The organism is Mucilaginibacter sabulilitoris, assembly GCF_034262375.1.
GTDB classification, from domain to species: Bacteria; Bacteroidota; Bacteroidia; order Sphingobacteriales; family Sphingobacteriaceae; genus Mucilaginibacter; species Mucilaginibacter sabulilitoris.
Window position 1 is genome coordinate 4,265,728 of record NZ_CP139558.1, and the last position, 57,671, is coordinate 4,323,398.

At 38.6% G+C, this 57,671-nt stretch carries 55 protein-coding genes and 1 riboswitch (1 of these 56 running past the window's edge); of the genes, 22 read left to right on the forward strand and 33 right to left on the reverse strand.

The window, feature by feature from the left end:
* Window positions 1-51: 51 nt before the first annotated feature.
* The 5 genes from SNE25_RS18425 to SNE25_RS18445 all read right to left on the reverse strand — a co-directional run bounded on the left by SNE25_RS18425 (window position 52) and on the right by SNE25_RS18445 (window position 3,809).
* Complete coding sequence (locus SNE25_RS18425; RefSeq protein WP_321560462.1) at window positions 52-450, reverse strand: hypothetical protein; 399 nt, start codon at window positions 448-450, stop codon at window positions 52-54.
* Window positions 451-460: 10 nt separating this feature from the next.
* Complete coding sequence (gene hemF, locus SNE25_RS18430; protein WP_321560463.1) at window positions 461-1,375, reverse strand: oxygen-dependent coproporphyrinogen oxidase; 915 nt, start codon at window positions 1,373-1,375, stop codon at window positions 461-463.
* A 114-nt stretch (window positions 1,376-1,489) separates the two neighbouring features.
* Window positions 1,490-2,722 (reverse strand): MFS transporter, encoded by a 1,233-nt coding sequence (locus SNE25_RS18435; RefSeq protein ID WP_321560464.1) that lies wholly within the window; start codon window positions 2,720-2,722, stop codon window positions 1,490-1,492.
* A 112-nt stretch (window positions 2,723-2,834) separates the two neighbouring features.
* The gene (locus SNE25_RS18440) at window positions 2,835-3,032 is read right to left on the reverse strand and encodes a cold-shock protein (protein WP_321560465.1); all 198 of its coding nucleotides are present in this window, start codon (window positions 3,030-3,032) and stop codon (window positions 2,835-2,837) included.
* Window positions 3,033-3,173: 141 nt separating this feature from the next.
* Window positions 3,174-3,809, reverse strand: coding sequence for a peroxiredoxin (locus SNE25_RS18445; protein ID WP_321560466.1), 636 nt, complete (start codon window positions 3,807-3,809; stop codon window positions 3,174-3,176).
* Between the two features lie 161 nt (window positions 3,810-3,970).
* Between SNE25_RS18445 and SNE25_RS18450 the strand changes: the two genes are divergently transcribed.
* Window positions 3,971-5,755 carry a glycoside hydrolase family 15 protein gene (locus SNE25_RS18450; RefSeq protein WP_321560467.1) on the forward strand — a complete coding sequence of 595 codons (1,785 nt, stop codon included), beginning with the start codon at window positions 3,971-3,973 and terminating at the stop codon, window positions 5,753-5,755.
* A 26-nt stretch (window positions 5,756-5,781) separates the two neighbouring features.
* Here the strand turns inward: SNE25_RS18450 and SNE25_RS18455 are convergent, their stop codons facing one another.
* The 7 genes from SNE25_RS18455 to SNE25_RS18485 all read right to left on the reverse strand — a co-directional run bounded on the left by SNE25_RS18455 (window position 5,782) and on the right by SNE25_RS18485 (window position 13,123).
* Entirely contained in the window at window positions 5,782-7,980 is a 2,199-nt protein-coding gene (locus SNE25_RS18455; protein ID WP_321560468.1) for a bifunctional alpha,alpha-trehalose-phosphate synthase (UDP-forming)/trehalose-phosphatase, read from the reverse strand.
* Between the two features lie 166 nt (window positions 7,981-8,146).
* Window positions 8,147-8,626 carry a hypothetical protein gene (locus SNE25_RS18460; protein WP_321560469.1) on the reverse strand — a complete coding sequence of 160 codons (480 nt, stop codon included), beginning with the start codon at window positions 8,624-8,626 and terminating at the stop codon, window positions 8,147-8,149.
* 226 nt (window positions 8,627-8,852) lie between these two features.
* Window positions 8,853-9,668, reverse strand: a complete 816-nt coding sequence (locus SNE25_RS18465; protein WP_321560470.1) for an SDR family oxidoreductase — start codon at window positions 9,666-9,668, stop codon at window positions 8,853-8,855.
* 159 nt (window positions 9,669-9,827) lie between these two features.
* A complete protein-coding gene (locus SNE25_RS18470; RefSeq protein WP_321560471.1) occupies window positions 9,828-10,571 on the reverse strand; it encodes a menaquinone biosynthetic enzyme MqnA/MqnD family protein in 744 nt (247 codons plus the stop codon).
* Between the two features lie 14 nt (window positions 10,572-10,585).
* On the reverse strand, window positions 10,586-11,206 hold the full coding sequence (locus SNE25_RS18475; RefSeq protein WP_321560472.1) for a histidine phosphatase family protein: 621 nt from the start codon (window positions 11,204-11,206) through the stop codon (window positions 10,586-10,588).
* 108 nt (window positions 11,207-11,314) lie between these two features.
* The gene (gene mqnE / locus SNE25_RS18480; RefSeq protein ID WP_321560473.1) at window positions 11,315-12,508 is read right to left on the reverse strand and encodes an aminofutalosine synthase MqnE; all 1,194 of its coding nucleotides are present in this window, start codon (window positions 12,506-12,508) and stop codon (window positions 11,315-11,317) included.
* A 93-nt stretch (window positions 12,509-12,601) separates the two neighbouring features.
* Window positions 12,602-13,123 carry a hypothetical protein gene (locus tag SNE25_RS18485; RefSeq protein ID WP_321560474.1) on the reverse strand — a complete coding sequence of 174 codons (522 nt, stop codon included), beginning with the start codon at window positions 13,121-13,123 and terminating at the stop codon, window positions 12,602-12,604.
* Between the two features lie 96 nt (window positions 13,124-13,219).
* On the opposite strand from SNE25_RS18485, the gene SNE25_RS18490 reads away from it, so the two are divergent.
* The 4 genes from SNE25_RS18490 to SNE25_RS18505 all read left to right on the forward strand — a co-directional run bounded on the left by SNE25_RS18490 (window position 13,220) and on the right by SNE25_RS18505 (window position 18,757).
* A complete protein-coding gene (locus SNE25_RS18490) occupies window positions 13,220-14,335 on the forward strand; it encodes a trans-sulfuration enzyme family protein (protein WP_321560475.1) in 1,116 nt (371 codons plus the stop codon).
* 290 nt (window positions 14,336-14,625) lie between these two features.
* Window positions 14,626-14,736, forward strand: a riboswitch (SAM riboswitch).
* Window positions 14,737-14,987: 251 nt separating this feature from the next.
* Window positions 14,988-16,304 carry an O-acetylhomoserine aminocarboxypropyltransferase/cysteine synthase family protein gene (locus SNE25_RS18495; RefSeq protein ID WP_321560476.1) on the forward strand — a complete coding sequence of 439 codons (1,317 nt, stop codon included), beginning with the start codon at window positions 14,988-14,990 and terminating at the stop codon, window positions 16,302-16,304.
* Between the two features lie 162 nt (window positions 16,305-16,466).
* Window positions 16,467-17,522: a homoserine O-acetyltransferase family protein gene (locus SNE25_RS18500; protein ID WP_321560477.1), complete on the forward strand. Its 1,056-nt coding sequence runs from the start codon at window positions 16,467-16,469 to the stop codon at window positions 17,520-17,522.
* The gene (locus SNE25_RS18505; protein WP_321560478.1) at window positions 17,522-18,757 is read left to right on the forward strand and encodes a homoserine dehydrogenase; all 1,236 of its coding nucleotides are present in this window, start codon (window positions 17,522-17,524) and stop codon (window positions 18,755-18,757) included. The genes SNE25_RS18500 and SNE25_RS18505 overlap by 1 nt, the downstream gene beginning before the upstream one ends.
* 64 nt (window positions 18,758-18,821) lie before the next feature.
* On the opposite strand, the gene gpmA is transcribed toward SNE25_RS18505, so the two are convergent.
* Window positions 18,822-19,511, reverse strand: coding sequence for a 2,3-diphosphoglycerate-dependent phosphoglycerate mutase (gpmA, locus tag SNE25_RS18510; RefSeq protein ID WP_321560479.1), 690 nt, complete (start codon window positions 19,509-19,511; stop codon window positions 18,822-18,824).
* Between the two features lie 105 nt (window positions 19,512-19,616).
* On the opposite strand from gpmA, the gene SNE25_RS18515 reads away from it, so the two are divergent.
* A complete protein-coding gene (locus tag SNE25_RS18515; protein ID WP_321560480.1) occupies window positions 19,617-20,207 on the forward strand; it encodes an acetate uptake transporter in 591 nt (196 codons plus the stop codon).
* 36 nt (window positions 20,208-20,243) lie between these two features.
* Window positions 20,244-20,627 carry an SRPBCC domain-containing protein gene (locus tag SNE25_RS18520; protein ID WP_321560481.1) on the forward strand — a complete coding sequence of 128 codons (384 nt, stop codon included), beginning with the start codon at window positions 20,244-20,246 and terminating at the stop codon, window positions 20,625-20,627.
* Window positions 20,628-20,725: 98 nt separating this feature from the next.
* On the opposite strand, the gene SNE25_RS18525 is transcribed toward SNE25_RS18520, so the two are convergent.
* The 5 genes from SNE25_RS18525 to SNE25_RS18545 all read right to left on the reverse strand — a co-directional run bounded on the left by SNE25_RS18525 (window position 20,726) and on the right by SNE25_RS18545 (window position 24,807).
* Complete coding sequence (locus SNE25_RS18525; protein ID WP_321560482.1) at window positions 20,726-22,102, reverse strand: OmpA family protein; 1,377 nt, start codon at window positions 22,100-22,102, stop codon at window positions 20,726-20,728.
* Between the two features lie 467 nt (window positions 22,103-22,569).
* Window positions 22,570-23,406: a maleylpyruvate isomerase N-terminal domain-containing protein gene (locus tag SNE25_RS18530; RefSeq protein ID WP_321560483.1), complete on the reverse strand. Its 837-nt coding sequence runs from the start codon at window positions 23,404-23,406 to the stop codon at window positions 22,570-22,572.
* A 28-nt stretch (window positions 23,407-23,434) separates the two neighbouring features.
* Complete coding sequence (locus SNE25_RS18535; protein ID WP_321560484.1) at window positions 23,435-23,866, reverse strand: OsmC family protein; 432 nt, start codon at window positions 23,864-23,866, stop codon at window positions 23,435-23,437.
* Window positions 23,867-23,956: 90 nt separating this feature from the next.
* Window positions 23,957-24,373, reverse strand: coding sequence for a DUF3052 domain-containing protein (locus SNE25_RS18540; RefSeq protein WP_321560485.1), 417 nt, complete (start codon window positions 24,371-24,373; stop codon window positions 23,957-23,959).
* A complete protein-coding gene (locus SNE25_RS18545) occupies window positions 24,373-24,807 on the reverse strand; it encodes a DinB family protein (RefSeq protein ID WP_321560486.1) in 435 nt (144 codons plus the stop codon). Before SNE25_RS18545 ends, SNE25_RS18540 begins: the two co-directional genes overlap by 1 nt.
* An 83-nt stretch (window positions 24,808-24,890) precedes the next feature.
* On the opposite strand from SNE25_RS18545, the gene SNE25_RS18550 reads away from it, so the two are divergent.
* The 3 genes from SNE25_RS18550 (at window position 24,891) to SNE25_RS18560 (ending at window position 28,666) form a co-directional block, all read left to right on the forward strand.
* The gene (locus SNE25_RS18550) at window positions 24,891-26,129 is read left to right on the forward strand and encodes a nucleoside recognition domain-containing protein (protein ID WP_321560487.1); all 1,239 of its coding nucleotides are present in this window, start codon (window positions 24,891-24,893) and stop codon (window positions 26,127-26,129) included.
* Between the two features lie 594 nt (window positions 26,130-26,723).
* Window positions 26,724-27,356: an RNA polymerase sigma factor gene (locus SNE25_RS18555; protein WP_321560488.1), complete on the forward strand. Its 633-nt coding sequence runs from the start codon at window positions 26,724-26,726 to the stop codon at window positions 27,354-27,356.
* Window positions 27,353-28,666, forward strand: a complete 1,314-nt coding sequence (locus SNE25_RS18560) for a hypothetical protein (protein ID WP_321560489.1) — start codon at window positions 27,353-27,355, stop codon at window positions 28,664-28,666. The genes SNE25_RS18555 and SNE25_RS18560 overlap by 4 nt, the downstream gene beginning before the upstream one ends.
* A gap of 73 nt (window positions 28,667-28,739) precedes the next feature.
* On the opposite strand, the gene SNE25_RS18565 is transcribed toward SNE25_RS18560, so the two are convergent.
* Complete coding sequence (locus SNE25_RS18565) at window positions 28,740-29,408, reverse strand: NAD-dependent epimerase/dehydratase family protein (protein WP_321560490.1); 669 nt, start codon at window positions 29,406-29,408, stop codon at window positions 28,740-28,742.
* Between the two features lie 209 nt (window positions 29,409-29,617).
* Here SNE25_RS18565 and SNE25_RS18570 point away from each other — a divergent pair, with 209 nt between their 5' ends.
* The 8 genes from SNE25_RS18570 (at window position 29,618) to SNE25_RS18605 (ending at window position 39,040) form a co-directional block, all read left to right on the forward strand.
* On the forward strand, window positions 29,618-30,442 hold the full coding sequence (locus SNE25_RS18570) for a glycosyltransferase family 2 protein (protein WP_321560491.1): 825 nt from the start codon (window positions 29,618-29,620) through the stop codon (window positions 30,440-30,442).
* 14 nt (window positions 30,443-30,456) lie between these two features.
* Window positions 30,457-31,872, forward strand: coding sequence for an oligosaccharide flippase family protein (locus tag SNE25_RS18575; RefSeq protein WP_321560492.1), 1,416 nt, complete (start codon window positions 30,457-30,459; stop codon window positions 31,870-31,872).
* Window positions 31,873-31,950: 78 nt separating this feature from the next.
* Complete coding sequence (locus SNE25_RS18580; protein ID WP_321560493.1) at window positions 31,951-33,633, forward strand: hypothetical protein; 1,683 nt, start codon at window positions 31,951-31,953, stop codon at window positions 33,631-33,633.
* A complete protein-coding gene (locus tag SNE25_RS18585) occupies window positions 33,623-34,591 on the forward strand; it encodes a glycosyltransferase family 2 protein (protein WP_321560494.1) in 969 nt (322 codons plus the stop codon). The genes SNE25_RS18580 and SNE25_RS18585 overlap by 11 nt, the downstream gene beginning before the upstream one ends.
* Entirely contained in the window at window positions 34,588-35,661 is a 1,074-nt protein-coding gene (locus SNE25_RS18590) for a glycosyltransferase family 4 protein (protein ID WP_321560495.1), read from the forward strand. Before SNE25_RS18585 ends, SNE25_RS18590 begins: the two co-directional genes overlap by 4 nt.
* Before the next feature lie 2 nt (window positions 35,662-35,663).
* The gene (locus SNE25_RS18595; protein WP_321560496.1) at window positions 35,664-36,791 is read left to right on the forward strand and encodes a DUF1972 domain-containing protein; all 1,128 of its coding nucleotides are present in this window, start codon (window positions 35,664-35,666) and stop codon (window positions 36,789-36,791) included.
* Window positions 36,769-38,091 carry an O-antigen ligase family protein gene (locus SNE25_RS18600; RefSeq protein ID WP_321560497.1) on the forward strand — a complete coding sequence of 441 codons (1,323 nt, stop codon included), beginning with the start codon at window positions 36,769-36,771 and terminating at the stop codon, window positions 38,089-38,091. Before SNE25_RS18595 ends, SNE25_RS18600 begins: the two co-directional genes overlap by 23 nt.
* Window positions 38,092-38,119: 28 nt before the next feature.
* Window positions 38,120-39,040 carry a hypothetical protein gene (locus SNE25_RS18605; RefSeq protein ID WP_321560498.1) on the forward strand — a complete coding sequence of 307 codons (921 nt, stop codon included), beginning with the start codon at window positions 38,120-38,122 and terminating at the stop codon, window positions 39,038-39,040.
* Window positions 39,041-39,109: 69 nt separating this feature from the next.
* Here the strand turns inward: SNE25_RS18605 and SNE25_RS18610 are convergent, their stop codons facing one another.
* The 6 genes from SNE25_RS18610 to SNE25_RS18635 are packed head-to-tail and all read right to left on the reverse strand — an operon-like array spanning window position 39,110 to window position 45,721.
* Window positions 39,110-40,072: a hypothetical protein gene (locus tag SNE25_RS18610; protein WP_321560499.1), complete on the reverse strand. Its 963-nt coding sequence runs from the start codon at window positions 40,070-40,072 to the stop codon at window positions 39,110-39,112.
* Window positions 40,073-40,119: 47 nt separating this feature from the next.
* Window positions 40,120-40,938, reverse strand: coding sequence for a class I SAM-dependent methyltransferase (locus tag SNE25_RS18615; RefSeq protein ID WP_321560500.1), 819 nt, complete (start codon window positions 40,936-40,938; stop codon window positions 40,120-40,122).
* Window positions 40,935-42,407, reverse strand: coding sequence for a B12-binding domain-containing radical SAM protein (locus SNE25_RS18620; RefSeq protein ID WP_321560501.1), 1,473 nt, complete (start codon window positions 42,405-42,407; stop codon window positions 40,935-40,937). Before SNE25_RS18620 ends, SNE25_RS18615 begins: the two co-directional genes overlap by 4 nt.
* 3 nt (window positions 42,408-42,410) lie before the next feature.
* Window positions 42,411-43,460, reverse strand: a complete 1,050-nt coding sequence (locus SNE25_RS18625) for a radical SAM protein (protein WP_321560502.1) — start codon at window positions 43,458-43,460, stop codon at window positions 42,411-42,413.
* 2 nt (window positions 43,461-43,462) lie between these two features.
* Entirely contained in the window at window positions 43,463-44,206 is a 744-nt protein-coding gene (locus tag SNE25_RS18630; protein WP_321560503.1) for a class I SAM-dependent methyltransferase, read from the reverse strand.
* 12 nt (window positions 44,207-44,218) lie between these two features.
* Window positions 44,219-45,721: a B12-binding domain-containing radical SAM protein gene (locus SNE25_RS18635; protein ID WP_321560504.1), complete on the reverse strand. Its 1,503-nt coding sequence runs from the start codon at window positions 45,719-45,721 to the stop codon at window positions 44,219-44,221.
* A gap of 246 nt (window positions 45,722-45,967) precedes the next feature.
* On the opposite strand from SNE25_RS18635, the gene SNE25_RS18640 reads away from it, so the two are divergent.
* Genes SNE25_RS18640 through SNE25_RS18650 form a run of 3 tightly spaced genes read left to right on the forward strand, consistent with a single transcriptional unit; the run spans window position 45,968 to window position 48,996 of the window.
* The gene (locus SNE25_RS18640; protein ID WP_321560505.1) at window positions 45,968-46,708 is read left to right on the forward strand and encodes a class I SAM-dependent methyltransferase; all 741 of its coding nucleotides are present in this window, start codon (window positions 45,968-45,970) and stop codon (window positions 46,706-46,708) included.
* Window positions 46,709-47,881, forward strand: coding sequence for an amidohydrolase family protein (locus SNE25_RS18645; protein WP_321560506.1), 1,173 nt, complete (start codon window positions 46,709-46,711; stop codon window positions 47,879-47,881). It abuts the gene before it with no gap.
* A 2-nt stretch (window positions 47,882-47,883) separates the two neighbouring features.
* A complete protein-coding gene (locus SNE25_RS18650) occupies window positions 47,884-48,996 on the forward strand; it encodes a glycosyltransferase family 4 protein (RefSeq protein WP_321560507.1) in 1,113 nt (370 codons plus the stop codon).
* Here SNE25_RS18650 and SNE25_RS18655 read toward each other — a convergent pair.
* The 4 genes from SNE25_RS18655 to SNE25_RS18670 all read right to left on the reverse strand — a co-directional run bounded on the left by SNE25_RS18655 (window position 48,982) and on the right by SNE25_RS18670 (window position 53,125).
* Window positions 48,982-50,037, reverse strand: coding sequence for a glycosyltransferase (locus SNE25_RS18655; RefSeq protein ID WP_321560508.1), 1,056 nt, complete (start codon window positions 50,035-50,037; stop codon window positions 48,982-48,984). The two genes, SNE25_RS18650 and SNE25_RS18655, sit on opposite strands and share 15 nt — an antisense overlap.
* Complete coding sequence (locus SNE25_RS18660; protein ID WP_321560509.1) at window positions 50,030-51,697, reverse strand: ABC transporter ATP-binding protein; 1,668 nt, start codon at window positions 51,695-51,697, stop codon at window positions 50,030-50,032. The genes SNE25_RS18655 and SNE25_RS18660 overlap by 8 nt, the downstream gene beginning before the upstream one ends.
* Before the next feature lie 133 nt (window positions 51,698-51,830).
* Complete coding sequence (locus tag SNE25_RS18665) at window positions 51,831-52,364, reverse strand: OmpA family protein (protein WP_321560510.1); 534 nt, start codon at window positions 52,362-52,364, stop codon at window positions 51,831-51,833.
* 356 nt (window positions 52,365-52,720) lie between these two features.
* Window positions 52,721-53,125: a DoxX family protein gene (locus tag SNE25_RS18670; RefSeq protein ID WP_321560511.1), complete on the reverse strand. Its 405-nt coding sequence runs from the start codon at window positions 53,123-53,125 to the stop codon at window positions 52,721-52,723.
* A 130-nt stretch (window positions 53,126-53,255) separates the two neighbouring features.
* Between SNE25_RS18670 and SNE25_RS18675 the strand changes: the two genes are divergently transcribed.
* The gene (locus SNE25_RS18675; protein WP_321560512.1) at window positions 53,256-54,233 is read left to right on the forward strand and encodes a GlxA family transcriptional regulator; all 978 of its coding nucleotides are present in this window, start codon (window positions 53,256-53,258) and stop codon (window positions 54,231-54,233) included.
* A 22-nt stretch (window positions 54,234-54,255) separates the two neighbouring features.
* Here SNE25_RS18675 and SNE25_RS18680 read toward each other — a convergent pair whose 3' ends face one another.
* From SNE25_RS18680 to SNE25_RS18695, 4 genes are all read right to left on the reverse strand, one after another.
* Window positions 54,256-54,729, reverse strand: a complete 474-nt coding sequence (locus tag SNE25_RS18680; RefSeq protein WP_321560513.1) for a cytochrome P460 family protein — start codon at window positions 54,727-54,729, stop codon at window positions 54,256-54,258.
* 13 nt (window positions 54,730-54,742) lie between these two features.
* Window positions 54,743-55,708 carry a heme-binding domain-containing protein gene (locus tag SNE25_RS18685; protein ID WP_321560514.1) on the reverse strand — a complete coding sequence of 322 codons (966 nt, stop codon included), beginning with the start codon at window positions 55,706-55,708 and terminating at the stop codon, window positions 54,743-54,745.
* Between the two features lie 134 nt (window positions 55,709-55,842).
* Window positions 55,843-57,021: a hypothetical protein gene (locus SNE25_RS18690; protein WP_321560515.1), complete on the reverse strand. Its 1,179-nt coding sequence runs from the start codon at window positions 57,019-57,021 to the stop codon at window positions 55,843-55,845.
* Window positions 57,022-57,056: 35 nt separating this feature from the next.
* Window positions 57,057-57,671, reverse strand: partial view of an SH3 domain-containing protein gene (locus SNE25_RS18695; RefSeq protein ID WP_321560516.1) — the 3' portion only. It continues 198 nt past the right edge of the window; only the last 615 of its 813 coding nucleotides appear in the window; the start codon falls outside the window, past its right edge; the stop codon is at window positions 57,057-57,059.

Sequence of the window (57,671 nt, forward strand, 5' to 3'; positions counted from 1 at the left end):
AACACGGCATTTATGCACATTAGCTAATTTATTAACGTTAAAGTTACCGGCTTATTTAACTTTTACCCAGTGATCTTCAACGCGGTTGCCGTTAGGTAGTGTTGCTATTAATTTAAGCGTATCATTACTAACCAAGTAAGCGTATTTTACCGTTTTACCTAATAGTTTTGAAGGCTGGCTGCAATAAGTTTGCGTTTCGAAACAGCTGTCGGCCTGCAACTTATAGTCGCCTTTTTCATAGATAAAGGGTTTCTCACCTTTTTCAATCACAAGCGCTTCATAATGCTGCTCATCATAAGTCCGCTGCAATTTGTAAGCTGTTGATGCTGTATCCATTTTACCGTTCAGCAAGCCACCTCTGTATTCCCAAGTTCCATTTAATGAGCTTTGGTCAATAGTAAATGCGCATAAGCATACTATAGATAAAAAAACAAGACGTAGTTTTTTCATAGGCATAATATTAAGCCCAGTTAACGCCTTTTTTTAGTAAGGATAGGGTTTTTTCTTCCTCGCTGCCTGGGGTTGCCTGATAGTTATAAAGCCACTTGGCAGTAGGCGGTAAACTCATCAATATAGATTCGATGCGCCCGTTGGTTTCCAAACCAAATTTGGTGCCTGCATCATAAACCAGGTTAAACTCGGTATAACGGCTGCGGCGCTGATATTGCCAGAGCTGTTGCTGTTCTGTGAACGGAGTATGACGATTACGCTCAACCAACTCCGTATACACCGGAATGAATGAGCGGCCCAGCGCTTTTGAGAATTCAAAAATAGTATCCCATGATAATTCATCATTTGCGGTTAGCCTGTCGTAAAATATGCCTCCTATGCCACGGGTCTCGTTACGGTGTTTGATGAAGAAATAGTCATCGGCCCATAGTTTAAACCGGTGATAAAAATCATCATAATAGCTATCACAAACAGCCTTAATACTACTGTGGAAAAATTGGGCATCGGCATCAATAATATAATGCGGTGTAAGATCTATCCCCCCACCGAACCACCTTATAGGTTGTTGCCCTTCACCAAATGACGATGGCATTTCAAAATACCTGATATTCATGTGGATGATTGGTACCATCGGGTGATTTGGATGGATCACTATAGAAACGCCGGTTGCGAAAAAATCGTCAGATTCTACCTGGAGCGCTCTTTTCATATTCTCGGGTAATTGGCCATGCACGGCCGAAAAATTCACACCGCCCTTTTCAAATATATTACCATTCTGAATAATACGGGTACGACCACCACCGCCGCCTTCACGCTCCCATTTTTCTTCCTCAAACTTGCTTTTACCATCGGTCAGCTCAAGTGCCGCACATATCTCATCCTGTATCTGCTGATAATCGGTAGTTATTTGTTCTTTGCTTATCATTAATTATTGAATTATTGATTTACTGAGTTATCGGATCATATAAACGGTAAAATTAGCAAACTATTGACTTGACTGACTACTAAATTCAATAATCAATAATTCATTAATCCAAACTTAACTGATCTCTGCGTAATCCAGATCTTTGCCAAATGTTTCTTTTAACTGGCTTAATGAAAGCAATGCAATAAGAGTCAGTATCCCCATCATAATATAACCACTTGTGATCATTCCATAGTGCCCCTTAAATGCATTGAATGCCAATGTAATTGGAATAAGCGAACCTCTCACGAAATTTGGTACTGTTGTAGTTACTGTTGAGCGTATGTTGGTGCCAAACTGCTCGGCGGCAATAGTAACAAAAGTTGCCCAATAGCCAACAGTACAACCCATAAAGAAACATAACCAAACAAAGTGCTGACTTGTAAGTCCCTCGGCGCTTAAATAGCAAAAAACGCTTATAACCGAAAGTAGTAAAAATACCACCATGGTAAGTTTTCTTGACCTGGTGATCTGAGCGAGTATGCCAGCAAATATATCGCCAACGGCTATACCTATGTAGCTGTATAACACACCATCGCCGGCGCTTAGAGCATCTTTTGCCTTTAAAGCTACCCCAAATTCAGGGCTGAATGTAACGAGTACCCCAACAACATACCATAACGGTGCGCCTATTAAAATGCAGAATATATATTTTTTAAACCTGGCCCAGTTGCTGAAAAGCATAAAAAAGTTTCCTTTTGATACCTCGGATTTCTCTATATTTTTAAACATACCCGATTCAAAAGTTCCTATTCTTAACAAAAGTAAAAGTATGCCTAATCCACCGCCTACTTTATAGGCATTTTGCCAGCCATGCTTGGCTACCATTACTGCGGCAGCTGCGCCAAATAAGCCAATTACTGCTACAATCATGGTTCCATAACCGCGTTTTTCCTTACTTAGCGTTTCGGTTACCAGCGTAATACCGGCGCCCAATTCGCCTGCCAGGCCTATACCCGCAATAAAGCGGATAATAGCATACATGTTTACGTCGTTAACATATGCATTTGCAAAATTGGCCACAGAATAGAGTAATATAGAACCAAAAAGTACCTTTATGCGCCCCAGCTTATCGCCAATAACACCCCACAAAATACCGCCTAATAGCAAACCAAACATTTGTACATTGATGATAAACTGCCCTTTGGTAAGCATGTCGGCATCGGAAACGCCGATGTCATGCAGACTACTTTTTCTTACTATTGAAAAAACCAGTAAATCATATATATCAACAAAATAACCCAAAGAGGCAACGAGAACAAGAAAAACGGCATTCCTTGTAAGTTTGGCAGAAACAGTTGTATCCATTTTTAATTTAGGTGTTTGGACGGCTAAAGTAACAGAATTATATATAATCAAAAATTTAAACACAAAAAAACCCCTGTTTATGCAGAGGTTTTTTGCTAATAATTTAGGTTAACTATGCTTTTTTTACATTTACAGCCTGCAGTCCTTTTCTTCCTTCTTCCACTTCGTAAGTAACTTCGTCATTATCTTTAATGGCATTTACGCCGCCTTGTACGTCTTTGAAGTGTACAAAAAGATCTTTACCATCATCGGTAACAATAAAGCCGTAACCTTTTTGTGTGTTAAACCATTTTACTTTTCCAGTTTTCATAATTATAATTATCGTATTAAAAAATTCGTGTTAAGATTAAAAACTAAAGCCAAACTGAAAATAAAATGGTTTTAATAATCAGAAGGAATAGATAAACCTGCCTTTTTCAAATATATAAAATTATTAATAAACCAAATAAAATTATTTGTTTGGTTGCGGAGTTATCCTTAAATAAGGTTTTACCGCTTTATAACCCTTTGGAAATTTGGCAGGAATGTCTTCGGTTTTAATAGCTGGTACTACAACTACATCTTCCCCGTCCTTCCAGTCAACAGGTGTTGCTACGCCGTAGTTGGCAGTTAACTGCAGCGAATCTATCACCCTCAATATTTCCTGAAAGTTACGTCCTGTTGATGCCGGATACGTGATGATCAGCTTTACAGCTTTATCCGGCCCTATGATAAATAATGACCTGACAGTTGCGTTTACCGACGCATTTGGGTGTATCATATCATAAGCTTCAGAAATTTTACGGTCCTCATCGGCAATGATGGGGAAATTTACCTCTACACCTTGAGTTTCGTTGATATCCCCTATCCATCCATGGTGTGAATCAACCGAATCAACACTTAATGCCAATACTTTAACATCTCGTTTATCAAACTCGCTTTTTAGTGCTGCTGTTCTGCCCAGTTCGGTAGTACAAACTGGTGTATAATCGCCAGGGTGTGAAAAAAGTACGCCCCAGCTATCGCCAAGGTATTCATAAAAATCAATGTCTCCTGCTGATGTTTTAGCTTGAAAATTTGGGGCTTTATCGCCTAATCGTAAACTCATGATTATGTTATTTATGTATAGATAATGACTACTAAGTTAATATACATTAATTAATAAATCAAAATTTTAGATGTAATTATAGTGCAATTTACGCCAACATTACTGAGATATTATTGTTGAACTTTTGATTATACACATATTGCACAAAAACTGTAAACTTAATGAGCAGACATACCTACGACACCGGAATAATTGGAAACTGTGCCTTTTTGGCCCATATTAATAAAAACACTAATGTAGACTGGCTTTGCTGGCCACGTTTTGACAGTACTTTCATTTTTGGCGGTTTGCTGGATAAAAAGAAAGGCGGCGAATTTTCTATTCTGCCGGAGGGCGAATATACTTCGCAACAGCACTATCTGGAGAATACAAATGTTTTAATAACTGAAATAAGCCCTAAAAGTGGCGGAAAATATCGTGTTACCGACTTTGCTCCACGCTTTTACCAACACCAGCGTTATTATAAACCACTTATGTTGTTCAGGAAAATTGAGGCTATTGAAGGCTCCCCACGGGTTATTGTTAAATGTGAACCGGTATCTGAATATGGGGCAGTAAAGCTTAGCGTAAACCGCGGAAGCAATCATATACAATACCTTGGCGGCGAGGAAAGCATCAGGCTTACTACCAATATACCAATAAGCTATGTTTTTGATGAACAACCGTTTGTATTAAACGAAACTAAGTATCTTGCTTTAACCTACGGCGAACCACTCGAAGCGGCTTTGATTTCAACAGCCGACAGGTTTTTGGCCGAAACCATCCAATACTGGCGTACCTGGATCAAACACTCTTCTATTGCAACTTATTACCAGCCTTTTGTGATCCGTTCGGGGTTGGCTTTAAAAATACACCAGTTTGAAGATACCGGCGCTATTATAGCAGCAAGCACAACAAGCTTGCCCGAATCACCTGGGAGCGGCCGTAATTGGGATTACCGTTATTGCTGGCTGCGCGACACTTACTATGTAATAACTGCTTTAAATCACATAGGGCATTTTGAAGAAATGGAAAAATATTTTGGCTATGTTACTGATATTTCCTTTTCTGAAGACGACCGGTATCAGCCACTTTACGGAGTGACAGGCAAGAAAAACCTTGTTGAACATATTCTGGCCGACCTGGATGGCTATATGGGTAACCAGCCTGTACGTATAGGTAACCAGGCATATGAGCACATACAGAATGATATTTATGGCCAGGTAATGATATCCATGCTCCCATTGTATACCGATCATCGCTTTGTTTTTTCAGAAAGAAAAGATTCTGTAAAATGGATAGAATTTTTGCTTAATAAAATTGAACATACCATAGATGAAAAAGACGCCGGGATATGGGAATTCAGAAACATGGCCAATATACATTGTTACAGTAACCTGTTTCAGTGGGCGGGCGCTTCAGCGGCTGAAAAAATGGCCCGAACCATAGACAATAAAGAACTTATAGATAAAGCAATTGCGTTAAAAGAACAAGCCGCGGCCCACATTGAAAGCTGCTACGATCCGGTAAGAAAAGTGTACACCAATTCGGCAGGAAGCTCTAATCTTGATGCCAGTACCCTGCAATTAATTATGATGAATTATCTTGATCCTGAATCGCAGAGGGCTAAAGATCATTTACTTGCATTAGAAAAAGAGCTAAGGACGCCTAATGGATTATTTTACAGGTATTTATACACAGATGATTTCGGTAAACCTAAAACTACATTCCTGATTTGTGCTTTTTGGTATGTGGAGGCGCTGGCCAGTGTTGGCCGTTTAGATGATGCACAGCGTGAATTTGCCAATTTACTGCAATACTCCAATCACCTGTTGTTATTTAGTGAAGATGTTGATGAGGAAACCGGCAGCCAATGGGGTAACTTCCCGCAGGCTTACAGCCATGTAGGCTTAATGAACGCTGCTTACCGGATAGCTATTAAATTAGACAGGCCGATATTTTTATAATATTGGCCCGCCTTTTTTATGAATTGTTATAATACAGGTTCATGGGTATGCTGAGCAAAGCTGGTCAATAGTTTGCGTACTTCGGCCGGGTTGCGCAGGTAAAACTTAGCTGCGGATAAGTTGCTTCCTACTTTTATGGTAATGGCGCTTTCCGGTAATGCTTTAAAGATATCTTCGTCGGTATAATCATCGCCAAAAGCGATAATAAAATCGTAGTCCTTGCCCTCAGTGAGAGTTAAAGCAGCTTTACCTTTATTAACATCCATATTCTTAACTTCCAGCACCTTATCCCCTGCTAAAAGTTGCAATCCTTTATCACTGGCAAGGTATTTCAGGTTATTCATTAATTCGCTGGCCCTAAGCTCGCCTAAACCATTTTGAGCTTTGCGGTAATGCCACACTAATGAATATGTTTTTTCTTCAATAAATGAACCCGGAGTTCGGTCTACATAAGTTTCCAGAATAGGATAAATATCATGTTTCCACTGGTCAGAAAGACCAGAGATCTTATGCCATGTAGTATTATGCTGCTTAAACCAAGCTCCATGCTCTGCTATAAGGTACATATTGGTATTGCTAAACCACTCGTCAAGATTCTCATGCTTGCGGCCACTGATCAATACTACCTGGTTAGCTGGATCCTCAATCAATTTGTTGATGATATTATATAACTCTCTGTCCGGACTGGCTTGTTCAATGTTTGATTTAAAATTTACCAATGTACCATCGTAATCTAAAAAGATGATGCGTTTTTTGGTTTTAATATACCGGTTAACGATGGATTGTTCTGTAGCAAAACTTACGTGCCTGGCCTGCATAGATCGCTGCATGAGTTTAACCTCTTTAAGGCGGTCCATAAAAATTTTAACCCAGTGCGAAATATTGAATTTTGCCACCAGTTGCCGCATGGGTATCATCCTTCTATGCTGCTCTTCCAGCGGCATATTAATAGCCTGCAATATGGCCCGGCAAACCTCGCCGGTGTTGTTAGGGTTAACAATAATAGCGTCAATTAATTCTTTAGACGCACCAGCCATTTCGCTCATAATCAATACCCCATCATTATTAATACGACTGGCTACATACTCTTTGCTCACCAGGTTCATACCATCGCGCATGGGCGTTATCAGGCATACATCGGCAGTATAAAATAATGCAGAAAGCATCTCGATCGGGAACGAACGGTAGTAATAATGTATTGGTGTCCAATCCATGGTTCGGTATATGGAATTGATGTTACCTACCTTTTTATCAATTTCATCACGCAGGTGTGCATATTGCGGGACAGTATCTCGCGACGGCACTACGATCATGTACAACGCTATTTTTTCAATGCATTCCGGACATAACTGCAGCATGAGTTCAAAGGCTTGTAAACGTTGTAATATACCCTTGCTATAATCAAGCCTATCAATAGACAAGATCAATTTATTGCCTTTAAAATTATTCCTGATGAGCTCTACCTGTTCCTGAACTTCGGGCTGTAAAGGGAGTGTTGCATATTTCTGCTCGTCTATGCCCATCGGAAATGACTCAATCACGATGGAACGCTCATCCATAGTAATGATATTTGATGAAGATGCTACAGGCAAAATGCGGGTAGCTGACCCTAAAAAGTGGCGCACATCATCAAATGTATGGAACCCGATCAGATCGGCACCTAAAATACCTTCCAGTAATTCAGAGCGCCAAGGGATAAGTCTGAACATTTCGTGCGAAGGAAATGGTATATGCAGGAAAAAGCCGATAGAAACATCGGGCAGTTCCTGCCTTACCAAACCCGGTACGAGCAATAGCTGATAATCATGCACCCAGATAACATCACCGGGTTCAGCAATACTTAATATAATATCCCTGAACTTTTGATTTACAGCTTTATAATAGTCCCAGTTTGATTGCTTATAATTGGCATACGTTGAGGCATAATAATGAAAAACCGGCCATAGCACCTCGTTAGAAAATCCTTCGTAATATTGATTGATTTCTTCCTGGTCAAGAAAAACCGGAATAAGGCTTAATTCTTTTAATTGATGTGTTACCTGGTCTTTATCCTGCTGGTCGGTTATTTCTACTCCGGGCCACCCTATCCACACATTATCACCCTGTTTATATATTGAACCTAATCCGGTTGCTAAGCCTCCCTCACTTGGTGATAAAATATAATCATCGTCTGATTTGGAAATTTTAACTGGTAGCCGGTTAGATACAATTATGGTTTTAGACATGTTGTTACTTTATAATTAATAATTTTATTACTTATTAATAAAGGTAAAAACGGCCGATTTGTTTGTCAAATAATAACAATAAGTGCAAATTTGACACTTTTTATATAATGGAAAAGCCACCCCAATATGTCGGGATGGCTTTCAACTATGAAAACTTTTTGGGGAATTATTTTACTTGTTGGAAAAACTCAACATTAGCTTGTTGTGTAATTCTTACCAACACTTCATGAGTATCATTTTTCAGATCAACGAAGTAAGAAGTTGGGTCGATAGAGTCATTTACATCGGTATTAGCTTGGTAAACAATAACTTCACCAATTTCATAACCTTTGTAATCTTTAGCAATTTGTTTTAAAGTTTTAGCAGGGATAGCTTTTGCGTCAACTCTTTGTGTTACACCTAAAAACTCACCGTTAAGATTGTAGAAAGCTGTTTTCTTAACACCATCTACAGTGAAGGTAGCTTTTTGAGTATTTTTAGTTACTGTCCAGTTAACGTCTTTTGCATCAGCAAAATCAACTGTGAAACCATGCAGAGCTACGTAAGAAACATTAGTTCCACCATCTATTCTTTTAGCGCCATCAGCGGCGAAAACATTAACACTTAATAAAGCGGCAATTGCGGTTGTTAAAAATATCTTTTTCATGTTCGTTTAAATTTTAAATCCATAACAAAAGTATGTCAAGATTGTCAATCTGACAAATAAAAATAAACTTTTATGAATATTTTATAATTATATATGTTTTTTGATAAAAAATTTAAATTTTAGCAATCTACTTAGTGTATAATTTACAATATGTAAATATAAAAACGCATAAAAAAATCGATCTGAGCCAAGCTAAACCGATTTTTCACTTCATCTTAACCTTAATTTAACCGTTATCTGCGAAGCCAGGGTACAAAGTCATGCCGCCATCCATAAAAATAGTGGTGCCGGTTATGTAATCTGCCTCGTCAGATGCAAGCCAGGCGGCAAGTTTTCCAATGTCGTGGGGCTTACCAATCCGGTTATAAGGTATCAGGGTTAATAACTTATCTAATGCTTCGGGTGTTTCCCAGGCAGCTTTATTAATAGGTGTTTGTATAGCGCCTGGGCCTATACCTATTACCCTTATTTTATGAGGTGCCAGTTCCTGCGCAATACTTTTCATAAACATACTAATGCCGCCTTTACTGGCAGCATAATTAACGTGCCCTCCCCATGGTATTACTTCATGAACGCTGCTCATACAAATAATTTTACCTGCTGCCTGGCTTCGTTCTTCTACAATTCCCCTGCGTATAAACTCGCGCGCAGCCTCGCGCGAACATAGAAACTGACCGGTAAGATTAACACTAATTACTTTATTCCAATCGTCCAGACTCATATCTACAAAACTCGAATCTCTTTGTAAACCAGCATTGTTTACCAAAATATCTATGGTACCATACTGTGCGTACATTTGTGCAAACATGGCTTTCACTTCGGCTTCCTGGCTAACATCGGCTTTCACAGCAAAGGCTTCCCCGCCTGTAGCTTTAATTTCGTTGACTGTGGCTTCGGCGGCAGCCTGGTTATGTGCATAATTTATAACTAGTTTGGCACCGGAGGCGGCTAAAGCCAGGGCAACACCTTTGCCTATACCACTATCGGCACCGGTAACCAGGGCCGCTTGTCCTTTTAATGATGGGAATGTATTTGTATTCATTGATAAATGAGATTTTAATTGTTTTAATATAACCAATGTATTTTACATCATAAGGTTTTAAAACATTAAAATATTCGGCTACATGATGATTTCGCTATAAAACAAAAAGAGACGCAATTGTGCGTCTCTTTTTGTAATTAAAATGTGTTAAAAGCTTTATTATAAAGCTTTTATATACTCTAAAAACCTATAAAATGCCTTCTTTTTATCCTCTGTTAGGTCAAAATCAATTTTATGCATCAGGTAATCTTTAATGTCGAAATCATCACGCATAGGTAACTCATCAAAAAGTTCGGCGCGGTGGTCAAGACCATATTTCATGGCCGCATTAAACTCGTTCATAAAATCCTGCGGGATAGGTTTGTTGGCTATCCAAGCGGCGAACATAAAAGGTAACCCAGTAAATTTCTGCCATTCTTCGGCAAGATCATATACAAATTTGTATTTGTCTTTTTTACCAAAAGTACGGTCGCCTATCTGCACAAATGCGGTATTTGGCTCAGTCGACTGTGCATAATCGCCTGCGTTCCTGATAAGTTCGGGACTTAGCTGCCAATGATTTTTTAATAATACCAGCGCAAGATTATTTGACGAGCGCGATTCAGGATCAAGCTGCAGGTATTTTACATCTTTAATATCGCAATTACTAAATATAAAAACTGAATTTACTGCGCCCACAGCGCCAATGCAATAGTCTGATATAATTTCCCACTGCGGAAGGCTAAGTGTTGCTGCAACGGGAATAAGTCCGATGTCAACCACATCATCAATAAGTTTTTGGGCACAGTCTGACGGCATGTCAAGGCTTAATTCAATTTTGTCTGATATTCCGCTATGTTGGATACCATATATAAAGGGCTTGGTGTTAGTGTAGCTTACAGCTGATATTCTTATTTTATTCACAGAAACGCTCTCTTTCAGGGTTGTTTTAAATGTTCGGCATTATTAAAATCGGCAATCTCAAATTTTTCGCCGTCATAAATTACTTTATATAGCACCAGGTTTTGATGCGGGAATGTGTCCATTTGGGTAAGCGGCACATTTGTTAATATGCAGAGTAACAATCGCATAGCACGACCGTGCATACATATTAATACAGTTTTTTCTTCCGGATGGCTCATGATGATATCAAGCGCCTCCCGTTCGCGAAGTTCTACTTCATTAGGACTTTCGCCGCCTTCAAATTTACTGTCCAGCCGACCGTCGAGCCAGTCGCGCATGATCTGTAAAAAAGCGGCTTTATTTTGAGTGGTACTTGGCTGGCCTTCGTGGATACCCCAGGCAAGCTCATCTAAACCTGATAGTTTTTCATATGGGATACCTGAATCAATAAATTTCTGAACGGTTTGCTGCGTTCGTTTTAAGGCTGAAACATATATTTTATCAAATGGTATCGTTTGGTAAGCTTCAAAAAACAATGAAGCTTGCTTACGTCCTTCATCATTTAAATCGGTATCCATTCCACGCCCCTGTACAATACCTTGTCTGTTAAGTTCTGTTTGGCCGTGGCGTACTATATATAAGGTCTTTTGTATCATTCTTTTTTAAGCCTAAAGCTAAAAGCCGTAGGCATAAAGCTTTGTCTGCTTTATTTATTAATTGCCATTCCCAAGCTTTCGGTGTTTTGCTTTCGGCCTCCAGTTTAGCTAATTAATAACAGGTAATTTATAGTAGTGGGGTTTACTTTCTTCCGGAAATTCAAAATCAGTAAAATCAGCTACTACATTATATAATGTATCGCGTTCAATAGGTTGCCTGCCCACGTTTTTAATCAGCTCAACCAACTGTTTGGTACTCATACCGGGATGCTGCTCTTCGGCACCGGCCATGGAGTATATTTTGGTAGTATCATCAAGTGTACCGTCAATATCATCTACCCCAAAGTTTAAAGATAATTGTGCAGTAGTACGGCTGATCATAGCCCAATAAGCTTTGATGTGATCAAAATTATCAAGATAAATACGCGATACAGCGTAATTGCGCAGATCTTCCACTACCGTAGATTCCGGCACATGTGACATCTGGTTGTCCTGGTTACGGAATTTTAACGGGATAAAAGTCTGGAACCCTCCGGTTTTATCTTGCAACTGGCGTAAGCGCTCCATATGATCAACGCGGTGCCAGTATTTTTCAATGTGCCCATATAGCATGGTAGCGTTAGAGCGACCACCCAGCTTGTGCCACTCTTCATGAATGGCCAGCCATTGATCGCCGGTGCATTTATCCTTAGATATCTGATCGCGGACTTCAGGATGAAATATTTCGGCACCACCGCCTGGGATGGATTGTAAACCAGCTTCCTGCATCAGGCGCATTCCGGTTGCATAATCAATTTTGGCTTTTTTAAATATATAATGATATTCTACGGGTGTTAACGCTTTAATATGTAATTCGGGACGATGTGCTTTTATGCGACTGAAAAGCTCCTGATAAAAAGGTACATCGTATTGAGGTAAAACCCCTCCTACTATATGAACTTCAGTAACAGGTTCCCCGTCATATTTGGTTACCATATTAAACATTTCATCCATGGTATATTCCCAACCTTCAGATTTTTGCTTGAGCAGACGCGAATAAGAGCAAAACTTGCAATCGTAAACGCAAAGATTGGTAGGCTCAATATGAAAATTACGATTGAAGAATGTTTTATGGCCGTGCCGTTTTTCGCGAATGTAATTGGCTAAAACGCCCAGATAACCCAGGTCTCCCTGTTCATACAATATTACGCCTTCATCAAAGGTGATGCGTTGATTGTTTAGTACTTTTTCGGCAATGTGCTTTAAATCAGCGGACAAATCCGGATTTTGCAATAATAACTGTAAATTACCTTCAGCTTCCATGTAAAAAACTTTGGGCAAATGTACTAAAAAGGATAAAACTATGCTTAATAAGATAATTCATTGCCCAACCAGAAGTGAGTAATGACATTAAATTTACAGAGCGGTAATTGATGAAATTATAATGCCGGTAACACAATCATCCTGGCAACCTTTTGGCCTATAACCACAATTAGATATCATGCCGTTGTTGTTTGCTTCAAAATATATATCATTATTTTTAGGATCTACCCTAAGCCAATTGGTGCGTGCCTTTGTATAAATATCATCTAATGTAAGTAATTCGCCACCTTGGTTACCATGGGTATTCAAGCTCGTGTTTTCTTCATGCCAATGTGCAGTAGTATCTATGGCATGGGTACTATCCGGCCGTACCCGAAGGGAGACGAAATCTCTTGAAACAATTTTACCATTGTTAACGCCGATTTTTATTTCGGCGCTGTAACCGAAAACAGAGCCTTGATTTTGTGTATAGCTATAGGAATTATGAACGCTGCTCTTATAGTTTAACCATGCCTTATAACTTTTATTAAATTCGTTTCCATTAGCGATATCATCTTTTTTACAGCTGTTTAAGCATATTAAAACAATAATGACAGGAATATAAAAGGTTTTCATGATTCAGGCTTTTTTGGAATATTACGCAAAAAAATCCCCGCATGCTACACCTAATAAAAATAATCTTATTTAATTTGGCCGGATATCATATACAAAATGAAAACTGAAACTATAGCAATACACGCCGGAAATAAGAAGGATGAATCGTCGAAAGCTGTAATACAGCCAATTATATTATCAACCACCTTTGAACGTGGTATTGATGGTGATTTTCCAGGCGGGCATATCTACAGTCGTTCATCAAACCCTAACCGGGAATCGTTGGAGAATGTACTTGCCAAATTAGAAGGCGGCGCCGATGCTGCGTCTTTTTCTTCGGGCAATGCAGCAGGCATGTCAGTATTTCAGTCGTTGGCGCCGGGTACGCATGTTATAGCTCCCGATGATATGTATCATGGGTTACGTAACCAGCTTAAAAATTTGTTCGCTGATATTTTAACTTTTGATTTTATTGATGTTAACAACACCACAATACTACAGCAGCATATTAAGCCTGAAACCGGTTTAATATGGGTTGAAACCCCATCAAATCCGCTGCTTAAAATAACCGATATTAAAAAGATAGTGGCCATTGCCAAACCTAAAGGTATTAAAGTAGCTTGCGATAACACTTTTGCCACGCCCATTTGTCAGCAGCCCATTACTTTAGGTGCTGATCTGGTAATGCACTCAGCCACAAAATATTTTGGCGGTCACAGCGACCTAATGGGTGGCGCATTAATTACCGCCGAAAAAAATGAATGGTGGGCTAAGATACGCCAGGTACAGGAAATGGGTGGCGCTATCCCCTCTCCAACCGATTGCTATATGCTGGCCCGCAGCATCAAAACCCTGCCTTACCGGGTTAAGGGCCATGTGCATAATGCACAGTTGTTAGCGGAGTTTTTAGAAAAACATCCGGGAGTTGAAAAGGTAATGTATCCGGGGTTGCCGTCTCATCCACAGTACGCTATTGCCAAAGAGCAGATGCTGGCGTTTGGAGGAATGTTATCTTTTATTGTTAGAGGCGATGAAGAACACACCCGCACTGTAATAAATAAACTGCAACTATTTACCAGGGCCACAAGCCTTGGCGGAGTTGAAAGCCTGGTTGAGCACCGGGCAACTGTTGAGGGGCCTGATACCAAAACACCACGAAATTTGCTTAGGGTATCTGTGGGTTTAGAGCATATCGACGATTTGGTAGCTGATTTGGATCAGGCGTTGTCCTGAGGCGAAAGGTAAGATAAAAGGTTTTTAATGTCGACTATTGAATGCTGAATTTTGAATATCGAAATAGCATTTTCTTTTATTAATTCATCATTTGATATTCGGTGTTCGATGTTCAATATTGTTTAATTTTTCCCTTCATTATTCAAAATTTGATAGCCCTTTTACCCTTAACCCTTCGCCTTTAACCTAAATATAAAATTTAATTTGGTATTTTAATTAATATCCGCTTATCTTTGAAACATTATTTGGTAGTAATACCATGATCAATTCTCCGCAATAGTTCGGGTGTTGATTTATAAAGAAGCGGCGAGAGATCAGGCTCAGCGACCCGCTGGCAACCCTTCAATTTTGAAGAAGGTGCCAATTCCTGTCCCGGAAAATAACCCCGGGGAATATAAATTTATAACCATGAAAAGTTTAGTTAAAATTTCTACAAGCAACATTTCTGAAACCTCAAACGGTACTATACAAAATATTAGCTTCAATATTGGCTGTATTTGTATGTGTTGCTGCTGTTGATTGACCAAACGCGTTCAATCTTTTCAACTGCGAAAAGCACGTGTTTTAAAACCGGTACAGATCATTACCGGAATTGCCAAAGTCCATCAGATCATCAAAAAAATTTAATTAAACACCTTAAAAACGTACTATTATGTCTGCCAGCAATTTAAAATTCGAAACCTTACAATTACATGCCGGTCAGGAAGTTGATGCAACTACCGGCGCCCGGGCTGTTCCGCTTTATCAAACCACATCTTATGTATTTAATAATGCCGAGCATGGTGCCAACCTTTTCGCGCTAAAAGAATTTGGCAATATTTATACCCGCATCATGAACCCTACTACTGATGTTTTTGAAAAACGGATAGCGGCTTTAGAGGGTGGCGTTGCAGCATTGGCCACGGCTTCGGGTCAGGCATCGCAATTTCTGGCTTTAAATAATATAATGCAAGCTGGCGATAATTTTGTAACCTCTCCTTTTTTATATGGAGGTACTTATAATCAGTTTAAAGTTGCCTTTAAGCGTTTGGGTATTGAGGCTCGTTTTGCCAAAGATGATACTGCCGAAAGTCTGGAGACTTTAATTGACGATAAAACCAAAGCTATATTCCTGGAAACCGTAGGTAATCCAGGTTTCACTATTGCCGATTTTGATAAAGTGGGTGCTTTGGCAAAAAAGCACGATTTACCTTTAATAGTTGATAATACTTTCGGGGCAGCAGGATACCTGTTTCGCCCGCTTGATCATGGGGCACATATTGTTGTGCAGTCATCTACCAAATGGATAGGCGGTCATGGTACTACAATAGGCGGTGTAATTGTTGATGGTGGCAATTACAACTGGGCAAACGGCAAGTTTCCGCAATTTACAGAGCCATCAGAAGGCTATCACGGCCTTGTATTTTCTGATGTATTTGGTATTGGCGGGCCATTTGGCAATATTCAATTCATTATACGGGCCCGTGTAGAAGGGCTACGTGATTTTGGTCCGGCGCAAGCTCCGTTTAATTCATGGCTGAATATACAGGGCTTGGAAACACTTTCATTACGTGTACAGCGCCATGTTGATAATGCACTTGAGCTGGCTAAATGGCTGGAACAGCATCCGCAAGTGGTCTCGGTTAATTATCCTGGCCTGCCGTCATCTCCATACCATGTATTGGCCAAAAAATATTTAAAAAATGGTTTTGGTGGTGTATTGTCATTTGAAATTAAAGGCGATAAACAACAGGCAAGCAACTTTATCGACAGTTTACAATTAGTAAGTCACCTGGCTAATTTAGGTGATGCCAAAACATTGATCATTCAGCCATCGGCAACCACGCATCAGCAATTATCTGATGCCGAACAACTATCTGCCGGGGTTACGCCGGCAGGGTTACGCGTATCGGTAGGTATTGAACATATTGATGATATAAAAGCCGATTTTGAACAGGCTTTTGCCAAAATAAAGCAGCTTGCTGCATAGTTTAATATAGTTTTTTAAGTGAAATAGTAAAGTTATAACGGGATGCGATTGTTAGAAAGTAATAAGTATTAAGTGATGAGTATTGAGTTCGCTTTTTCAACTCAATACTCATCACTCACTACTCAAAACTACCAGTCGCTCCCGGGATAACAAAACAAAAGAATGAATACAGAGATATTTAAGTACACACAAACGTTTGAGTTCGAATCGGGCCAGGAAATACAGGATCTGGAAATTGGTTTTCATACTTATGGAAGGTTAAATAAAGAAAAGGATAATGTTGTATGGGTATGCCACGCACTTACCGCCAACGCCGATGTTTTTGACTGGTGGAAAGGTTTTGCCGGTACAGGTCACCTATTTAATCCTGAGGAACATTTTATTGTGTGTGCCAATATATTGGGGTCGCCTTATGGCACAACTAACCCGCTTAGTATTAATCCGGTAACCGGGCAACCATATTATCAGGCGTTTCCCCAATTTACAATAAGGGATATTGTTAAGGCACATCAATTACTGGCAGATCATTTACAGATAGATCATATACATATTTTGATAGGTGGTTCGCTTGGCGGGCAACAAGCTATTGAATGGGCTATTATAGAGCCCGAACGTATTAAAAATCTTATACTGATTGCGACCAACGCACGCCACTCACCATGGGGAATCGCGTTTAACGAATCTCAACGCCTGGCTATCAGTACCGATCGTACTTTTTATGCCAACACACCCGATGGAGGTCAAAAAGGACTTAAAGCGGCGCGAAGCATAGCCCTGCTCTCCTATCGCGGTTATAAAACCTATTCGGTAACCCAGCAGGAAGAAACTGATGGCAAAACAGATGATTACCGTGCGGCTACGTATCAAAACTATCAGGGGCAAAAACTGGTGAACAGGTTTAATGCTTATAGCTACTGGTACCTGACCAAAACCATGGATTCGCACAATGTGGGCCGTAACCGCAGCAGCGTTGAAAAAGCATTGAGTCTGATTAAAGCACGTACGCTGGTAATCGGCATTAAATCAGATGTCTTATTCCCCATTGAAGAACAACAATATTTATTTCATCATATACCTAAATCGGCCTTTGCCGAACTGGATTCATTTTACGGCCACGATGGTTTCCTGATCGAAACAGAGGCTTTAACAAATATTATTACATCGTTTTTTAAAACTGATGTAAAAGGAAAAATTATAGAATTGCAACGTACAGCGTAATGAGTAAAAAGTTAAATATAGGATTATTTGGATTTGGGGTAGTTGGTCAGGGATTGTATGATATTATCAAAACCAAACATCTGAACATAGAGATAGTAAAATTTGCTATAAAGGATCCGAATAAAAAACGTACACTACCGGCTGAATTATTTACAACTGATAAAGATGAGTTGCTGAATAACCCCGAGATAAACACTATTGTAGAATTGATAAATGATACAGAAGCAGCATTTGAAATAGTTTCGAGAGCATTAAGCTCCGGTAAAAATGTAGTATCTGCCAGTAAAAAAATGATCGCTCTCCATTTGGAAGAATTGATAGAGCTGCAGCATAAACATGGTACCTCGTTATTATACGAGGGTGCGGTTTGCGGCAGTATCCCGATTATCCGCAACCTGGAAGAATATTATGATAATGAATTACTGCATTCTATCAGTGGTATTTTTAATGGTTCGTCAAATTACATACTGTCCAAAGGATTTATAGAAGGTTTAGATTATAACAGCGCCCTGAAACAAGCTCAAGATCTGGGTTTTGCTGAAACCGATCCGACTAGTGATGTTGGAGGCTTTGATGCCAAATATAAGCTGGTAATTGCTGCCGCGCATGCTTATGGTGTAATTGTAGAGCCCGACGAAGTATTTAATTTAGGTATCCAAAATCTTGGTGCCCAGGATTTGCAATACGCTCGTGAAAAGAACCTGAAAATTAAACTGGTGCCGGTAGCCAAAGAGCTTGATGAAAGAAATGTGGCCCTGTTTGTATTACCCAAATTTGTAAACGAAACCGAGTTTTTATACAACGTAGAATATGAATATAACGGTGTAACTGTACAGGCGGCTTTTGCCGATCAGCAGTTCTTTTTTGGAAAAGGTGCTGGTGGCCACCCTACCGGCTCGGCAGTGTTATCGGATATAGCTGCATTACGCTACAATTATCAATACGAGTATAAAAAGGCAAAGGAAAAAACAGACCTTAACTTTACCAACAATATTGAATTGAACATCTACCTCAGATATGATGACGAAAGTTTAGTTGAAGCATTAAATTTTGAACATATACAGGAACGCTATTATTCAGGTAATTATAAGTTTGTTATCGGAAAAATCAATTTGCAAAATCTGATCGACAATCAAAACCGTATATCTGAAAGCAAGGCATTTATCGCTTTTGCCGATCAGCTCACCGGGGTTAGCTTAGCATCGGCATCAAAACAAGCTGCCGAAGCTGTATAATAACATTTAAGTTGTTTGTGATAAAAAGGCTCCATACTTGGAGCCTTTTTCATTTCTATATAGTTTAATCAAGATAGTAATGTCTGATCTGGTTCAGTCCGTGGTCAAGTTCATACACCCATGGTGTAGCAGTAGGTATTTCAAGCTTGCTTACATCCTCGTCGCTAAGGTTATCAATGTATTTTATTAATGAACGTAAACTGTTGCCATGTGCTACTACAATTACCTTCTGATTTCGCCGCATGGTGTTTACTATGGTTTCGTTCCAGAAAGGTAGTACCCTATCCATCGTTTCGCTCAGGTTTTCGGTTAATGGCAGTTCACGGTCTGTAAGATCCTTATACCGAAGATCATGTCCTGGGTAACGGGGATCTTCCTTAGTTATAGCTGGCGGATGCTCATTTGGGTCGCGCCGCCACTTTTGTACCTGTTCAAGCCCATATTTAGCAATGGCGTCATCCTTATTCATGCCCTGCAGATCGCCGTAGAAACGTTCATTCAGGCGCCATGATTTTTCAACAGGTATCCATAGGTGATCAAGCTCCTCTAACACAAAGTGCATCGTTTTTATTGATCGTTTTAAATAGGATGTAAAACCGGCATCAAAATTATATCCGTTCTTTTTTAATATGCGACCTGCATTTTTGGCCTGTATGTATCCATTTTCAGATAAATCAACATCTTCCCAGCCGGTAAAGCGGTTTTCCAGGTTCCATTCGCTTTCGCCATGTCGTACTAATACTATTTTTTGCATAGGTATTTATTTAACATAAAAGTAACTGTTCAGTTGTAAAAAAAATTGTATAATATTTATAAATCAATTAGATTGCGGTAAACCAATAAAAAACTTCAACCTATTATGATTCCTACTACACCAGTAACGGTAAAAGATGGCATTGCCAATCCCGCTCCTCTTGGTCTTTGTGCTTTTGGCATGACTACTGTATTGTTAAACATTCACAATGCCGGTTTTTTTGAAATGAACACCATGATATTAGCCATGGGCATATTTTATGGCGGACTGGCCCAGGTTATTGCTGGTGTTATTGAAGCCAAAAAGAATAATACGTTTGGCTTAACCGCATTTACATCTTACGGCTTCTTCTGGCTTTCGTTGGTAGGTCTGCTGGTTATGCCTAAACTGGGTTGGGGAGCTGCTCCATCAGAAGGTGCAATGTGCGCCTATTTAAGTATATGGGGAGTATTTACCTTATTGTTGTTTTTCGGCACTTTAAAACTAAACAGGGCGCTGCAATTTGTTTTTGCCTCATTAACCATATTATTCTTTTTGCTGGTAGCAGGTGATGCTACCGGAAATAGCGACATAAAGCATCTGGCTGGATATGAAGGTATCATCTGCGGGGCATCGGCCATATATACCGGTATTGCTAATGTACTGAACGAAATTTATGGCAAGGTTGTAATGCCCGTAGGCCCTGTTAATGTTTAATTTAAAAGCTAAAATTAATTCTGCTAAATTGCGCAGGTGAAAGATTTTAAAAAATATTACAATATTCCGGCTACGCCCGATGAAATTTATATGGCCCTTACTAATCCTGTTACCATGGAACTTTGGACAGGTGAAGTGGCAGAAATGTCTACTGAAGCAGGCTCTGAATTTTCTATGTGGGACGGCAGTATAACCGGAAAAAACCTGGAGTTTGAGCCAGGCAAAAAAATAGTACAGCAGTGGTATTTTGAAGGTGAGTCTGATAATTCTGTTGTAACCATTAAACTGCATCCCGATAAAAAAGGTTCATCTGTTGAACTTCGGCACACCAATATTCCGGATGCCGATTATGATGGCATGGTTGACGGATGGAACAATAGCTATTTTGGCGCATTGCAGGAGTTTTTTGAAGGAGAATAAAGCTTCTTCCTCGTAAAAAGATATCATTAAAACAGAAAAGCCGCTCAATTGAGCAGCTTTTCTTGTTATAGGGATTTTCCATGAGAAAATCTTTGCTATTAATATAAAGTAAATTCAACCCTGCGGTTAGCCTGACGGCCGGCAGCAGTTTTGTTGGTTGCAATAGGCTGTGTTTGACCATAACCTGTAGCTTCAATACGTGATGCATTTGCACCTTTACTTACCAAATAAGATTTAACCGATTCAGCACGGTCTTTCGATAATCTCATGTTCAGATCAGCAGATCCGGTGTTATCTGTATGGCCGGCAAGTTTTAAGCTGAAGTTTTTGTCAATTAATAAATTGGCTACCCTATCCAAACTTGGATATGAGTGAGCACGGATAGTTGCCTTACCCAAATCAAACTCCAGGTTTTTAATCGCATCCTTAACAACCTTTTTGTCTTCTTCAGTTACATAAACAACCGGTTTAGCAAGCGGACAACCTGAGCCATCTACTTTTGTTCCTGCCGGTGTATTCGGGCATTTGTCGTTAACATCAACCACGCCGTCTCCGTCGCTGTCTGTTGTTAATTTGGCAAGGTTGGCATTAGTAGTGTTCAAATCATTTCTTAACTGGTCGTTTTTAGCTTTTTCTGCATCAATTTGTTGTTGTAACAAAGTTTTGGTTTGTTGATTTTCCCATAGGTATTCTTTGCGCATAGATGATACCGGATTATGAGTGGCCATTTGTGGTTTTTTACGGCTGCCCAAGGCAAACTCTAAGCCTACGTGTGCGTAAGAGAATCTATCATTGGTTGATCCGCTGTTAAAGCCATCGAAGTTATCAGATTGTACAAAGTTTACAGTATAACCCAAATCAAGGTTAACACCTGGAGCAATATCGAACTTTAAACCCAGGCCAAGCGGAATGAATATTTCATTTATGGAGCCTTTGCCATCAGTTTTAAAATTTGTTTCCTGGCCACCCGGCGTTGTAATTTTAGGTGTATAGTTCATGTTACCTGCACCTACAGTTAAATAAGGCTGGATAAATGGTTTGTCATGGCGCCAGTTAATATTAGCCAATGTAATGTTAGCACTTAAAGCCGCCGACCAATTGATATTGGTTGTGTATTGGCTATAAATTGTGTTACCCGCTACATCAGGCTGGCTGTTGTTACCTCTTACTTTACCTCTAAGGAAATCAGCCTGGATACCTAACGAAGGTAGAATTTGGCCTTTGATGTAAGCGCCATAACCAAACTGTTCGGTGGGGTTTTTAAAATCCTGTCGGCTATTGGTACCAAAAATGGTGTAAGGCGTTAACATACCGCCATGAACACCTATTGACCAGGTGCGGAGATTACTGCCACCTGAAAAAGGTTTAACATAATCATTGCCCGCTGCGGTAGTATCGGCGGTTTGTGCAAATAGTTTACCACCTACCATAAGTCCTGTAAGTAGTAGTGTGGCTCTTTTAAAATTTGATTTCATATCGTTGTGTTTAATTATAGGTTTATTGTTCACTAAACCATAACTCTAACAGACAACATTAATGCCATCAAGATTTATTGAAGTTTTGTTTGTATGCTAAAAGCTCATCAATTTTCTACGTGTTAATATCAGAGAATTTTAGATAAATAACTGACAGAGCATTATTTAAGAGGCTGATTTGGGTCGATGAAAAAACAGTGTTTTAACGGATTGAAGCGATGATTCATTAACTTTTTGTACAAAATGGTTAATGAGTTGAAAATAGTACAATGTGTATTAAAAACCTTATTTTATGATATATTTATATAATACCATAATTAACTATAAGTATAACGGAGCTTGATAATTAAAATTAAAAGATGAAATTTAGATGAAAAATGCATTTTTTCTAAATTTATGACGAAAGAATGAAAGGGTAAACTATGTATTTAATATGTAATATTATTATATTAATAAGTATTAAAATATTAAGCCATTACAGCTACCATGTCAAATAGCTTCTCCCCCAATGTTATATCGCCATGTAATGAAGAATTCTGTAAAGCTTGCTGACGGCTAACCCCTTTTGTGAAAAGTTTCCAGGCAATATCCGGATTGATATTTACTAAACAATCTGCAGGTTTATTATTGTCTGTAATTAATACCCACTTATCGGTGCTTTTTTGAAGGTACCAGCTTCCTCCTGTTTCGCCGGTAATAATTACTTCAATAAGAGTATTTTCTTTATCTTCTACGTTTCGATAAGTGTGGGGAAGCCCCTGCATTAAAGTGTTTATAAATGGATAAAACAGTTCCCGGTGCATAATGCCCGGCTTGTTTACAGCTTCACGTATTTGCTGCTGATGATGCCATTTTTCTGTATACTCACGGGCAATATGGAACCAGTTTACCGATTGCTCCTCTCCTGCCCAGGCCACAGAAAATATGGCCGGTGCAAATAAATCCTGTGAAGCCATATATTCAGAATATTGTTTCCCGGTTATTTCTAATAATTCTGTGAGCAACGCCGGACTTACCCTTTTCATAGCTTTTACCCAGGTTGCATTTAATTCATTAAGATAGTCAACAAGCTCCCGGTAATTATTAATACTTGATGGAGTTTCGCCCGTAAAATGCTGTTGGGATGATATGGTGCGCATATTTCCATCCAACAAATGAGCAGCCACATCTTTAACCTTCCATAGCCGGGCTAAAGTAGGCTTGTCCCAGTCCTCGGGGGATAAAGATTTAAGCAGATCAATAAGTAATCGATCAAGAACCGGGAAAAGGTGCGTGGTTTGTATAGGTACGTCCTTATGCTCCATTCAAAAATTTATTAATCCGGCCAATAAACTATTCAGCCGGATGTACAAAAACCTTTGATTTAATCTCCGCACCCGCTTTGCCTAAGGTAGCGGCAACCGAACAATACTTGTTTAATGACAGCTCTACAGCGCGGGCGGCTTTATCCTCATCAATATCGCCATACAAATGAAACTCAATTTCAATATCCTGCCATAATGAAGGTTCTTTGCCAGCTTCACGCTCGCCGTTAACTATCATTTTATAATCTCTTACATCCTGGCGCTGTTTTTTAAGAATACTGATAACGTCAATACCTGAACATCCGGCAAGCCCCATTAAAAGCATTTGCATAGGGCGCACACCAAAATCCTCACCACCACTTTCGGGGCTGCTATCCATTTTTACCGTATGACCATTGGCATCAACCGCTTCAAATCCAAAATCGCCGTGTACACGTTTAAGTTCTATTTTGTTAGGCATGTTAAATATATTATACTGCTAAGTTATGTATTTGTATGCGCTTAGTAAAGTAAGTGGGTATTGTTTATAGATATTTTAAAGAAAATGATCTCAAGCTGATGGTTCTCTGTCTTTTATAGGTATCACCAATTTTAAGCCCGACCATATCTCGTCAACAGCGCAAACCTTAATATCAACCAATCCTATTTTGAGGGCCAAATCCCTGATCAAGTCTTCAGTCACATCACTATGTACTCTTGATGCTTTTTTCGGCCATGAAACCCATATCATGCCATTGGGCTTAATCCTGGTTTTAAGAACAGGCAAAAGGGTTAATAGTTCGTCTTTTTTGAGTGTAAAGAAATGGATAAGGTCTTTTTTAGAGGTTTCATCGCTTTCTAAACATACGTTGGCTGGCATATCTGTGAATAATTCCATATAATGATCCGGTGCATTAATCAGCATCACTTTAAAAGACGGTTTAATGCCCAGCTTTTTTGCAAGAGGTGTGCCCGAATATCCTGTCATTACATTATCTGCTTTAAATGATGTTTTAAATGTGCCACATAATCGGCTGCAAGCCATTGAACAGTTTGCAGGTTAGGCTCTTGTTTACTGTTATCACATCGGGCACTTAACCTATTTGCCGGATAATTTTTTAATACGCGAATAATTTGATTGTTTAGCAACTTCCATAAGTTAAGCAACTCATTGATATCTGCATCCTGGTAATGCTGCACCGCAACCCAGGCGTCCTGCTCATAAGTAAGCTTAAAATTTTCCTCATAAGTGCACCGTATAAACCTTTGCAGATTAATCTGCGCACTATCTGTTAAATGACCAATGATTTCTTTGTTTGACCATTTGCTGGGAGAAGGCCTTATTTCCCATTCAACCTCTTGACGCCTTACCGCAAGAAAAGCATTAATTGTATCGGATAATAATTGTATAGTATCATTCATTTATGAAGCATTAAAAAAGTATTAAAGATTGTTATTTCATATTAAATAACAAAACCATTAACTTCAAAGCCTTAAACACATCTATGACCCTTAACTATATCTGGATAGCATTTTTTCTGATCGCATTTGTAGTTGCTTTAATAAAATTAATTTTTTTAGGCGATACAGAGGCTTTTAAATTATTGGTTGATGGCATTTTCAGCTCTTCCAAGTCATCCGTAATAGATATAGCTTTACCACTTGTAGGTGCCATGGCTTTTTGGCTGGGTATACTTAACATAGGCGAAAAAGCCGGAGCTATTAATTTTCTGTCGCGTATTGTCGGGCCATTTTTTAGCAGGCTTTTTCCGGAAGTGCCCAAAAATCATCCGGCTACCGGGCAAATGTTGATGAACTTTTCTGCTAATTTACTTGGGCTCGACAATGCAGCCACCCCACTCGGATTAAAAGCCATGGGAAGTTTGCAGGAATTAAACCCGGATAAAGATTCGGCATCAAACGCCCAGATCATGTTTTTGGTGCTTCATACCTCAGGTTTGCAATTGTTACCAGTAACGATTATCGCGCAGCGCGCCATATTAAATGCTGCCAACCCTACCGATGTATTTATACCGTGTATCATAGCAACTTATGTAGCTACCGTGGTTGGCTTATTGGTGGTAGCCGTTAAACAAAAAATAAACCTGTTCGACCGTGTTATTATTACCTGGTTGGGTGGTTTAACTACACTCATAACACTCATGGTTTGGTGCTTTACGCATTATTTAACCAAAGGCCAAATCAGCACCATATCAACAATTGCCAGTAACCTTTTACTTTTTACTGTACCCGTATTGTTTATTCTGGGTGGTTTGATTAAAAAGATAAATGTATTTGACGTTTTTATTGAAGGAGCTAAAGGTGGTTTTGAAACATCGGTAAAGATCATTCCTTATTTAGTAGCCATGCTGGTAGGTATCAGCGTTTTTAGAAACTGCGGTGCCCTTGATTATATGAATGAGTGTTTGCGTTGGGTCTGTATTCAGTTTAACTGGGATACCCGTTTTGTTGACGCTATGCCGGTTGCTTATATGAAGCCGCTTAGCGGATCAGGTTCAAAAGCCATGATGATCAATACTATGCAAACTTTTGGTGTTGACAGTTTTGCAGGGCGCCTGGGCTGCATATTCAACGGTTCGGCCGATACCACTTTTTATATTGTGGCGTTATATTTTGGATCGGTTGGCATCAAAAAATCACGTTATGCCATTCCCGCTGGTTTAATAGCCGATTTCGCAGGCATTATAACCGCCGTATTGGTGGCTTATTTATTTTTTGGCTAATTATTTTTCCTCAGCTCCTCTGTTATACTATATAAACAGGCCAGGGCCCAATCGGTAAATGCGGGCTTACAATTTAAAAGAAAAGGCATTAATGCTGGTTTATGGTACCGTACCGGCGGCCAGGGCGGCCCAGGTGCAGTAGTAGTTTCTCTTATATTCGATTTATTCATTAATAAAGACGGTGGTGAAAAATTGCGTTTGGGTGTAAGTCACGATGCACCTTTTTCCGGTTTAAATTATAGTAACACCAGTGGATCTTCAGAGGGGAGTATAGGGTATGAAACCACACTCCCATCTCGCACAGATGCTTACCGTAAATTTGAAGGGTCAAGGCGCTGTTATGATTTTTATTAATAGCTCAATTAGCTGTTTATATAGGTGTTTTCAAAATAAACTACTTCCCTTGTTCTCTAACTTTACAATGTATCATTTACTGTTTTTAATCAACTTATTAATAGTTATCTTTCTCCAATAATTTAAGATTATTTAATTCTTTAATATTTTATTAAAAAAATCGTAGCCCGGGCAACCTTTAGATATCAGATAACGTGATAACTACAAATAATGACAAACTAACCCATTAGAACCCCGTATATGGGAGAAGCGGAACTACAACAACTGATTGCCGGCTGTTTACAGCATAGCAGAAAGGATCAGAAAATGCTTTATAAGGCATTTTATGGTTTTGCTATGAGTATATGTCTGCGTTATGCGGGTAACCGCTACGAGGCTTCTGAAATTATGAACCAGGGGTTTTTAAAAGTGTTTACCAATTTACATAAATACGATACCGGGAGGCCCTTTATTGCCTGGGTTGGCCGTATCATGATGAATACTTCGGTAGATTATTACAGGAGCAACCTGAAACTATCGCTCACTGATGATCTTGAAGCCGCGGAGGATATAGGCCATTATGAACTCCCCGATCAGAAACTAAATTACGATGATCTGATAGGAATGATTCAACAATTGCCCAATGCTTACCGCACTGTGTTTAATTTATTTGCAATTGAAGGGTTTTCGCATGAGGAGATCGCTACACAGCTAAATATTAGTACGGGAACATCAAAATCAAATTTGTTTAAGGCGAGGGAAAAATTAAAACTTATGGTTCTTAACTCCGGGAAACTTCCGGATAATAACTCTGAAGACACACGACACAAAATTATCGCTATAGGCGCTATCAGTATCGGGTTGTCATATTTGATTGAATTAATAATGAGATGAAAGAGAAAAACGAAAATAAATTAGATCAGCTATTCAAAGACGGATTATCCGGCTCTGAAGATCATATTGCTTTTCGTGAGGAGGATTGGGCTTCTATGGAACGGCTACTGGATAATAAACCCAGTAAAAAATCAGTACTTATCAGGAGGGTATATTATGCAACGGGTATAGCAGCAATTCTGTTGCTCGCGTTTGGTTTATATTTCTTTAATAGAACAGATAAAACTGATAACACACAGGACAAGTTATACGGTAACAATAAGCCGAAAAACAATAAGATTCCCAACAAAGGTAATAACGACCAAACCAGTCAACCGTTAAAAAGGGACGTAGTTCCAAATCTTCCGGCTGGTAGTGAAAGTTTGGGGAGCAGCAACGTGCACAGTCGGGGGATTAAACCGGGCTCGTCCATACCTGTTGACCGGAATGGCCGTTATTTTTCAGATAATTCAAATCAAAGCAAGAGTGCTCAGGCGCCTATAATAACTAAAACACCAGGTGATAGCTCAACTAATACAAGTAACAACGAAACTACAAATAGCAATATAACTGATCCATCAAAAATAGCATCCAACAATACTCAGCAACAGAATAATCTTACTGTAACCACACCGCCAGATACTGCTGCCAATGTAACAACTCCGGAACAACAGGTAAAGACCAAATCAGATAAAATATCGATTAAGCCTATACTGAGAACCGGCCCGCGCTTTACGCTGAGTATACTTGCGGCACCTGACATTAATGCCGTTAACTCGTTTAACAAAAATCAGGTTGGTACAAATTTTGGCCTGCAGGTAGCAATGCATCTGTCTAAGAAGTTCAGTATATCAACCGGCGCAGCTTATGCTATTAAGCCCTATCAGGCAGACGGGAACCAGTATAACTCGCTTAACTGGCAAGGCAGGGCAGCTACCGATCTGCCAAATTATATAGCGGCCAACTGTAAAGTTTTGGATATACCGGTAAATCTTAATTACCAATTTTATTCAAAAGGGAAAAATGCCTTTGCATTGGGAACGGGCTTGTCGTCATATATTATGCTAAGAGAAAACTACCATTTTGATTTTGACGATGGTAGCGGCAGACCGTCATATGACGTGCAGGTAAGTAATCGCAATCAACACTGGTTTGGCGTAGTAAATATTAATGCTACCTACGAACGCAGGATAAACTCAAAATTCAGTACTGTAATACAGCCGTATGTTAAGCTTCCGCTTACCGGAATTGGGAACGGACGCGTTGACCTGAAATCAACAGGTGTAGCGCTTGGTGTAAGCTGGAATATTAATTCTTTTAAACAAAAATAACACCACTAAAACTTCATAAAAAGCTCCTTGTATTGACGAATGCAGGGCGCTTTTTTATGAAGTAAGTAACTGATTATATGTCTTTAGCCAATAAAATAATGTCTTTCCCCTCTATAATATTTTGGGTGTATCCGTTTTGGGTGATATAGATCATGGCCAGTGATAATTCCTGCAAAGTACAAAACCCCTTTGGGTATAAGGCCCGACCTATTGGAAACAACCATCCTATGTATTTATAAAAATTGTGGGTGTTTGATAAACCTTCTATAGGTTTAATAAAACCCGGCCTAAAGGCAAATACTTGTTTAAACGGAAGTTTCATCAGATCATTTTCTGTTTTTCCTTTTACACTGGCCCAGCCTTTACCCTTTTCCTGGCTATCAGTGCCTGCTCCGGACACATAGCAAAATGTCATTTCCTTATTCAATCTGCTCAGGGTTTCAGCAACATGGATAGTTAGCGTATAGGTTAACCTGTAATACTCATCAACCTTCATACCCACAGACGAAACACCCAGGCAAAAAAAGCAGGCATTATAATTGGATAATTCATTTTCGATAGCAGAAAGGTTAAAAAAATCGGTATAAATTATTTCTTTAAGCTTAGGGTGTGAAACCCCTGCGGGCTTCCTGTTGATAACCAAAACCGCTTCAACATCGGGATGCTGTAAACATTCGTGCATTACCCCTTCTCCTACCATTCCGGTGGCACCGGTTACAATTACCTTTAGCTTCGTTTCCATAATTATTTACAAGGTAAAATAAATGTATCTCCCGATATTTTTATTCAGGATCATTGTTAAAAATATTAAAATAAAAAGATAATACTTTTTATTTCCGGGCAACCCTTTGCTATAAATGAACGATATAATTATATAAAGGTTTACTTTTTATGCTGGGCAGGGCCAAACCTTACTCCTACCCGGGATTGACAAATTTAAATTATCTACACATGGTTCCCGTTTCTGTTGTAATTATTACTAAAAACGAAGCTGAAATGATTAGCCGCAGTATTACTATGCTGAAGCAAATCACTGACGATATTATTGTGGTAGATAATGACAGTACAGATCAAACAGTAAGCATAACCAAACAAAACGGTTGCCGCGTATATCAGAAAAATTGGGATGGTTATGGAGCTAACAAAAATAAAGGTATTGAATTGGCCCGGTATAACTGGATACTAAGTATTGATGCCGACGAAATACCTGACACTGCCTTATTAATTTCAATTGCCCAATTGAAGTTTAATGACAACAATACCGTTTACGATATACCTTTTAAAGCCTATTACGGTAATAAACCCATAAACTTTGGTAACTGGGGACGTGATCATCATATCCGTTTGTTTAACCGTACCCGTGTTAAATGGTCCGAACCTCCAGTACATGAAACGCTGATACTCCCGCGAAATGTAAGTGTAAAAAAACTGAATGGGCATTTACACCATTATTCGGTTAAAAATGCCAGTGAACATGAAGCTAAAATTGTCCATTATGCACAACTTAGTGCTTTAAAATATTTACAGAGCGGCAAAAAAGCCGGTTTTGTAAAACTATACATTGCTCCTGTATTCCACTTTGTAAAAACATATATATTTCTATTAGGATTTTTGGATGGTAAAGAAGGTTGGTACATTGCTAAAATGGCCATGAAAAGTACCTGGTTAAAATATCATTACCTTAGTAAGGCCCAACAAGCACCTAAACAAAAAAACTATCAGAATGGCATTCCTGTTATGGCATACGAATATAAAGCTGATATTCATACTGAATAAATCAGGTACCTTTCATGAGTAAAAAACTGGTTCAAAATCTTTCTGCCAATGCGCTTCAACTGGTAGTTAACCAGTTATTTGGTGTGCTCATGTTTTATGTTCTTTCGATAAATCTTGATAAGCACGATTTTGGACTGATTAATCTTGCATTAACTGTAGTATTTACCGCATTTAATATTCTTTCATTTGGGATTGACCAGGTAGTAGTTAAAAAGGTAGCCCATGGAGATGATGCCGGTTCTGTGCTATCTATTTATGTATTTCATGCGGTTTTTGCAGGATTTTTATTCTACGGGGCTCTTTTGTTAGGACAGTTTTTTTTTGCAGATCATAATCAGCTTTACCATCTTATATTGTTTATTGGTGCAGGTAAGCTTATGATCTTTTTTTCAACTCCACTCAAACAAATATCAAGTGGAATGGAAAAATTCAAATTATTGGCTTATATGCTTGTTGTATCAAATGTGGTAAGGGGTACCGCCTTAGTAATATTGGCAGCAACCCATTTTATGAACACAGATAATATTATATTGGTATTCATAGCAGGCGACGCTCTGGAGCTGATTGTTTCTGTTTATCTCTTTAATAAATATACACACATCCCAATATTACCGAGATGGAATAAAGTTGAATATACACAACTACTGCGCGAATCGTTACCACAGGTTGGTGTAGTGCTCATTACATCGGCGCTGGCCCGTTTCGATTGGTTATTTATCGGGTTCATGGTTTCGGCAGTGAAACTGGCGGAGTATAGTTTTGCTTATAAGGTATTTGAAATATCAACCCTCCCGCTGTTAGTTATATCTCCATTACTAATACCGCGATTTACTAAATTATTCAAGAATGAAAATTACAAAGGGGACGATCTGAAACTAATTGTAAGAATGGAGATGATCGTTGCTGGCTTTACTGTCCTGTTGATTAATATGTGCTGGATCCCGGTTATTGATCTTGTTACCTCAGGCAAATATGGAGCGGTAAATATCCATACTATATTCATATTATCATTATGCCTGCCGTTTATTTATCTAACCAATTTTTTGTGGACTATTTTATTTGTGCAGAATAAGCTAAAAATGATCTTCCATATCTTTTTAATTACTTTTAGCATAAACGTTGCCGGTGATTTACTACTTATACCTTTTTTTGCAAATGAAGGTGCAGCTATAGCCTTTTTAACCTCCTGTGTGATACAAACCATTTTGTTTGTTGCGAAAAACAAGGTTGGTGAGCTAAAGGATACACTATTTACTTTAGCAAAATGCACAGTTTGTGCTTTGTTAAGTGGTTTACTCGCAAAAGTGTTATTTCAAAATACCTGCCTAAGTGTAATTATTTCAATTATTTTTTACCTTTTGACATTATTGTTTGCCAGGCAAATAAAATCTGCCGACCGTACAAATCTTCTGAGGATATTGAATTGGTAAAATAATAAACCATTCGCTCTTCTATACAGGCAACCAATCGCATTTTCGGGTCGTAATGATTGTAAAGAACCCCCGAAAATGTTGACCAGGTCAGTGGCTTTTTATATTGATAAAATAAAGGGTAAGGTAGATTGGAAACTCCTTACCTTTTTGCTGCTGTTTTTAAATGTAAAGCTTATTGTAAAAATTCCGGTTATTATTCTTTTTAGTTTATGGCAGTTCAATTTTAAATTCGGTTTTAGTTTTAAAAACTCCCGGCTCCCTCTTTTTTATCCGCTTGTTATAATTATAGCCATTGCTAATTTTTTCATACTCAATAACTATCATGATAGTAATTATATCATACTATTATTAACAGGTATTGTTTTTTGGTTTATATGCATATTAGCAATTCACTACCTTAAATTGGTGGTCGATAATAATGATACAGCTATCATTCATCAAACCATACTTGCATTTTTTGTAATTAATGCCTTAATATCGGTTTTTACACTTGCTATCATAGTGCTAAAAACACATGCCATTAATCCCTATACTTATCAGGGACAGTATCAGAAATATTTTATAAGCACAGGCGATTACATAAAGGGTATTACTTTTGATACTTCCGTAACCAATGCCATACTTAACGCATTGGGTGTAATTTATTTCCTGACCAGGAAAAATGCCGTTATGCTTTTTGTATGTATGGTTACCATGTTGCTTACCGGCAGCAATTTTGTTAATGTTATTTTACTTTCAATCCTCTTATTGTTGTTTGTTTTTAAGACAGATCGCTACCAAAAAAGTCTTGTTGTGGTATGTGTGGCCTTTCTTGTGGTTTTTATGGCCAAAATATCTCCCCAAAATAATAAATATGTTACCGATACCCTGGCAACCTGGTTTCAAAAGAATAAAGATGCAGCTTCCGATTCCATTTCATTTCCGTTAGCAGTAACCACTGCTACCCTACCGGTTAATCTGAGGCCCGACAGTACTTTAAACCCTGAAGAACGCAAGCAAAAAACAGCTATACTGTATCTTGATAGTGTAGGCCGGCTTTTAGATATAATGCGCAAAAAGCAAGAGTTAAAACTCGATAAAAACGTATATCTGGCCGAAGGCGGACGTATTGCCATACAGGAGCCAGATATTAATGGCTACTTCTACCAAAGTAAGACGGAAACCCCGCCAGAGCAAATGCAACTGGTTGATTTTATCCGAATACATAAAGAGTCCCTTCCTATATCAGGAAATAATAATTATGTATCACCGCTGCCCGGAAAAGTTACAGGTTTCTTACAAACCATACATCTTTTCAGCAGACATTCCGAAAGAGCTATTATAGGTACCGGAATTGGTAATTTTTCTTCAAAACTGGCTTTTCGCGCCACCGGATTAAGTTTTGCCGGTGGTTATCCGAATAAATACATTTATATGGATCGTGATTTCCTGAGAAATCATCTTGATGTGTACCTCAATTTTTTTAGCAAAAGATCAGGATTTCACTCATTAGCCAATAGTCCATTTTCGGTGTATGATCAGTTACTCGCCGAATATGGCTTGTTAGGCCTTATGGCCCTTATTGTTTTTTACCTGGGATTTTTTGCAAAACATTATAAGAAGTTAACCTATGGTTTGCCCATTTTATTTTTACTAATGGCTGTTTTATTTACTGATTACTGGTTTGAGCAATTGTCAATAATGGTGTTTTTTGAACTGCTTTTGTTGCTCAATATTAAAGAGAATGAATTTATTAAACCCGTTGCACATGAATTTTGATACTCCTAAAATAACGGTTTTGATGCCTGCTTATAATGCAGGTAAGTATATAGGAGAAGCTATTGAATCAGTGCTGCGGCAAACTTTTACTGATTTTGAATTACTGGTTGTTAATGACGGCTCTACCGATAATACAACAGATGTGATCCAATCATTTAATGATTCCCGGATAGTGATGATATATCAGGATAATAAAGGAGTAGCGCAGGCACTTAATACCGGGCTAAAATACGCCCGCGCGCCATTTATTGCCCGGTTTGATGCGGATGACGTATGCCATGTAGAAAGATTGCAATGGCAATATGAGTTTATGATTAACAACCTTGATTATAGTATTATAGGTTCAGCTGCCGATTATATGGATATGGATGGCACTTACCTTTTTACATCAACGCCACCTGCCATTAGTAATGAAGACATTCAGCAATTGGAACATTCCGTATGCCCATTTATACACTCTACCGTATTTTATAAAAAAGATGTAGTATTAAAAGCCGGTGGTTATAATGAGCATGCTTATACTTATGAAGACCATTTTTTATGGGTAAACATCCTCAAGGACCAAAAAACCTGTAATTTTTTACAACCGCTTATCAAACTACGGTTAAATCCGGAGTCGATAACTATTGACGAGAAATGGCGCCCGCGCAGATTTCTGGAAATTAAATACACCACCTTAAAAAACCGGAGCATTACTTTGAACGAAGGTAATGAGCTTACGGAATTAGGTATCAAACAATATTCGCCTCAAATAAAAGAAGGGTCATATTATGCCTTATGTGCTAAAAAATTACTGATCAATAGCTATCATCCGCAAAAAGCACGCGTATATGTGACCCGGGCTATCAGCGTGTCTCCCCTTAGGCTGGATAATTATTTGTTATATACAGTTAGTTACCTGCCCGAAAAACTAATAGTCTGGTTACATAGAATAAGTTCAGGGAGGGTAACGCAATGATTAAAGTAGCTTTTATTACCCGGTCAACCATTTATAGTGTACCCGGTGGAGACACCGTACAGGCCGTACAAACAGCGCGTCATCTTAAGGAAATGGGTATAACCGCCGAGATAAAGTTGGCAAATGAAAATATTGCCTATCAAAACTATGATCTGTTGCATTTTTTCAACCTTACCCGCCCCGCTGATATCCTGTATCATAGTCAAAAGGCCGGAATACCATATGTTGTATCTACCATTTTGTGCAATTATGGCGAGTATGATAAATATCACCGCAAAGGCGCAGGGCGGCTTTTGCGTTATTTATCAACCGATACCATTGAATATCTTAAATCAATAGCCCGGTATTTGTTGGGGCGCGATAGCCTGGCCAGCCCGTCCTATGCCTGGCTTGGTCAACGTAAAAGTATAAAGAATATTCTGAGCCGGGCGGCTATCATATTACCCAATTCAGAATCTGAATACAAGCGAGTTACGCTAACTTATGAGCATAAGGTAAATCACCTGATAGTACCTAATGGCGCCGATCAAAACTTGTTTCAATATGATGATTCTATCAAAAAAGACGAAAGACTGGTTGTATGTGCTGCACGGATTGAGGGAATAAAAAACCAACTGAACTTGATACGCGCCCTTAACCATACCCCATATCGCTTATTGTTGATAGGTACACATGCACCTAATCAATTAGCTTATTATCAGGAGTGCCGCAGCATAGCGGCCGATAACGTAACTTTTATTGATCATATACCACAACATGAACTGGTAAAGTATTACCGGCAGGCTAAAGTGCACATACTACCCAGTTGGTTTGAAACTACGGGTCTCAGCTCTATTGAAGCGGCGCTTATGGGCTGCAATATTGTAACCAGTGATAAAGGCGATGTACGAGAGTACTTTGCTCATGATGCTTTTTATTGTGACCCCTCATCGCCTGAGAGCATACTTGCGGCAGTTGAAAAGGCAAGTATAGCTAAATACAACGAAAATTTAAGACACCGCATATTGAAAAAGTATACCTGGAAACAAGCTGCTACACAAACTTTAAAAGCCTACCAATCAGTATTATAACCATGAAACTACGCATAGCCATATTAGGAACCAGGGGCATACCAAACTATTACGGTGGATTTGAACATATATCAGAATACGTTTCGGCCGGTTTGGTAAAACGTGGGCACTCGGTAACCGTTTATAATTCGCATAATCATCCTTATACAGCCAATAGCTGGAATGGCGTAGAGATAAAACATTGTTATGATCCCGAATACCTGATAGGCACCGCCGGTCAGTTTGTATATGATATGAACTGCTTGCTCGACGCCCGCAAAAGCAAATATGATGTGGTTTTGATAATGGGCTACACCAGCAGTTCAGTATGGGGTAAGTTGTATCCTAAAAACAGCACCATTATTACCAATATGGATGGCATGGAGTGGAAAAGATCAAAGTACTCTAAACCTGTGCAGCGGTTTTTAAAGTATGCCGAAAAGCTGGCTGTACAATACAGTCAGTATTATGTTTCTGATTCGTTGGTTATAAAGTCATATCTGGCTGATAAATACCATATTAACAGTGCGTATATTCCGTATGGGGCCGATGTTTATTCGGAACAGGAACGTGAGCAATATGAATTTAAAGAAGCTTTAAAGGAAGATTACTTTTTGCTGATGGCACGCATGGAGCCCGAAAACAATATTGAAACTATTTTAGAAGGGTTTAACAAAAGTAACTCGAACAAAAAGTTTAAGGTTTTGGGCGATACAGGTAACCGCTTTGGCAAGTTTATTACCCACAAGTTTAAGAACGACAACCGCATAGAATTTAAAGGTGCCATTTTTGATACTCCTAAAGTACGTTCATTACAAAATAACTCTTACTTATATTTTCATGGACATAGTGTGGGTGGTACAAACCCCTCTTTGCTTGAGGCCATGGCCAGTGAGGCTTTGATAGCCGCGCATAATAACCCTTTTAATAAATCGGTACTTAATACAGATGCATTTTATTTTTCAAACGCTGTTGAAGTAAGACACCTTGTTGAGAACGTACAAAGAAAAGATCTCGAAAAAAACATGGTACTGAACAATCTTCATAAAATTCAATACCAGTTTAACTGGGAAAGTGTGATAAATCAGTATGAGGAATTTATTATAGAAACCCATAAACACTCAAATAATGAAAGAATTATTGCTCATTAATGATACTAAGGTTAATAAAATCAGTTATTACCATATACTATTGTTAATGGCAAGCTTGCCATTCGATCTTTTTTATAGTCATATTATACTTATAAGCTTTGCTCTTCACACTTTCATTCATTTAAAAAAGGAAAAACTCAGATCGTTGGTTTCTTTAAAAATGCTTGTTTTACCTTCAGTTTTATTTATAACTATAATTGCCACCATTTATACTATAAATATCCCTGCAGCATTTTCAGAGTGGACACTCCGGATTCCAATCTTGGTTTTCCCTATACTTTTTTCACTCAATGAACTCGATCTGAAAAAATACCGATCAAATCTTTTGCTTGCCTTTTCCCTTATTTGTACCGTTACGGTTTTTTTCCTGTTTTTCATTGTTCTAATTACCATAAAGTATTATCATCTGCCTTTAAAGGATATTTTTGCTGAAGGCTTTACCAACCATAATTTTTCAGGACCTATCAAGATACATGCTAGCTTTTTCTCCTTGCAGTTAGTTATAGCGCTGGTTAATTTATTGATTATCCTGATGAAAGGTGAAACATCACCCCTGCTAAAGAAATTGTATGTTTTGAGTTGTCTTATCCTGGTATGCGGTATTATTCAGCTTAGCTCAAAGTCAATACTGCTTATTTTATTTGCAGTGGTTAATATCGTACTCCCTTATTACCTGTTAAAGGGTAAAAAGTGGAGAAATTTTGTGCTAACCGGTTTTGCTATCTCATCCGTAATCATTGCAGGGGTTTTAAGTGTGCCCATTTTTCAGGAACGATTAGTAAAACTTTTCAGGGAAGACCTAACAACAAATAAGACAGTGCCCAGGAACTCCGATTCGCGGATAGAACGATGGCGTGTAGCTACAGAACGCATTAAAGAAAAACCTATTATAGGTTATGGATCGGGTTCAGAAATTGGCTTGTTAAAAGATGATTTCTATAACGCCAAACTATATAGTTCATTCCTGTACGGTTTAAATTCACACAATCAGTATATCAGTTTTGCATTAAAATCCGGGATTTGGGGATTGTTAATTTATTTACTAACGCTTATTTACGGTTTTAAAGAAGCCACAAAACAAAGAGATGTAATATTCATCAGCTTTATGCTGGTAATCGCTTTTATATCCGTAACTGAAAATGTACTTGATGTTGATAAAGGAGTAATGTTTTATAGTTTTTTCTTTTCCTTTTTTAGCTTTTCAAATATTGAAAATGAGCGGGTTATTACCAGACAGCCAAGCCCTGATGATTATTTGAGTACGCTGGCAACCAAGCCCTTACCCGTTACGTCATATTAGTATAAATCCATTTTAATCATTCAATACATTGGCAGAAATCAAAAAAAACATATTATCAACGCTGGCCTATTTCGATGTGTTCAACTATCCGCTTACGAGGGAAGAGATATGTTTATTTCTGCCTGTTAAGTATGAGTCCGTGCCGTTTGATGTGGCTATGGCCTGCCTGATAGGCAGCCGGCTGATATATCGTTTTGACAAGTTTTATACGTTGAAAAACGATCCGTACCTCATCTTACGCAGAAATGAAGGCAACCAAAAAGCCGCTGAAATGGTGAAAACAGCCAGAAAGGTAGGTGATATCCTGATCAAATTTCCTTATGTAAGAGGTATCGCTATTTCAGGCTCTCTATCAAAGAACTATGCCGATGATGAGTCGGACATCGATCTTTTCATTATTACGGCCCCTAATCGGCTCTGGATAGCCCGTACATTAATGCATTTCTTTAAAAAACTAACCTTCCTGGTTAACAAGGAGCATTACTTTTGCATGAATTACTATATAGATGAACAATCCCTGGAAATTGAGGAGAAAAACATCTACACAGCTACAGAGGTTGTTACTTTGATACCCATTCAGGGTGATATCACGTTTGCCGACTTTTTTACCGCCAATGCCTGGACACGTGGTTTTCTGCCCAATCATATTATGCGTGTATCAACTGCAAAATCATTACCTAAAATTATTTTAAAAGGCATGATAGAATGGTTATTAAATAATTTTTTAGGGGATATACTGGATAACCGCTTAATGAAGATTACCGCCAAACGCTGGGACAAGAAAACCCACGAAAAAAGACTTAATAATCATGGAATATTGCTGGCCATGGCCACCGGAAAGCATTATGCCAAACCCGATCCTGAGAACTTTCAGTTTAAATTGATAAGCCGTTACGAGGCAAAGGTGGCTCAGTTACTTGTTGAGAACCACCATAGTGTAGCTAATTAGTTAAAAAGGGAGTATTCTGCTTCAACATAATTTTCGACTCAGGTACTATTATTTGTTTACCCTTATTTATCATGGCCTGAGCTTTGCTTTTCCCTCAACGTGAATATTTATTAGGCTTGTGTGAGGCATATTTAACGTTTTTCCTGGAATTACCTGCAAATAATACTTAAGATAACTATTCATAACATCCTGTGATTCATGAATATAACTTTCCCTGAGTGACTCACCCAGAAAGGCAATTAAGGGTTCTCGATAATACATTTGCCCTTTCTCATCAACATATACAGAAAATGAATAATAAAAATTTGCGTATGCTTTATTGATAGTAATATTAAAGGTTGGATTAAAGTAATCATCAGAGGTATCGAAATTATTCAAGAGATTTCCTTCCGCTTTCCATTTTTCTACATTTACCGACGGACTCTTACTTATAAACGCAACCGGTTGTCTTGCCGCAAAAGCCTTTTTTAAGTCGCTGTTAGCTTTAGTTACTAATGATTTGATAAACAAACTGTCTTTTCGACTTGCATGCCTAAGTGTAATTATATCACTTCGAAGCACATTTTTCACATAATTATCAGCGTAAAAGGTCATATAAATCCCAGCGCCTCTAATATCGACACTATCATTTTGGGCTTTAAGCATTTCCAGCACGAGGCTGTCTTTACTCATCTTTTTTACTTTTAGCCAGGTTCTGGCGGTGTTAAAAACAGAATCATACCCCCGTGTTAGTGGAAAATTCAAAAAGCGTTTTTTACCGGGGCTATATATACTTACCGAATCATCTGAAACAAAATTTACTTTCCATTGAGGTTCTAACTGATAACCATACTCACTAAATGAAAGACCATTTTTTTGGCGACGATTTATCTCAGTGTAGCTAATCCCTTCTATTGATTTAAAAGAAATCAGATCTTTTTCGCCGTTATGCTTAACTATATTAGGATTTTCTTTACAGCCAATAATCATAATACAGTTAATAAATAAAAAGGTAAAGCTTAGTAGCTTGATTTGGTGGTTTATGGTTGGCATCCACCTAAGATAAACAATATTATTTCCGAAATATAAGTTCTTAACTATTATTTCTTTTCAAGCGAAATAATAAAATAGTCACCTATATATTTCCAGGGCCATTTGGTTTTCCATTTATCCTCTTTATCCTTTAGAAAGCTATATGCTTTTGGATGTTTCTCGGCAAAGCCCTCTATGTATGATGGTGGTACTATGGTACATAAACCTTCTAAACCGGATACGTTGAACGTCTTTTTTAACGTATTGATAATAAATGACGGATTGTAATAATAGCATTTAAAATAACTACCTTCTATATGAGCTATCCTGCCCTTGCTACTAAAAAACCGGCGGAAAGCAGTTTTGAATTTCCCCCTAAATAAAAGCAAGGTTTCCCACAAGCAAAATCCGGGTATAATAACCATTGTTACTTTACCTCCTGGTTTAAGTAATGCGTCAAATGACAGCAGTACCTTTTCCAGTTCACCGGTACAATTAAGACCGCCAAAGTTTGAAAATATATAATCAAAAGACCCTTTATTTTTTAACTGATCCAGTTGGGTAAAAGAACATATTTCAATGCTGATACGGTCGCGGTAAGGCTCTGATTTCTGCCTGAGTATTTGTTGCATACCCGTTGATATATCTGTGGCATGTACCCTGTGACCTTCCCTGGCAAAAAATATGGCGTCCTCGCCGGTGCCACTGTTTAACTCCAGTATGCTGCTGCCCGGTGCAAGGCGTTGCAAAACATGCTGCCTCACCCTGGCTCGTTTATAGTTGATGATGGTATTTTCCGAATAGATATCATCGAAAACTACCGATTGCCTGGTAAATGCCGCTGATGCATCCGCCTCATTATTATTTGCGATGATGATATCGGTCATGACACTTTTTCCAGTTTACTTAACTTAACCCCCTCAATAATAGTGGCCGGCGCATGGTATAAAACCGATACAGCCTTTCTGATACGTTTCAGATTTGGTTTGAACGGATTACACAACAATTCAACCAGGTTATATTTGGCCAAATGGGCATGATAGTTTTGATGCACATACTTATGCAACTGCTTATAATAAGCCGGGCTAAAGGTGTTACTAAACATCAGCGCCATTTCATCAGAATCGGTCCAGTTGGTTTTTTGTCGGAGATCGGCTTTTACCTTTTCATAAAATAATGTACCCGGCAGCGGATATGAAACCGAAATGCCTATTTCATGGGGTAAAAGATTATTGATCATTCTTATAGTAAACGCAATATCTTCCTTGGTTTCACTAGGGTAGCCAAACTGGATAAAAAAAGATGGTTTTATGCCACATTGCTTCATTAACCTGGTAGCTGTATATATCTGCTGTATGGTGATGCCTTTATCCATAGCATCCAGTATTTTTTGCGAACCGCTTTCGGCACCGATCCAAACATTATCACAACCCGAAGCGGCAAGCGCCTGCACCGTTTCCTTATCCAAAAGCAAGTCGGCCCTTGATTGTATCTTATATCTGAATTTGAGGTTCTCCTTTTCCACCAATTTTGCAAAATGCAGTACCCAACCAGGTTTTAAACCAAAAATATCATCGCAAAACCAAATATGGTCCATGTTAAAACACTCCTTTAACAATTTGAGCTCTGTAACTACATCTTCAGGACTGCGTGAATTATAGCGGTTACCGTATATGGGTTTAGCACACCAGTTACATTTAAAAGGACAACCTCGGGTAGTGCCTATATTTAACGAAAAATACCCCTTATGTTTTAACCAACATTCACGATATGGTGTGATATCAACCAGGTCCCATGCTGGTAGAGGTAAACTATCCAGATCTTTAAGTACCGGCCGTGCAAAGGTTTTAACAGGCTCACCGTTCTTGATATAAGCCAATCCCTGTATATTCGATACGTCTTCAGCCCCACTTTTTATGGCATTAACCAATTCCAGCAAGGTATGTTCTGCCTCACCTATGATCACAAAATCAGCACCTTCCTGTAAGTACTCCTTAAAACGATCGGTTGAATCAGAGCTTGATACTATCACCGTACAGCCTTGATCCTTTGCCAGCTTGCACATTTTAAATGCGGCTTCGCGCATGTTTGTGAGGCACATCTTGGTGAGATAGTTAAATCCATCATCATATATCACAAAGAAACCAGGTTTGATTTCATTTATGGTATCCATAACTTCATAAGGATTATGCCTGAACATGGTATCAAAAAGCGATACCTGGTATGCGTTCTGCCGCATTAATGAAGCTGCATATAATGTTCCCAGGGGCGGATATGGCTGTCCCTGTTCCCATTGCTTTGGGTCGAAACGCAGAAAATAAGAATGCGTAAAGAGTATATTATTTAGCTGTTCCATAGGTTAAACTAAATTAGTTAATGGTGACAGGTTGAGTGAACACACACATTTTACACAGGTTGGATTTGTTGATGTATCCAAAGATTTGCGAAATTCAATTGCTTCCTTACTATTTAAAATTTGATCAAGCGATGTATCTCTAATATTGCCCATAGTATCCATAAAAAAGCAGGGCCTTACAGCTCCGTCGGCCTCTACAACCGTTGATACCCATGGTGCATTACATTTTTTAAATGGGAATGCGTTCAGACCGTAAAACGCGGCATAATAATGATATATATCCCTGATCTTTTCACGGCTTTCCGCAATGAAGCCACAGTTAAATTCCTCGTCATAATTAATTAATAATGAGCTGATAATCTCATTTAATTCAGATAGTTCATGAGCAGGTATTAATATCTCATCCTGCTTAGGTTCGGTCCATGCTTGCTGACGGTTAAATGCATGACTGCTTACATCGGCCGGTAAAAAACTTACCTGGTCGAGCCCCATTTTTTTGGATTCGGCTATAATTGCCGGCCAGTTTCTATAATTAAGCCGGTGTATAACCGTACGCCCTGTAATGCGATATGCAGGATTTAATTTTTTAATGTGCTCTACCCCTTCCTTTAGCTTGCGGAACGCATTAGGTATGTTCCTGATAGCATCATGCAGTGCTTCATCGCCATCAAGAGAAACAATAAGATCATCAACCCATTTTAGCAATTGTTCCGCATTATTTTTGATAGATAAGCCGGTGGTGAGTAAAGTTACTTTAACTCCAATGGTTTTCAGTATCCGGCATAATCCAAAGAAATTGGTATTGAGCAAGGCTTCCCCTCCAGACATAAGCACCTGTTGGGTACCAAGCTGTTTGAGTGACGACAACAGGCCATTGATATCATTCTCGGTTAACTGTTTCAGGTTTTTATTATCCTTCCATATGTCACACATCACACAACGGCAATTACAGGCGCTATGCGGCATTAATATCACAATGGGCAATGCTGATATCTTATGCGTTTGCAATGTGCGGTAGCGCTTAAAAGTATGATATAATGACTGGTTTGCCATGGTTACGGTTTTAACATAATCCAATAAAAAACATCCTTTTTAATTAACCTGTTCCAAAAACCGTCTGGGTTAAATAATACCTTGTGTTTAAAAGTATACAACTTATTTAGTGTATGATGAAAATAATGGTTGGCCATCTCTGCAAAACCCATATCCGCATAATACTTTTTACACCTTGATACCGATACATCTACTTTGTCACTATTATAAAATGGTGTATCCAGCACATGTACTTTACCGCCTTCGTTTAATAATGAAAAGGCATCTCCAATGGTTGTTCGTACCGATGGGAAATATGATAAAGAGGCAGCGAATATGATCACATCAAACTTTGTATTGCTATTAAAAGCATCCTTATTAAACCCTTTATGAATAAATTGCAGGTTACTTTTTTTAAACACCCGGCGCGCCTGTTCAATCTCCATCCGGTTAGCATCAAGTCCAATAACGTAAGCATGTGGTATATCGGCAAGTTTTGCAGAAAGCCATCCATTGCCACAGCCAATTTCCAGAATATGAAGCGGCTTTTGTTTTGCTGCCAAATAAGTAATCAGCCTCTGGCTTGATCGTTTCCTCATTTTCCATTCCCGATAGTATAGATGTGGGGTGTTGATGTCGGGCAGTTGGGCAACTTGTTTATCGTTATAAGTCCGCCCTTCTCTTTCACGTATGGCAATATACATCTCCTCCAACGCTTCATCGGTGCTCACATTATCCCGGGCTATATCAATTGGATGTTCTTTCAAAATGCTTCGCTATTAAAATCCTTGAATTTCGGGCTGACGGTACTTCCAATACTTTTGCAGCAATTTTATTTCGTACGGATACTTATAAAGATTTGCTTTATAACGCAGGCTTGATAACAGTTTAATTGATTTACGTTTCAAGTCATTAAGTCTTATATCAGTAACGGTTGGATAAACGCCGTTTAACACGGTTTCAAAATTCCTTATCTTATCAATCATTTCAGGCTTAAGCCAGGGTGTAAGCGGGTTTTTACGCAGATCAAAGCTTTCCCAGGCCGGGCTCATCCAGTCTTCCAGTGTTTGCGGGTATTCAAACCCCTGCTCCAGAACCTGTTTATATAACTCTGAACCTTCTGTAGGTACAGGGGTATAAGTATAAAGTACAATCTCGGTACGAGGATTTACTGCTTTAATATTTTTAATAAAATTGATCTCAAAATCTATCTGCGCCTGCACTTTTTCAGGAGTTGGTGCAGGCGTGCCCAGCACAAACGAGTATTCTGGTATAATATCAAATTTCTTCAAGCGTTCGGCAAAGCCAATAATCTGTTTGCCCGTTTGTGTGCCGCCCTTATCCAGTTGCTCCAATATATCGTCGTTACCGCTTTCGGCGCCAAAAAAGATGATCTTACAACCAGCTCTGCGTATCTGTTCTAAGGAGGCATCGCTAAATTTATCCATAGTATCAATGCGCGCCATTCCCCACCATGTCATGTTTTCAGGTTCAATGAGTTTCGCGAACTCAACAGTTCGTTTTTCTGATACAAAAAAGTTGTTATCATGAAATTCGATAGCATCAGCACCCCATTTATCTTTAAGATATTTTACATCATTATAAACCGTTTTGGCCGATTTTGCCTTCCATCGAGCTTCGTAAATAGGAACTACCGCACAAAATGAGCAAGTAAACGGGCACCCGATACTGGAATGATAGGCCATGGTACGTTTTCCCAGATAGGTTTTACCCAGATATCTGTCAGTAATGGGATAAAACGTGTCTAACCTGTCATAAGGTAAAGGGGGTAACGAATCCTGATCAATTAGGTCTTCTTTAATGGTTTTGGTTATTTTACCATCGGCCTTATAGATCAGGTTTTTGATAAACTCATAAGGTTTATGATTCTCAAGCGCATCTATCAACTGGGGAAAAGCATGATCACCAGGGCCGTTGATTATAAAGTCAACAAAACCCGAGTTTAAAACCGCCTTGGGCTGGCTCGAAGGGAAATATCCTCCCCAAATCATGGTAGTATAAGGGTATTTAGCCTTAATTGCTTTTGACAACGGAATAGCCTGCCTTAGCTGCGGGCCTGGCATAACCGTAAAACCCAAATAACCAAATTCGCCTGTATCTAAATAACTTTCTATTTTTTTTAACGGATCGGCCTCACAATTACCATCAACAATTACCCACTCGTACTTGCCTTCAATAGAAGCCGCAATGTTTAATATGGAATTAGGAATACGGTGCTTTGCTATAGCACTCAATGGATTATACAGTAATACCTTATTCATACCTGTAGTATATATTAAGTTTCATAAGTTGTTTAATCTAAACCGGGTGTTCGTTTATAAACTTCTGAAATAATGAGCGATGGAGCCTTACATCCATCGCTCAAACAAAACCCAATCATAAAAAAATGTAAATCGTTCTCATTATATATTACGCTGCATAATTAATGGTGGTTGCCTGTGACAATAATAAAAAGCCCGGGCAACCTAAGCACCGACTTAAGCGTTATTGTTATAAAGACTAATAATATGTTAGCCACCATAAAAAATTACTTACAAAACAAGCTGTCTGCCCCGGCAATAACCGAAAAAAGTGTTGTAGAAGCTTATGACTTATGGTCGGCCGAATATGATATGCAGCCTGACAACCTGATGCTTCATCTTGATGGTAAATTATTTTCTAATCTTATTAGCCAGGTGGATGTTAAAGGCAAACAAGTGGCTGATATAGGCTGCGGTACAGGCAGGCATTGGCCTTTAATATTTAGTAAAGAACCAGCTGACTTAACAGGTTTTGATGTATCTGGCGGGATGCTGGAAAAATTGAAACAAAAATATCCGGCAGCGCACACCAGGCTTATTACAAACAATTTATATTCTGATATTTCTGATTCGGCGTACGATATAATTATATCTACTCTTACCGTTGCCCATATTGAGGATATTGAGGAGGCTATGCAAGCCTGGAGCCGTTTGCTAAAGAGTGGCGGCGAAATTATTATTACCGATTTTCATCCGCATACGCTGGCATTTGGTGGTAAAAGAACATTTAAATATAACAACGCTGTAATGGCTGTGCGTAATTATGTACACCCTATTTATACCATTAAAGAGATATTGCTTAAAAATAACTTTCTTTTATTGAAGCAGGAAGAAGTGAAAATAGATGAAAGCATGAAACCTTTTTATGCCAAACAAAACGCTATGCATGTTTATGAAAAATACAAAGACTTTCCGGTAATATACGGCATTCATTTAAAAAAAGAATAAATGATACTCCATAGGGTAAAGATGGCAGATACCGGGCAGTTGGTGAACGTGCGGATAAGTGATGGCAAAATTGATAAAATAACTCTTACCGCTATTACTGATACCTCAAACATTCTGCAGCTTCATTTTGACGGTGCCATTATTTTTCCCGGGTTAATCAATTCGCATGACCATCTTGATTTTAATCTGTTTCCGCAGTTAGGCAACCGTACTTATAAAAACTATACGGAATGGGGAGTTTATATCCACAAACATTATAAACAGGAAATTACGGTTGTATTGAAAGTTCCGGAGCGCCTTCGTTTACTTTGGGGCATTTATAAAAATCTCCTTTGTGGGGTTACAACCGTGGTAAATCATGGTAAACGTTTAGCTATTAGCAATCCACTTGTAACTGTATATGAGGACACACAAGACCTGCATTCAGCGGCATTTGAAAAGGCGTGGAAACTGAAAATGAATAATCCGCTTAAAAAGAAATTACCAGTAGTGATACATACCGGTGAAGGGACTGACGAGGCCGCTGTAAAGGAAATTGACCAATTAATATACTGGAATAAACTTCACAGAAATTTAGTAGGGATACATGCTGTTGCTATGACCGAAAAACAGTCGGCCTATTTTAACGGAATTGTTTGGTGCCCCGAATCAAATTACTTTTTATTAAATAAAACAGCGCCCATATCACAGTTAAAGCTGCACACCTCTATTCTATTTGGTACCGACTCTACACTTACCAGTAACTGGAACATTTGGGATCATATAACCATGGCGCGCAAAACAGGGTTATTAAACGATAATGAATTATACAGGTCATTAAATGCAAACGCGGCAAAGGTATGGAACCTTAACACAGGCGAACTAACAACGGGTAAAAATGCCGATATTGTTATAGCCGGGGAAAAACCCGGGGTTACGAATCTGGATGCTTTTTATAAAATTGCACCTGTTGATTTGTTACTGGTTGTTCATAAGGGTAATATCCGCTTGTTTGACCAGGGGTTATTAACCCAATTGGCACATTATTTAAAAGGTCGACACTTTAGTTTGATCAAAATAGATGATGCTTTTAAGTATATTGAAGGAAATGTAGACGAGTTGATTGAGCTGATCAAATCTTATCTGCCTGACTTTATTTTTCCAATAGAAGTTATTGACCATCAAATACTCTAAAATTGATAAAACTGGTTGACCTTACCTATTATTCTCATCTTAATTACAAAAACCCAGGGCAGGTTTTTGAAAATCATTTCCCTGCTTTAGCTTTCGCTGCGCACCTTAAAAATGAACTTGATTTTAATTTTATAAAACATGCCTCTTTTGAGGAACAAGCCATTTTTGACGGTGTACCCTATTTCTTTTTCAAGGGTGGTAACAGGTTTTGGTCTGTGTCTTTTAAAACCCACCGGTTTATTAAAGAGTTAAAGCCCGATATTGTATTGGTACAAGGTTTTGTTTTTCCATTACAGGTAATCTTTTTACGGTTGTTTTGCGGCAAAAACTTTAAAATAATTATTCAGCATCATGGTGAATTACCATTTGGTGGAGTAAGGGACCGATTTCAAAAAATAGCCTGCAGCATGGTGAACGGATTTATTTTTACAGCTGCCGGCAATGCGGATATATGGAAAAGAAAGAAAATTATCAAAGGCGGATCAAACATATTTGAGTTACTGGAAGCCTCAACAGTTTTCAAAAAACAAGATAAACAAATAAGTAGAAAGCACACCGGAATAACCGGAGATTTCAATTTTTTGTGGGTAGGCAGGTTAAACGCCAATAAAGATCCGCTAACTGTTTTAAATGGGTTTGCGCAACACCTGCAAATAAATCCAAAAGCAAAGCTTTACATGATCTATCAAACAGAAGATATGTTGGCTGAGATGATGCAAATACTTGGCTCAACCCCGTCATTATCAAACGCGGTAGTATTGGTTGGTAAAGTTCAAAATGAAGAATTACCTTATTGGTACAGTGCTGCTGATTTCTATATATCGGGCAGTCATAAAGAAGGAAGCGGATATGCGCTGCTCGAAGCTTTAGCCTGTGGCTGCATCCCAATTGTGACTGATATACCACCCTATCAGAAAATAATAGGAAACAGTAAATGTGGATTTTTATATGCGCCGGGAGATGCAAAGGCGCTTACCCAGTTGTTGAATACTATTAATAATTTAGATAGAGAAAAAATTTCGATAGCTGCTTTAGATCATTTTAATAGAAACCTAACTGCCAAGAATATAGCTAATGATCTATTTGATATTTGCAATTATTTAATGGCCAAATAAAGCTGCTACTTTGGCTGTGATAGTTTGAATGGGATAAGCTAATACAGGCTCATGCTTTAAATTAGGGTTGTTAAGCAGGTTTTTAATTATATCGGGTAAGTGCTCGGCGTTATCCGGTACATGGTGTTGGGCCGGACGCACATCCATTCCTTTTACTAAACTCACCACATGACAGCCTGCGTACAAAGCTTCACTTACTACGGTACTATAGCCTTCGTACGCCGATGTATGCAACAGTATTTTTGAGTGCTGCATCGAGGCAAGTACTTCCGGATGCGGCAACTCTCCTTTTAACTGCACATTATTTTCCAGTTTAAATCTTTTTATCTGTTTTTCAAGGTTATGCATTTCAGGACCCTTACCGCAAATAACTGCTTTTATTTCAGGGAACTCTGTAATTAAATTCTTAATCACATTAACAAATAAATTATATTGCTTAAGAGGGATAAGTGAGCCCACGCCTATAATATCAATATCCCTTTCACCGGGCGCCGTATTAAAAAGTGCGGTTTCTATTCCAGAGGGGATAACATGTTTCGGAAGTATGTCATAATTTATTCTGAATTCATTTGCTAAAAAATCAGATATGGCTATTAATGATTTTCCTTCTGGTTTTATCCGGTTTACGTATTCGTTGCCTGCTTTTGCATCCTGGCCGAGCAGCCATATATAATGTGGTAAGCCGTTTTTTTTTGCAAAACGGTTGCCCATAAAAGCACATTCACCAATCCAAAAGCTCAGCAGTCCGCAAAGCTTATATTTATTATGTATTTTTTTTAGACTTTTCCATACGCGCCGCCAGGTAATTAATCTGAATACTTGTCCCTTTCCCTTACCGGCAAGCGCAATAACCTCCACTCCATACCAATTATAAGTGGAAGCTTCAAAAGGATATTGAAAACTGATTACAATAATATGTAACTGTGGATAATGTTGTTTTAAAGCCCGTACAAAAATTTGCATGGGGGGTATACATGTAGTATCGTTGGTATCGCCCGGGAAACCAGGGCTCAGTATCACCAATGCTTCGGGTTTATTCATTAAAGGAAACTATTTTGTTGCAATAAGCCAGGCTTGCTGCATTATGAGTAACAAACAGTATAATTTTTCCCTGTGCAGCAAGTTGCTTTAGCTGTACAAGTATAACCTCTTCGGCCTGTTGATCCATTTCACCAAAAGGCTCATCCATTATCAACATATCAAAATCATGATAAAGCGCACGGGCAAGCATAACTCTTTGCCTTTGTCCCCCGCTCAGATTCTTGCCGTTTTCCCGTATCACTTTATTCAGCCCCTCAGCATTTCCCGATAAAAGAGCATTAAGCCCGCAAATAGCAATTACACCGGCTAATTTTTCATGATCCGCATCATCATCACTAAGCGTTATGTTTTTAAGGATAGTGTCATGTATAAAATAGTTTTGCTGTTTTATATAAGCTATCCTTTTCCAATATTGTTTTCTCTGTCCTATATCGGATAAGTTTTCATTGATCAGGATATCTCCTGAATCGGCTTTCAAAAAGCCTAAAAGTAAATTGATCAGCGTTGTTTTACCCCGTCCGGATACTCCCGATACACCTGCCATGTCACCCTTGTCAATGGTAAAACTGACATCATCCAGTATATTATGATCCTTGTAATTAAAACTGACCTTATCAAATCTGATAGATACTATATGATCAGGAATAACATCATTCGATTTAACTACAGGCTCATTTATCGTCAACAAGTCATGAAGCGTAAATTCATATGTTTTTATTTGTCCGCTACTGTTGAGTATTTTGATTATCCCCGGAATAATTTTATAAGCAGCGGCCATAAAAATGCCTATAGAAAGCAGGTCAATTACAGGTGCCCCGACAGACCATTTATTGATTACAATCAATACGAAAAAGCCAAATACAGCAAAAACTTCTACCAGACGCGATGGTAAAGACTGTATAGTTTGTTGTGTTGCCAGATTTTCATTTAACTGTTGCTGATAATTATAATAACGATTAGTTAAAAAATAACTTTTATCATAAATATTGCTTTCTACAAAGCCGGCTAACGACTCCTGTAGATGTTGTATAGTTTTTTCGCTGGCCAGTTTGGTATGCACCCTTACCTGCTTTGATCGCCGTTTTATAAAATAGGCCAGCACAATTATGGGCGGCATAAGTAATAATAACAATAATAAGAACAACACAGGCTGGTAAATCAATATGGCAATTACAGTAAATAATATCAGGGTACTCTGCGAAATAATCTGCTGAGTATTTGTCAGAATATAATGACTAAATTCTATGGGTTGCTGGCTTATTTGCCGGATAAGAACGGATGAATCAACATGTACAAAACGTATGTAGTCATCCTTCATAAAATGAATAATGTTTTTTTTCGATAGCCTTGAGGCAACTCCATAAAAAAAATGATGCTGAAAACGAAGTATCAAATATCCAAACCAGTTTTTCAGACTAAAAAGAATTAAAAAAACACTTATAAGCGATATCGAATCTTTATTGAACCAGCTATCGGGCAGAAACATAACCCTGGGGTTTATCTCTTTACCAGACGTATAAAAACCTATAACCAACAACAACAGGCCCAGAAAAGCAATATCAAGTATGCTGATAAGCAAATCGAACAGAATAAGCCTGCCCATACTTGCTTTTTCTTTTGTGTTCAGCAAGGTCAAAATCCCTTTAATTATTTGCTTCAAGACGCCGGTAAGTTATTATTTGGTAATTACCTATCATTACGAACCTAAAAGCACATTGGTTGCCAGCTATAATGTATAATGCCCCGGTAAAATCATTTACCGGGGCATTATTTCAGCAGGATTATAAGGTATTTTATTTATTAACCTTGATCTCAACCCTGCGATTTTGTATTCTTCCATCCTCGGTGCTGTTATCGGCAATAGGATTGCTTTCACCATAACCTTTTACAGTTAAGTTGTCTCCGCTTATACCGCTGTTTACGAGGTACAATTTTACAGAGTTTGCTCTTTCAACAGATAGTTCCATATTGTGCTCCGGGGTTCCTTCGGCAGAAGCGTTGCCATTCAGTACAAATTTTACTGTTTTATCTTTCTTCATCTCAGCGGCGGCCTGATCCAGGCTTTGGTACGATGATGTTCTTAATACGGCAGAATTAAATTCAAACTGAATATTGCTGAAATTATAATTAGGTGCAGCTGGCGGCGGCGGAGGTGTTTCTTGTTTTGCAGGAGCAGGTGCCGGAGCCGGTTGTGGTTTTGGTGCGTATTGTTGTTCTGTTTCAACCGGTACTGGTTTTTGAGCCAGTTTTTTCGATTTACATGACAATACCGTAATAGCTAATAGTGCAAAGATTAGGGGAAATAAAGGTGTTTTTAAAGCTTTCATCGCTAAGTTTTGTTTTTTTGTAAACATAAAAAATATTCGTGATTTCAACCTAAATTGAATATAACACATTGATAAATAAAGGATTTGGCGGCCATTTTGTTTGAAATAAGCCCCCACGTACCTATCGATCATTTACCGGTACCTAAACGATGAGTTCATTGCTTAAGTATTTAAGCAATGATTTAGCCTTATTACATTATTGCATTTATCGTATTCAAATAATTGCTAAAGAGCATGTTAATATTAACCTTTAGTTTTTAAATTATTATTAAGCAATAAAAAAGTATCCTTATTTCTATTTTTTCTGATAATTATTGCACCAAAAGGAATTGGTCAACACTTCCTTATCATTTTGCTTAGGACAAACTCATCACCAGATCATCATTATTCTGGGTATTTGCTTTAAGTTTTTTGTGATAATAGATGTAAGAACCAGCTGCTACCGCAATGATAATAAACATTGGCGCCCAGTTACCGATTGATTTCCCGGAATTTATAATTGAATAAGTAGCACCAATTAAATCGAACGTTAAACCAGCATACGCCCATTCTTTAATACGGGGATAACCAGGGATTAAGATGGCAATCACGCCTAATATTTTAGCGAAGCCCAAAAATGGTATGATATAAGTTGGATATCCCATTTCTTTGAATCCCTCCACTGCTATGGGCATCACAAGCGCGTCAGGTATCGCCGAGCCTAACATAAAGAACGCGAATAACCCTGTTAAAATCCAATAAATTATTTTTGTCTTTTTCATGATGATTGATTTATTTAGTTTTAAAATTATTACTCCCGTAAAATTAAAGCTACATTGCATTAGGAATGAGGGCCTAATGCGGCTGTTTTAGGGGCTGATTACGACTAAGTTACAAAACCTATTTATCTATATGAGACATATATCAATACTTGTACCCAGGAGAGCTATACTTGGGAGTTTGGAGGGTTCGCGCCAATTGCTTACACAGGTGAATCAGTTTTTTATGGCTGCCGGCAAAGAACCTATTTTTAAGGTTGAGCTCGTGGGGCTTACCAAGGAAACACCTGTTAGTGGTGGTTTATTTACGGTTAATTCAAACAAAACAATTGGTGAAGTTCAAAAAACCGACCTGATCATTATTCCTGCAATTGATGGTGATATCAGTGTTGAGGTTGAAAACAACAAAGCATTTTTACCCTGGATAACTGAACAATATAATAATGGTGCTGAGGTAGCCAGTTTGTGTATGGGTGCGTTTTTGTTAGCATCAACCGGTTTGTTAAACGGAAAAAAATGTGCTACGCATTGGATGGCGGCTAATGATTTCAGAAGAATGTTCCCGGAGGTTAACCTTGTTACGGAAAAAATTATTACCGATGAGCAGGGGCTTTATTCGAGCGGCGGGGCTTTCTCGTACCTTAATCTTATCTTATATCTTATAGAAAAGTTTGCAGGTCGTGATATAGCCATTTTAAGTGCAAAGGTGTTTGCCATTGAAATGGAACGTAGCAACCAATCGTCATTTATTATTTTCCAGGGACAAAAAGATCATGCCGACGATCCAATTAAAAAAGCACAGGAATTTATTGAGAAAAACTATCAGGATAAGATCACGGTAGAACAATTGGCCTCTATGTTTGCACTCGGTCGCCGAAACCTGGAGCGCAGGTTTAAAAAAGCTACAGCCAATACTGTGGCCGAATATATACAACGCGTAAAAATAGAAGCTGCCAAAGTAAGCCTCGAAACTTCCCGCGAAAATGTAAACGAAGTAATGTATAATGTTGGTTACACCGATACCAAAGCTTTCCGTACCACATTTAAACGCATAACAGGCCTATCTCCTATTGATTACAGGAATAAATACCAACGGGAATATGCCGCTTAAACATAGCCGCTATTGGTAAATATCAGGGCATTACCGACGGTTTCTGAGCAAGTATATACTTTATCCTTTCCTGCTGCTGTAAGGTATCAGAGGTAGCATTGAGATCACGTCCCTCAAATTTCTGATAGCTTATAGCCGCGCGACCTGTGCCTGTCGTTTTTATTACTTCAACAGATAAAAGGTCACCCGGTATTCTGGCGCCAAACCAGCGGTCGTCGTTCTGCTGTTTCCAGGTAACTAAGGTGAAATTTTCACCGGATGGGTAACTTACATTTCCTGCAATGGCCGTTTTTAATGCAAGCTCATTTCCATATAACGTAGACATGGTATTATTCTTTCTGTTGAAAGATGAAGTGATCACCTTTAAATTTTTGTCAAATTTAAACGACGCGGGTATCGCAGCTTTCTTATTCAAAAGTTCTTCGCTTGGCTTGCGATTATTGCAGGCAAGTGATACTAAAATTAGAACTATAGATAAAATATATAATGATTTCATAATTAGATACTTATTAATGCTCAATTGGTGAGGTGAAAACAAAATCGGTATTGCTCAGGGGTTTATGACAGCTAACACACTCTGTGGCAAATAAAGCGGTTTTACCATAAGGCACCAGTTTATCTGTTTTAAACCTGGCCCATCCCCATCCCGCGGTAGCGGCATACTTTTTATCATCCTTAATCATATACTCCACCTGTTTAAACGCGCCGGTGTTTACGTTGCCTTCTTTATCTTCTACCTGATCCCACGCTACTTTGGCAAATATGGTTCCGTTTGGCCATGGATTAATTTGATGATCATGTATAGCTTTAATTGCAACGGGATTACCAAATATTACCCTCATGGTGCCGTTGTCAAAACGTTCAGTACTGCTAATGGGCTGCCAATTTTTATAGTCGGGTATATAGGTAATGCCATTTAAAGCTACAGGAAGTTTGGTGTCTGCTGCCGGGGCCTTTTTTTGCCAATGATTATATTGTTTACTGGCTGCGTTTATTTTTGCAGTGTCAGCAACTTTTTGCGGGGGTATTAAGGTGGCTACATATTTTTTCAATACCTCTAAATCGTTTTTAGAAACCGCGGCAGAAGGATGAACCAGCTCATAATCTTTTATAGGCATAGCGCCTGCGGCAATCTGATTTACAACTTCCCAAAGCATCGCCTTTTGATCGGCTGCCGCCAAATCTTTCCAGTTTGAAAAATTTAAATGTTTACGACCGGTATTTACATGCATAGCTACACGCCAGTTAACCGGAGTAATCTGATCATACCAGCGCAAATTGGTTTGGTTGGAATGGCAATCATAACAAGCGCGCGTCAGTATATTTTTCACCTCAGCAGGAGCCTCTATGTCACCCGTTACAGGTGAATGTGAAATTCTTGGTCTGATACACTGGATAACCAAAAAAACTACAAACAGTATTACAGCTATAGTTATGATCCTCTTTTTTAGAACTTTGGGGCGTTGTGTATTCATTGTTTAGTGTTTTAATCAAAAATGCTTAATTATAAGCACTTATATATATAAATCAGCCCCAATTAGACAAATACATACCTGAACCGGACATTTTCAAAGCCGAACAGACACAGCTGGTTTAAGTTCGGTTTGCTTTAACCCACGTCGGCTGTTTTATCCATTTCAAGTTGAAATGTTTTGTTGGTTTCGCTCACCTCTACATCGGTACTGGCCGAAAGATTAGTCACAGCGTTGCCGATTTTAGAGGCCATAGTTGCCTGCAATGTGTATTTACCCAAAGGTACCTGAGTTGCTGTAAATCCGGAACTTTGATCGTCTGCCGGTTTGGTAAGCGTTATCAACTCACCGGCCTCTGGTTTCAGTGTAACAACTGCCGAATTAAAGCCTAAATCAACAATATCAGCGCCTTCCGTGGTTGAAGATAGTGCTGGCACCAATTGAAGTTCTACTGTAACATCCGCAACTTTTTCATTAGCAGCAGGCTCAGTAACATCAGCCGAAGTTGTAGTAGTGTTTGCTGATGAACCTAACGGCAGTATAAGGTCTTTAAGCTTATCAAGAAACTTCATTACCCTACCAGAAAAGAAACCCGATATAAATGAAAATAATAATAGACCATTGCCCATGGTAATATCCGTCATTTTAGTGGTGCTGTCACCTAATAGGTTATATCCAAATACTAATACCAGTGCTGAAACCGGCGCGTAAAACAGCTTTGACACTTGCCCGGGTATTTCTGCGGTATTAAAAGGACCTGTACCCGCTGTATCAGCTGTATCACTATCAGTTTCATCAGTTTGCTTTATCTTAATCCCATTGGCATTACTTACATAATAAATTAAACTTGTCAATACACCAATCAGCGCCCAAAACAAAACTTCAGCATAGGTACCCGGACCGACAAACCAAAAAAAGCTATTAACAATAATTTCCTTGCCGTTTAAATATGTTTTGGCATCCTTATTATTAAGATTAATCAGCAGGGTATTCACTTGCTTTAACCAGGCTTCGTTTACCTGGCCATTGTACTCGCTTGTCAAAAAATTGGATAATGCCTGGTCACGTTGTACCCAGAGATTCAAAATAACTTTCTTTGCAGCCGGATCTTTGCTTGCCAACAGATCAGTATCCGAATAGCCGGCAAGTATATTGTCAATATTTAATAATTGAATATTGTCTAATTTTTTATGATCAGATCCTTTATTGCAACTGTGCAGTATGAGATAAATTGCCGATACGAGCACAAGAACTAAACACAGAGTTAATAACCAACCGGCACCACTCCAGATTTTTGCTTTAATAAATGCGAACATGATTTCTATATGTTTAGGTTAATAATTATTGTTAATTATGAAAGATAGGCGCTAAATACCCACTCCTCTGCAGTATTGCTTATTTTACTCCAGTCGGCGCTGGTTGTATATACTGTTACCTGCGTATCACGCGTAAGGGTGCGTGCAATACGGAATGATGTACCAGGCCCCGATCGGACATTTAATACACTCGCATTTACTTTCATCGATACCGTATCAGGAGTTATATTATTACTTAATTGCTGGATTTTACTATCAATTAAAGGAAAAAAATTATCCTCTGCCGACGTAATGGTATTGGTTCCAAAAAACGCAGTACCCGGACAGGTTTTCTGCTCGTCACCAACCTGGTCATTGTTTACTTTACTTTCAGGGAATCTTTTACCTTTTCGGTCATACCAATGATGATAAACTACTTGTTCTTTTACAGGTTTAAGATTAAATTTCATACAAAGCACCGCGTTTAAAAAAACAATACAGTCTTTATGCTCCTGAGTCATCTGGTCATGCCCTGCATCAAAGTTTCCTAAATTCTCAATACAAATAGCGCCCTTGTTTGCGCCAAAGATACCGGCCGGAGTAATATTTATAGGTCTGCATAAACCAATGTTGCCAGACGGAAACGTGGTGATATTTTGACCTATGTCGCT

Bases quoted from the DNA above. Each gene is read 5' to 3' on its own strand.
- SNE25_RS18555 (WP_321560488.1), top strand. From the start codon at position 26,724: ATGGGAGAAGCGGAACTACAACAACTGATTGCCGGCTGTTTACAGCAT.
- SNE25_RS18435 (WP_321560464.1), bottom strand. From the start codon at position 2,722: ATGGATACAACTGTTTCTGCCAAACTTACAAGGAATGCCGTTTTTCTT.
- SNE25_RS18575 (WP_321560492.1), top strand. From the start codon at position 30,457: ATGAGTAAAAAACTGGTTCAAAATCTTTCTGCCAATGCGCTTCAACTG.
- SNE25_RS18505 (WP_321560478.1), top strand. From the start codon at position 17,522: ATGAGTAAAAAGTTAAATATAGGATTATTTGGATTTGGGGTAGTTGGT.
- SNE25_RS18500 (WP_321560477.1), top strand. From the start codon at position 16,467: ATGAATACAGAGATATTTAAGTACACACAAACGTTTGAGTTCGAATCG.
- SNE25_RS18585 (WP_321560494.1), top strand. From the start codon at position 33,623: ATGAATTTTGATACTCCTAAAATAACGGTTTTGATGCCTGCTTATAAT.
- SNE25_RS18450 (WP_321560467.1), top strand. From the start codon at position 3,971: ATGAGCAGACATACCTACGACACCGGAATAATTGGAAACTGTGCCTTT.
- SNE25_RS18640 (WP_321560505.1), top strand. From the start codon at position 45,968: ATGTTAGCCACCATAAAAAATTACTTACAAAACAAGCTGTCTGCCCCG.
- SNE25_RS18495 (WP_321560476.1), top strand. From the start codon at position 14,988: ATGTCTGCCAGCAATTTAAAATTCGAAACCTTACAATTACATGCCGGT.
- SNE25_RS18425 (WP_321560462.1), bottom strand. From the start codon at position 450: ATGAAAAAACTACGTCTTGTTTTTTTATCTATAGTATGCTTATGCGCA.
- SNE25_RS18615 (WP_321560500.1), bottom strand. From the start codon at position 40,938: ATGACCGATATCATCATCGCAAATAATAATGAGGCGGATGCATCAGCG.
- mqnE (WP_321560473.1), bottom strand. From the start codon at position 12,508: ATGGAAGCTGAAGGTAATTTACAGTTATTATTGCAAAATCCGGATTTG.
- SNE25_RS18665 (WP_321560510.1), bottom strand. From the start codon at position 52,364: ATGAAAGCTTTAAAAACACCTTTATTTCCCCTAATCTTTGCACTATTA.
- SNE25_RS18530 (WP_321560483.1), bottom strand. From the start codon at position 23,406: ATGGAGCATAAGGACGTACCTATACAAACCACGCACCTTTTCCCGGTT.
- SNE25_RS18610 (WP_321560499.1), bottom strand. From the start codon at position 40,072: ATGCCAACCATAAACCACCAAATCAAGCTACTAAGCTTTACCTTTTTA.
- SNE25_RS18625 (WP_321560502.1), bottom strand. From the start codon at position 43,460: ATGGCAAACCAGTCATTATATCATACTTTTAAGCGCTACCGCACATTG.
- SNE25_RS18645 (WP_321560506.1), top strand. From the start codon at position 46,709: ATGATACTCCATAGGGTAAAGATGGCAGATACCGGGCAGTTGGTGAAC.
- SNE25_RS18455 (WP_321560468.1), bottom strand. From the start codon at position 7,980: ATGTCTAAAACCATAATTGTATCTAACCGGCTACCAGTTAAAATTTCC.
- SNE25_RS18595 (WP_321560496.1), top strand. From the start codon at position 35,664: ATGAAACTACGCATAGCCATATTAGGAACCAGGGGCATACCAAACTAT.
- SNE25_RS18690 (WP_321560515.1), bottom strand. From the start codon at position 57,021: ATGTTCGCATTTATTAAAGCAAAAATCTGGAGTGGTGCCGGTTGGTTA.
- SNE25_RS18670 (WP_321560511.1), bottom strand. From the start codon at position 53,125: ATGAAAAAGACAAAAATAATTTATTGGATTTTAACAGGGTTATTCGCG.
- SNE25_RS18460 (WP_321560469.1), bottom strand. From the start codon at position 8,626: ATGAAAAAGATATTTTTAACAACCGCAATTGCCGCTTTATTAAGTGTT.
- SNE25_RS18655 (WP_321560508.1), bottom strand. From the start codon at position 50,037: ATGAATAAACCCGAAGCATTGGTGATACTGAGCCCTGGTTTCCCGGGC.
- gpmA (WP_321560479.1), bottom strand. From the start codon at position 19,511: ATGCAAAAAATAGTATTAGTACGACATGGCGAAAGCGAATGGAACCTG.
- SNE25_RS18515 (WP_321560480.1), top strand. From the start codon at position 19,617: ATGATTCCTACTACACCAGTAACGGTAAAAGATGGCATTGCCAATCCC.
- hemF (WP_321560463.1), bottom strand. From the start codon at position 1,375: ATGATAAGCAAAGAACAAATAACTACCGATTATCAGCAGATACAGGAT.
- SNE25_RS18440 (WP_321560465.1), bottom strand. From the start codon at position 3,032: ATGAAAACTGGAAAAGTAAAATGGTTTAACACACAAAAAGGTTACGGC.
- SNE25_RS18590 (WP_321560495.1), top strand. From the start codon at position 34,588: ATGATTAAAGTAGCTTTTATTACCCGGTCAACCATTTATAGTGTACCC.
- SNE25_RS18680 (WP_321560513.1), bottom strand. From the start codon at position 54,729: ATGAAATCATTATATATTTTATCTATAGTTCTAATTTTAGTATCACTT.
- SNE25_RS18570 (WP_321560491.1), top strand. From the start codon at position 29,618: ATGGTTCCCGTTTCTGTTGTAATTATTACTAAAAACGAAGCTGAAATG.
- SNE25_RS18545 (WP_321560486.1), bottom strand. From the start codon at position 24,807: ATGAATGATACTATACAATTATTATCCGATACAATTAATGCTTTTCTT.
- SNE25_RS18550 (WP_321560487.1), top strand. From the start codon at position 24,891: ATGACCCTTAACTATATCTGGATAGCATTTTTTCTGATCGCATTTGTA.
- SNE25_RS18685 (WP_321560514.1), bottom strand. From the start codon at position 55,708: ATGAATACACAACGCCCCAAAGTTCTAAAAAAGAGGATCATAACTATA.
- SNE25_RS18525 (WP_321560482.1), bottom strand. From the start codon at position 22,102: ATGAAATCAAATTTTAAAAGAGCCACACTACTACTTACAGGACTTATG.
- SNE25_RS18465 (WP_321560470.1), bottom strand. From the start codon at position 9,668: ATGAATACAAATACATTCCCATCATTAAAAGGACAAGCGGCCCTGGTT.
- SNE25_RS18540 (WP_321560485.1), bottom strand. From the start codon at position 24,373: ATGACAGGATATTCGGGCACACCTCTTGCAAAAAAGCTGGGCATTAAA.
- SNE25_RS18620 (WP_321560501.1), bottom strand. From the start codon at position 42,407: ATGGAACAGCTAAATAATATACTCTTTACGCATTCTTATTTTCTGCGT.
- SNE25_RS18445 (WP_321560466.1), bottom strand. From the start codon at position 3,809: ATGAGTTTACGATTAGGCGATAAAGCCCCAAATTTTCAAGCTAAAACA.
- SNE25_RS18535 (WP_321560484.1), bottom strand. From the start codon at position 23,866: ATGCCTAACAAAATAGAACTTAAACGTGTACACGGCGATTTTGGATTT.
- SNE25_RS18600 (WP_321560497.1), top strand. From the start codon at position 36,769: ATGAAAGAATTATTGCTCATTAATGATACTAAGGTTAATAAAATCAGT.
- SNE25_RS18485 (WP_321560474.1), bottom strand. From the start codon at position 13,123: ATGAAAACCTTTTATATTCCTGTCATTATTGTTTTAATATGCTTAAAC.
- SNE25_RS18490 (WP_321560475.1), top strand. From the start codon at position 13,220: ATGAAAACTGAAACTATAGCAATACACGCCGGAAATAAGAAGGATGAA.
- SNE25_RS18565 (WP_321560490.1), bottom strand. From the start codon at position 29,408: ATGGAAACGAAGCTAAAGGTAATTGTAACCGGTGCCACCGGAATGGTA.
- SNE25_RS18560 (WP_321560489.1), top strand. From the start codon at position 27,353: ATGAAAGAGAAAAACGAAAATAAATTAGATCAGCTATTCAAAGACGGA.
- SNE25_RS18635 (WP_321560504.1), bottom strand. From the start codon at position 45,721: ATGAATAAGGTATTACTGTATAATCCATTGAGTGCTATAGCAAAGCAC.
- SNE25_RS18580 (WP_321560493.1), top strand. From the start codon at position 31,951: ATGTTGACCAGGTCAGTGGCTTTTTATATTGATAAAATAAAGGGTAAG.
- SNE25_RS18475 (WP_321560472.1), bottom strand. From the start codon at position 11,206: ATGATACAAAAGACCTTATATATAGTACGCCACGGCCAAACAGAACTT.
- SNE25_RS18675 (WP_321560512.1), top strand. From the start codon at position 53,256: ATGAGACATATATCAATACTTGTACCCAGGAGAGCTATACTTGGGAGT.